The 57671-nt window shown below is 36.9% G+C and carries 52 protein-coding genes (2 of these 52 cut by a window edge); 23 read left to right on the top strand and 29 right to left on the bottom strand.

Features of this window, described 5'->3' with window-relative positions:
• The 4 genes from dapA to ligA form a co-directional block, all read right to left on the bottom strand.
• A protein-coding gene (gene dapA / locus BZG01_RS07485; RefSeq protein WP_101309200.1) for a 4-hydroxy-tetrahydrodipicolinate synthase crosses the window boundary here: on the bottom strand, nt 1–278 show its start. 607 nt of this gene lie to the left of the window's left edge; the window shows 278 of its 885 coding nt (coding positions 1–278); the start codon lies at nt 276–278; the stop codon falls past the left edge of the window.
• A 5-nt stretch (nt 279–283) separates the two neighbouring features.
• On the bottom strand, nt 284–823 hold the full coding sequence (locus tag BZG01_RS07480) for a DUF6913 domain-containing protein (RefSeq protein ID WP_101309199.1): 540 nt from the start codon (nt 821–823) through the stop codon (nt 284–286).
• Between the two features lie 109 nt (nt 824–932).
• A complete protein-coding gene (locus BZG01_RS07475) occupies nt 933–1520 on the bottom strand; it encodes an exonuclease domain-containing protein (RefSeq protein ID WP_101309198.1) in 588 nt (195 codons plus the stop codon).
• Nucleotides 1521–1607: 87 nt separating this feature from the next.
• A complete protein-coding gene (gene ligA / locus BZG01_RS07470; protein ID WP_101309197.1) occupies nt 1608–3623 on the bottom strand; it encodes an NAD-dependent DNA ligase LigA in 2016 nt (671 codons plus the stop codon).
• A gap of 393 nt (nt 3624–4016) precedes the next feature.
• Here ligA and BZG01_RS07465 point away from each other — a divergent pair, with 393 nt between their 5' ends.
• The 5 genes from BZG01_RS07465 (at nt 4017) to BZG01_RS07445 (ending at nt 9618) form a co-directional block, all read left to right on the top strand.
• A complete protein-coding gene (locus BZG01_RS07465) occupies nt 4017–4361 on the top strand; it encodes a LiaF transmembrane domain-containing protein (protein ID WP_101309196.1) in 345 nt (114 codons plus the stop codon).
• A 24-nt stretch (nt 4362–4385) separates the two neighbouring features.
• A complete protein-coding gene (locus BZG01_RS07460) occupies nt 4386–5099 on the top strand; it encodes a LiaF transmembrane domain-containing protein (RefSeq protein ID WP_101309195.1) in 714 nt (237 codons plus the stop codon).
• Between the two features lie 6 nt (nt 5100–5105).
• Complete coding sequence (locus tag BZG01_RS07455; protein WP_101309194.1) at nt 5106–6155, top strand: sensor histidine kinase; 1050 nt, start codon at nt 5106–5108, stop codon at nt 6153–6155.
• 3 nt (nt 6156–6158) lie between these two features.
• A complete protein-coding gene (locus BZG01_RS07450) occupies nt 6159–6911 on the top strand; it encodes a LytR/AlgR family response regulator transcription factor (protein WP_101309193.1) in 753 nt (250 codons plus the stop codon).
• 319 nt (nt 6912–7230) lie between these two features.
• On the top strand, nt 7231–9618 hold the full coding sequence (locus BZG01_RS07445; RefSeq protein ID WP_101309192.1) for a TonB-dependent receptor: 2388 nt from the start codon (nt 7231–7233) through the stop codon (nt 9616–9618).
• A 214-nt stretch (nt 9619–9832) separates the two neighbouring features.
• Here the strand turns inward: BZG01_RS07445 and BZG01_RS07440 are convergent, their stop codons facing one another.
• The 4 genes from BZG01_RS07440 to BZG01_RS07425 form a co-directional block, all read right to left on the bottom strand.
• Nucleotides 9833–10828: a succinylglutamate desuccinylase/aspartoacylase family protein gene (locus BZG01_RS07440; RefSeq protein WP_101309191.1), complete on the bottom strand. Its 996-nt coding sequence runs from the start codon at nt 10826–10828 to the stop codon at nt 9833–9835.
• Nucleotides 10818–11693 (bottom strand): 30S ribosomal protein S6--L-glutamate ligase, encoded by an 876-nt coding sequence (gene rimK / locus BZG01_RS07435; protein ID WP_101309190.1) that lies wholly within the window; start codon nt 11691–11693, stop codon nt 10818–10820. Before rimK ends, BZG01_RS07440 begins: the two co-directional genes overlap by 11 nt.
• A gap of 39 nt (nt 11694–11732) precedes the next feature.
• Entirely contained in the window at nt 11733–12176 is a 444-nt protein-coding gene (locus BZG01_RS07430) for an ATP-dependent zinc protease family protein (RefSeq protein ID WP_101309189.1), read from the bottom strand.
• Nucleotides 12177–12425: 249 nt separating this feature from the next.
• Nucleotides 12426–13262 carry a mechanosensitive ion channel family protein gene (locus BZG01_RS07425; protein WP_101309188.1) on the bottom strand — a complete coding sequence of 279 codons (837 nt, stop codon included), beginning with the start codon at nt 13260–13262 and terminating at the stop codon, nt 12426–12428.
• Between the two features lie 317 nt (nt 13263–13579).
• Between BZG01_RS07425 and BZG01_RS07420 the strand changes: the two genes are divergently transcribed.
• The 3 genes from BZG01_RS07420 to BZG01_RS07410 all read left to right on the top strand — a co-directional run bounded on the left by BZG01_RS07420 (nt 13580) and on the right by BZG01_RS07410 (nt 18952).
• The gene (locus tag BZG01_RS07420; protein WP_101309187.1) at nt 13580–14944 is read left to right on the top strand and encodes an MATE family efflux transporter; all 1365 of its coding nucleotides are present in this window, start codon (nt 13580–13582) and stop codon (nt 14942–14944) included.
• A 150-nt stretch (nt 14945–15094) separates the two neighbouring features.
• Entirely contained in the window at nt 15095–17710 is a 2616-nt protein-coding gene (locus BZG01_RS07415) for a T9SS type A sorting domain-containing protein (protein ID WP_101309186.1), read from the top strand.
• A gap of 114 nt (nt 17711–17824) precedes the next feature.
• Entirely contained in the window at nt 17825–18952 is a 1128-nt protein-coding gene (locus tag BZG01_RS07410; RefSeq protein ID WP_101309185.1) for a lactonase family protein, read from the top strand.
• Between the two features lie 133 nt (nt 18953–19085).
• Here the strand turns inward: BZG01_RS07410 and BZG01_RS07405 are convergent, their stop codons facing one another.
• From BZG01_RS07405 to BZG01_RS07385, 5 genes are all read right to left on the bottom strand, one after another.
• Entirely contained in the window at nt 19086–19397 is a 312-nt protein-coding gene (locus tag BZG01_RS07405) for an ASCH domain-containing protein (RefSeq protein ID WP_101309184.1), read from the bottom strand.
• Nucleotides 19398–19442: 45 nt separating this feature from the next.
• Entirely contained in the window at nt 19443–20573 is a 1131-nt protein-coding gene (locus BZG01_RS07400; RefSeq protein WP_101309183.1) for a serine hydrolase domain-containing protein, read from the bottom strand.
• Nucleotides 20574–20599: 26 nt separating this feature from the next.
• Nucleotides 20600–21031 carry an NUDIX hydrolase gene (locus tag BZG01_RS07395; RefSeq protein WP_101309182.1) on the bottom strand — a complete coding sequence of 144 codons (432 nt, stop codon included), beginning with the start codon at nt 21029–21031 and terminating at the stop codon, nt 20600–20602.
• A gap of 89 nt (nt 21032–21120) precedes the next feature.
• Nucleotides 21121–21546, bottom strand: coding sequence for a VOC family protein (locus BZG01_RS07390; protein ID WP_101309181.1), 426 nt, complete (start codon nt 21544–21546; stop codon nt 21121–21123).
• A 14-nt stretch (nt 21547–21560) separates the two neighbouring features.
• Complete coding sequence (locus BZG01_RS07385) at nt 21561–23006, bottom strand: SDR family oxidoreductase (protein WP_101309180.1); 1446 nt, start codon at nt 23004–23006, stop codon at nt 21561–21563.
• Between the two features lie 125 nt (nt 23007–23131).
• On the opposite strand from BZG01_RS07385, the gene BZG01_RS07380 reads away from it, so the two are divergent.
• The 8 genes from BZG01_RS07380 (at nt 23132) to BZG01_RS07345 (ending at nt 34477) form a co-directional block, all read left to right on the top strand.
• On the top strand, nt 23132–24127 hold the full coding sequence (locus BZG01_RS07380) for a GntR family transcriptional regulator (protein WP_245870307.1): 996 nt from the start codon (nt 23132–23134) through the stop codon (nt 24125–24127).
• A gap of 86 nt (nt 24128–24213) precedes the next feature.
• Nucleotides 24214–25695: a xylulokinase gene (locus BZG01_RS07375; RefSeq protein WP_101309178.1), complete on the top strand. Its 1482-nt coding sequence runs from the start codon at nt 24214–24216 to the stop codon at nt 25693–25695.
• 45 nt (nt 25696–25740) lie between these two features.
• Nucleotides 25741–27066 carry a xylose isomerase gene (gene xylA, locus BZG01_RS07370; RefSeq protein WP_101309177.1) on the top strand — a complete coding sequence of 442 codons (1326 nt, stop codon included), beginning with the start codon at nt 25741–25743 and terminating at the stop codon, nt 27064–27066.
• 59 nt (nt 27067–27125) lie between these two features.
• The gene (xylE, locus tag BZG01_RS07365; protein ID WP_101309176.1) at nt 27126–28733 is read left to right on the top strand and encodes a D-xylose transporter XylE; all 1608 of its coding nucleotides are present in this window, start codon (nt 27126–27128) and stop codon (nt 28731–28733) included.
• A gap of 260 nt (nt 28734–28993) precedes the next feature.
• Nucleotides 28994–31180, top strand: a complete 2187-nt coding sequence (locus tag BZG01_RS07360; protein WP_101309242.1) for a GH92 family glycosyl hydrolase — start codon at nt 28994–28996, stop codon at nt 31178–31180.
• Nucleotides 31181–31339: 159 nt separating this feature from the next.
• Nucleotides 31340–32800 (top strand): MocR-like pyridoxine biosynthesis transcription factor PdxR, encoded by a 1461-nt coding sequence (gene pdxR, locus BZG01_RS07355; protein WP_101309175.1) that lies wholly within the window; start codon nt 31340–31342, stop codon nt 32798–32800.
• A gap of 1 nt (nt 32801) precedes the next feature.
• Nucleotides 32802–33563 (top strand): class I SAM-dependent methyltransferase, encoded by a 762-nt coding sequence (locus tag BZG01_RS07350; RefSeq protein WP_180327251.1) that lies wholly within the window; start codon nt 32802–32804, stop codon nt 33561–33563.
• Between the two features lie 77 nt (nt 33564–33640).
• Nucleotides 33641–34477 carry an endonuclease/exonuclease/phosphatase family protein gene (locus BZG01_RS07345; RefSeq protein ID WP_101309241.1) on the top strand — a complete coding sequence of 279 codons (837 nt, stop codon included), beginning with the start codon at nt 33641–33643 and terminating at the stop codon, nt 34475–34477.
• 77 nt (nt 34478–34554) lie between these two features.
• Here BZG01_RS07345 and BZG01_RS07340 read toward each other — a convergent pair whose 3' ends face one another.
• The 12 genes from BZG01_RS07340 to BZG01_RS07285 all read right to left on the bottom strand — a co-directional run bounded on the left by BZG01_RS07340 (nt 34555) and on the right by BZG01_RS07285 (nt 45842).
• Complete coding sequence (locus BZG01_RS07340) at nt 34555–35346, bottom strand: mechanosensitive ion channel family protein (RefSeq protein WP_101309173.1); 792 nt, start codon at nt 35344–35346, stop codon at nt 34555–34557.
• Between the two features lie 49 nt (nt 35347–35395).
• Nucleotides 35396–37162 (bottom strand): APC family permease, encoded by a 1767-nt coding sequence (locus tag BZG01_RS07335; RefSeq protein ID WP_101309172.1) that lies wholly within the window; start codon nt 37160–37162, stop codon nt 35396–35398.
• A gap of 317 nt (nt 37163–37479) precedes the next feature.
• On the bottom strand, nt 37480–38352 hold the full coding sequence (locus BZG01_RS07330) for a glycine betaine ABC transporter substrate-binding protein (protein ID WP_101309171.1): 873 nt from the start codon (nt 38350–38352) through the stop codon (nt 37480–37482).
• 24 nt (nt 38353–38376) lie between these two features.
• The gene (locus tag BZG01_RS07325; protein ID WP_101309170.1) at nt 38377–39237 is read right to left on the bottom strand and encodes an ABC transporter permease; all 861 of its coding nucleotides are present in this window, start codon (nt 39235–39237) and stop codon (nt 38377–38379) included.
• Between the two features lies 1 nt (nt 39238).
• Entirely contained in the window at nt 39239–40483 is a 1245-nt protein-coding gene (locus BZG01_RS07320) for a quaternary amine ABC transporter ATP-binding protein (RefSeq protein ID WP_101309169.1), read from the bottom strand.
• An 18-nt stretch (nt 40484–40501) separates the two neighbouring features.
• On the bottom strand, nt 40502–41662 hold the full coding sequence (locus BZG01_RS07315; RefSeq protein ID WP_101309168.1) for a hypothetical protein: 1161 nt from the start codon (nt 41660–41662) through the stop codon (nt 40502–40504).
• A 762-nt stretch (nt 41663–42424) separates the two neighbouring features.
• Entirely contained in the window at nt 42425–42871 is a 447-nt protein-coding gene (locus BZG01_RS07310; RefSeq protein ID WP_101309240.1) for a transposase, read from the bottom strand.
• Nucleotides 42872–43130: 259 nt separating this feature from the next.
• Complete coding sequence (locus BZG01_RS07305) at nt 43131–43682, bottom strand: hypothetical protein (protein ID WP_101309167.1); 552 nt, start codon at nt 43680–43682, stop codon at nt 43131–43133.
• The gene (locus BZG01_RS07300; RefSeq protein ID WP_101309166.1) at nt 43679–44050 is read right to left on the bottom strand and encodes a hypothetical protein; all 372 of its coding nucleotides are present in this window, start codon (nt 44048–44050) and stop codon (nt 43679–43681) included. Before BZG01_RS07300 ends, BZG01_RS07305 begins: the two co-directional genes overlap by 4 nt.
• 70 nt (nt 44051–44120) lie before the next feature.
• Complete coding sequence (locus tag BZG01_RS07295; RefSeq protein WP_101309165.1) at nt 44121–44675, bottom strand: hypothetical protein; 555 nt, start codon at nt 44673–44675, stop codon at nt 44121–44123.
• Nucleotides 44676–44706: 31 nt separating this feature from the next.
• Complete coding sequence (locus BZG01_RS07290; RefSeq protein ID WP_101309164.1) at nt 44707–45219, bottom strand: GRAM domain-containing protein; 513 nt, start codon at nt 45217–45219, stop codon at nt 44707–44709.
• Between the two features lie 41 nt (nt 45220–45260).
• Complete coding sequence (locus BZG01_RS07285; RefSeq protein WP_101309163.1) at nt 45261–45842, bottom strand: DUF5041 domain-containing protein; 582 nt, start codon at nt 45840–45842, stop codon at nt 45261–45263.
• A 611-nt stretch (nt 45843–46453) separates the two neighbouring features.
• Here BZG01_RS07285 and BZG01_RS07275 point away from each other — a divergent pair.
• Together BZG01_RS07275 and BZG01_RS07270 are read left to right on the top strand one after the other, a co-directional pair.
• Nucleotides 46454–46666: a hypothetical protein gene (locus tag BZG01_RS07275; protein WP_101309161.1), complete on the top strand. Its 213-nt coding sequence runs from the start codon at nt 46454–46456 to the stop codon at nt 46664–46666.
• 185 nt (nt 46667–46851) lie between these two features.
• Nucleotides 46852–47589, top strand: a complete 738-nt coding sequence (locus tag BZG01_RS07270; RefSeq protein WP_101309160.1) for a DUF6261 family protein — start codon at nt 46852–46854, stop codon at nt 47587–47589.
• Nucleotides 47590–48098: 509 nt separating this feature from the next.
• On the opposite strand, the gene BZG01_RS07265 is transcribed toward BZG01_RS07270, so the two are convergent.
• Together BZG01_RS07265 and BZG01_RS07260 are read right to left on the bottom strand one after the other, a co-directional pair.
• Nucleotides 48099–48503 carry an endonuclease domain-containing protein gene (locus BZG01_RS07265; RefSeq protein WP_101309159.1) on the bottom strand — a complete coding sequence of 135 codons (405 nt, stop codon included), beginning with the start codon at nt 48501–48503 and terminating at the stop codon, nt 48099–48101.
• Nucleotides 48504–48701: 198 nt separating this feature from the next.
• Nucleotides 48702–49556 carry a GNAT family N-acetyltransferase gene (locus BZG01_RS07260; protein ID WP_218973043.1) on the bottom strand — a complete coding sequence of 285 codons (855 nt, stop codon included), beginning with the start codon at nt 49554–49556 and terminating at the stop codon, nt 48702–48704.
• A 227-nt stretch (nt 49557–49783) separates the two neighbouring features.
• Between BZG01_RS07260 and BZG01_RS07255 the strand changes: the two genes are divergently transcribed.
• The gene (locus tag BZG01_RS07255; protein ID WP_101309238.1) at nt 49784–50566 is read left to right on the top strand and encodes a hypothetical protein; all 783 of its coding nucleotides are present in this window, start codon (nt 49784–49786) and stop codon (nt 50564–50566) included.
• Between the two features lie 206 nt (nt 50567–50772).
• On the opposite strand, the gene BZG01_RS07250 is transcribed toward BZG01_RS07255, so the two are convergent.
• Entirely contained in the window at nt 50773–51345 is a 573-nt protein-coding gene (locus BZG01_RS07250; RefSeq protein ID WP_143470853.1) for a hypothetical protein, read from the bottom strand.
• A gap of 172 nt (nt 51346–51517) precedes the next feature.
• On the opposite strand from BZG01_RS07250, the gene BZG01_RS07245 reads away from it, so the two are divergent.
• On the top strand, nt 51518–51745 hold the full coding sequence (locus BZG01_RS07245; RefSeq protein ID WP_101309157.1) for a hypothetical protein: 228 nt from the start codon (nt 51518–51520) through the stop codon (nt 51743–51745).
• Nucleotides 51746–51849: 104 nt separating this feature from the next.
• Here the strand turns inward: BZG01_RS07245 and BZG01_RS07240 are convergent, their stop codons facing one another.
• On the bottom strand, nt 51850–54126 hold the full coding sequence (locus tag BZG01_RS07240) for a tetratricopeptide repeat protein (RefSeq protein WP_101309156.1): 2277 nt from the start codon (nt 54124–54126) through the stop codon (nt 51850–51852).
• Between the two features lie 378 nt (nt 54127–54504).
• Between BZG01_RS07240 and BZG01_RS07235 the strand changes: the two genes are divergently transcribed.
• From BZG01_RS07235 to BZG01_RS07225, 3 genes are all read left to right on the top strand, one after another.
• On the top strand, nt 54505–56736 hold the full coding sequence (locus BZG01_RS07235) for a hypothetical protein (RefSeq protein WP_101309155.1): 2232 nt from the start codon (nt 54505–54507) through the stop codon (nt 56734–56736).
• Between the two features lie 66 nt (nt 56737–56802).
• Entirely contained in the window at nt 56803–57321 is a 519-nt protein-coding gene (locus BZG01_RS07230; protein WP_101309154.1) for a hypothetical protein, read from the top strand.
• 10 nt (nt 57322–57331) lie between these two features.
• Nucleotides 57332–57671 carry the 5' end (the start) of a tetratricopeptide repeat protein gene (locus BZG01_RS07225; RefSeq protein ID WP_101309153.1) on the top strand. Its footprint extends 590 nt past the window's final position, so 340 of the gene's 930 nt are visible here — the first part of the coding sequence; the start codon lies at nt 57332–57334; its stop codon lies off the right edge, out of view.

Below are 57671 nucleotides of genomic sequence, written 5' to 3'. Positions count from 1 at the left end.
ATTTGCTGAATAACAGCCTGTGTATGGTTTCCTCCAAAGCCAACCACCAAAGGAACGCGCTTTGCATTCACCTCAATAATGTGATTGATAACGGAAATTTTTTCATCACACGAAAGTGTTGATACTTCACCTGTAGTTCCCAGCACTACTAAATAATCAATGCCATTTTTAATCTGGAAATTAACAGTGTCGCTAAGTGCATTATAATCGACACTTCCATTATTTGTAAATGGAGTAATCAGTGCTATGCCTGTTCCTGTAAATTTGTTTCCGTTCATCCTTATTACTTTTTAATCTGGGAAAGATATTTTAAGCTTTCGCTGATCAGATTTTCTATAGAATTGTTTTTGCCCTGATCAATCATTAAATCCAAATGCCCGCAGTTGTCCACCAACGAACCAACTTTGCAGGATGCCAATGAAACTTGTGTAATGTATTTTATCGACAGATGTTCCGATTTAGTAAGAACAAAGAGTAAATCGAACTTAGAATTGGTGAATTCAATTAATTCAGGAATGATTGGTTCACCGCTCCATTTCACATCCTTATTGGTATAGAAAACTATTTTTTGAGCCACACCAAAATCAGGCAATATGTCAGCATCAATCCATCCTACGGTTTGCACTTTATAGCCTTTTTGGCTTAAATCTTCTGCGAACTTTTTTACTACAGAGTGATTTTTTTCCTGAAGAGTATCAAACAGGATACCTATACTTTTAGCACTTTCTAAATTGTGAAACTCCTTTTTGCGCGTATTTTTTTTAAGCTTGCTTTTGATTTTTAATCCGGCAAGCTGATTTTTAATATTTTGAAAAAAACTCATTTTATATTCGATAGTTAAGTTGAAGGCTTGTATTTATGGGTTGCACAGGCAATTATCATTTGAAACCACAAGTTATGAAAAAAATCATTTTGTAAATCATAAATTAAGCTTATTTAATTTTTTTTGGAGCCTTGTAACCATTTGGATTCAGTTTGCCTGGGGCAATGCGTAACTCATTTGCCAGATCGGTAAGACTATTCATATTCATTACTTCGCATGCTTTTATTGCAATTTTAGCACAAGCCAAAGTGTCCTCCAAAGCATCGTGGTGTTTAAGCGGAATATCAAACAAGTGAGCCATTGTATTCAGCTTATGGTTTGGCATATTGGGCCATATGTTACGACTGATTTGTACGGTGCACAGGTAATCAAATTCCGGAAAACGAATGTTGTATGTTTCTAAACAAGCCCGAAGCACCGATAAATCAAAACTGGCGTTGTGAGCGATCACCATTTTACCATGAAGATAATCTTCCACTTCTTCCCATATGTAATTAAAGCTGGGTTCGTTCATTACATCTTCCTCTGTAATTCCATGTATACTAACATTCATCGGATGAAAATACATTTCGGGTGGTGATATCAACCAATCTTTACTTTCAACAATAACTCCATTTTCAACGCGAACCAAACCAAGCGAACATGCAGAATTGCGTTGTCCGTTTGCTGTTTCGAAATCTATAGCGGTAAAATTCATTTTTTTTAGATAAAAGGGAAAAGTAACAAGGACTAAAACTTTTAATTTTGTTCTAACTGCTAACTGCTAACTGCTAACTACTAACTGCTAACTGCTCATCCCAATCATCTTCAAAAATTCATCTTCTGTTTTTATTTCAATTCCTAATTTTTCTACTTTTTCAAATTTGCTTGGTCCCACTTTTTCTCCTGCTAAAAGAAAACTTGTTTTCTTCGATATAGAACTCACATTTTTTCCTCCGTGCAGTTCAATCATTTCCTTTAATTCATCGCGGGAGTATTTTGAAAAACTTCCGGATATAACAATGGATAAACCTTCAAGTGTATTGCTCGCACTCTCATTTTCCACAATTTTTTTTTCCAATTGCAAGCCAAATTCTTTTAACTGGGCAATTAAATTTTTATGGTAATTGCTAGAGAAATATTCCACTATGCTTTCGGCAATTTTCCCTCCAATTTCGTCTACCTGAATCAATTCTTCAAGTGTTGATTCGGCTAATTTGTCGATAGAAGGAATCGCTTTGGCTAATTTCTTCGCTACTGTAATGCCAACATACCGAATGCCCAAAGCATACAAAACCCTTTCGTAAGGAACCTGTTTCGAATTTTCAATACTTGTTAATATTCTCTCTGCAGATTTATCGCCCATGCGCTCTAAAGGAATTATATCCTCTTTAGTCAACCGGTACAAACCTGCAACATCACTAATTAGATTCTTTTGAAAAAGCAGGTCGATTGTTTCTTCACCGAGGCCGTCCAAATCCATGGCTCTGCGGCTGATGAAATGTTCAATTTTCCCTTTAATCTGTGGTGGACAGCCCATATCATTCGGACAATAATGATTCGCTTCGCCTTCTTTACGAACCAAAGGGGTGCCACATTCAGGGCATTCTTCAATGTATTGAATTGCTTGCGCTTCCGCAGATCTTTCAGACAGTTCTATACCAACAATTTTTGGAATAATTTCGCCGCCTTTTTCCACATAAACAGTATCGTTTTCGTGCAGATCTAAATTTTGAATGATGTCAGCATTGTGCAGTGATGCTCTTTTTACTGTTGTGCCGGCCAATTGCACCGGCGTTAAATTGGCTACCGGAGTAATCGATCCGGTTCTGCCTACCTGATAAGTTACCTTTTCCAGCTTGGTAGATACCCGTTCTGCTTTGTATTTATAGGAAATTGCCCAGCGAGGCGATTTTGCAGTAAAACCTAGTTCTTCCTGCATATCCAGCGAATTCACTTTTATTACAATTCCATCTACAGGTACCGGCAATGAGCTGCGTTTTTCGTCCCATTCTTTAATGAATGCAATTACTTCGGCGATATTTTTACAAAGCGCTGTGTTGTCCGGAATTTTAAACCCCCAGTTTTTAGCAGCCAATAAATTGTCGTAATGGTTTCGGCTTGGAATTTCCTTGCCCAACAAATAATACAGGTAGCAATCTAACTTTCGTTTTGCAACCACCGATGAGTTTTGCATTTTCAATGTTCCCGAAGCTGCATTTCTGGGATTTGCAAACGGAGCTTCCCCAATTTCTTCACGTTCCTCGTTCAAGCCATTAAAAACAGTAAAAGGCATTAATATTTCGCCTCGAATTTCAAATTCTTCGGGATATCCATCACCACTTAATTGCAAAGGTACCGATCTGATTGTTTTCACATTAGCCGTAACATCATCACCTTTTACACCATCGCCACGGGTTACTGCCTGAACCAGTTTCCCATTTTTGTAGGTTAAAGAAATTGATGTGCCGTCGTATTTCATTTCACAGACGTATTCAACATCACCATCAATCAACTTTTTAATTCGGTTTTCGAAATCACGGATTTCTTCCTCCGAATAGGTGTTGCCTAACGAAAGCATCGGGTATTTGTGCTCTACCTGATTAAATTCCAGATTGATATCGCTGCCAACTCGTTGGGTTGGCGAATTGGGATCATAAAACTCAGGATATTGATTTTCCAAAGTCATCAACTCTTTCAAGAGTATATCAAAGTCGTAATCGCTGATGCTTGGCCGCGATAAAACGTAGTAATTGTGATTGTATGTATGTAACTGCCCGCGCAATTTGGCAATGCGAGCTTTTGCTTCTGCCTGATTCATAGTTGTAAAGGTCTACAGTTGTGTGAATAGATGAGCTGTGTTATTTATAACAAGCCCCGAATGGTAAAAATAGTAAACCTTGAGGTGATTTCAATGATTTTTGAGATCGAAAACTGTAATTGATGAACTGTCTGAGTATGAGTTGTAAAGTACAGCCATATAGAAAGCTACTACAGGTAGGAAGAGGTGGTATCGACGAATCTTTAACTTTGGATAACAGATGTTTCGACTTCGCTCGACATGACGTTCCCAAGTGATGTCGGACATCATTTTCATTTCACACCATTTACCGATTCTTGAGCACACTTAACCGATTTCAAGAATTAAAAGCTATTATATTGCATTACTTTAGTTTTAGAAACAAAGGATACACTAATCTTAAACAACAATATCATGGATGAAAATAAAAAAAATAAAAGTCTGTTTGTTGGGCTTGGGTTAATAATAGTTGGAATCGTAATTATTTTGGAACGGCTCAATTATCAGTCTGATTTTATCGAAACCTATTTGTATAGGTGGGAATCCGTTTTGATTTTAATTGGCGTACTGCAGATTTTGGTTCGCCGGAGAATTTTTGGAGGTCTGATGGCCATAGCTGTCGGAGGATACTTTCTTATGGATGATTTGTATTTTCTACCACAAAATTGGGAGATATGGTTTTTTCCTGTACTACTTATTTTAGGAGGCATTGCGTTTATTTTTTCTCCTGATTCACCATATTGTTGTAAAAATAAATAAATTCATATCATAAAATATATCATCATGAGATCACAACATAAATCAAACCCAAACAACCGTGCAATATTCGGTATTTTCTTAATTGTATTTGGATGCTTATTGGTTCTTAAAAATCTGGATTTTATTCCCTATGACTTAAGGCATGTTATCTTTTCGTGGCCAATGTTACTGTTTGGTTTAGGGGCACTTTTCTTTTTTGGTAAAGATGATAAAACTACAGGAATTGTTCTGATGGCAGTGGGAGGGGTGTTTTTAATGCCTATCGTATTCGATTGGAGCTTTAACTGGCGAGGCTTATTTTGGCCTGTAATGCTAATTGTAATAGGAGTTGTAGTTATTCGAAAACGAAACGAATGTGATGTTAGCAAGCGATCGGCAGTAGGATCAGATTCAGATTATATTGATGAGCTAAATATATTTGGCGGTGGTGAAAAAGTAATCAACACCAAAAATTTTAGAGGAGGAAAAGTTACCTGCATTTTTGGAGGAACAGAATTAAATCTCACCAATGCCGATCTGGCCGAAGGCACAAACATAATTGACGTATTTACAATGTTTGGTGGTTGTGTTCTGGTTGTTCCATCCGATTGGGAGGTTAAAGTTGAAGTCTCTGCTATTTTAGGCGGTGTTTCCGACAAACGAATACCAACCACAAATTATATAGTTGAACCTAAAAAGGAACTAATCATTAAAGGATTTGTCGCTTTGGGTGGTTGCGAAATTAAATCATATAAATAATTTTAGATGCAGCATCCTCTTCTGAAAAATCGTTTTGCCATTCCAATTTATATAGCAGCATGGGCATTTTTGGCAATGCTGTTATTTATGATTGGATGGTATTTCGAGGGAAGGACTATTTATGATTCGGCTGTAAATGCCTTTAGCTTTTCATTTCCATTATTGATATTGGGAGCATGTATTTGGTTTGTTGTTATATATACCAGCATTGAAAGTCTGGGGCTTTTCCATTTTTTGTTACATCACTTAACTGCCGGGATTGTAGTAGTGGGGATATGGATATCGTCTGCATATCAATTACGAACTATGTGGTTTGGTGCCACCAGTGAAGGTTTCGATTATCTTATTCCTGTGCATTGGCAGATTTTTATGGCCTTCGGGATGTACGATTATATTGTAATTGTGTATTATTTAGTAATGTATTATCGTAATTTTCAAGATAAATTGGTTCGTGAATCTGAGCTAAAAGAGTTAGTGAAAGAGGCAGAATTAACAGCATTAAAATCTCAAATTAATCCGCATTTCCTTTTCAATAGTTTAAATTCGGTAAGTTCTTTAACTTTATCAAAGCCAGAGTTATCCAGAGAGATGCTTGTTAAATTGTCAACCTATCTTCGTTATTCTCTGGCTCAGAATTTAAAAGAGTTAAATAATTTAAGTAACGAATTGAGTAATATTCGTTTGTATATGGAAATTGAGAAAGTTCGTTTTGGTGATCGCCTGCAGCTTCATTTTGATCTTTCACCCAACTGCGGGAAACTAAAAATTCCCAATCTAATTTTACAGCCATTATACGAAAATGCGATTAAATTCGGAGTGCATGAAAGCCTTGAGCCTGTTTGTGTACTAACGAAGTGTCGTTTTGAGAATGATGTTTTAAAAATTGATATTAGTAATAATTTTGATCGAGATTCGGTTCCTGCAAAGGGAAATGGTATTGGATTGCATAACATACAGGAACGCCTGCATTTAATTTACGGCCGTGCTGATTTGATGCGAGTTGTTAAGAGAGAAGATCAATTTACTGTTTATCTGGAATTTCCACAAAGTTTATGAGATATGGAAACAATAAAAGCAATAATTATTGATGATGAATCATTGGCCAGAGATCTGGTTCGCTCCTATTTGGGAGCTTGTCAGGATATTGAAATTTTAGGTGAGTATTCAGATGGATTTCAAGGCTTAAAAGCAATTAATGAGTTGGACCCGGATTTGGTATTTTTAGACGTTCAGATGCCAAAATTGACAGGTTTCGAAATGTTGGAATTACTCGATAAACCATGCAATATTGTGTTTACAACAGCTTACAACGAATATGCAATTAAAGCATTCGAACACAATGCAATTGATTATCTGCTCAAACCATTCTCAAATGAACGTTTCCAGAATGCCGTGCGCAAGGTGAAAGAACGTATTTCAAATTCGGTGACGAGTGAAGATCAGATTGAGAAAATAAAAAACCATAACGATTCCTCGGATGAGTTATTGACCCGGGTGGTGGTGAAATCAAGAAATAAAATTGATGTAATTGCAATCGATAAAATAAAATATTTTGAGGCTCAGGACGATTATGTGATGATTTATACCAATGAGGGAAGGTATCTGAAGCAAAAGACAATGAAATATTTTGAAAGTCATTTAAGCCCGAAAGAGTTTTGTCGAATACATCGAACTTATTTGGTGAAGATTGATTGGATAGCTCAATTGCAGCCTTACGAGAAGGATCATTGGATTGTAATTTTAAAAACCGGGGAAAGTTTAAACGTCAGTCGAAATGGATTTAAGCAATTAAAACTGCAATTGGAAATTTAATCATTGATCTGTTTTTATATGGTAAGCATCATTCTTTCACGAATTGATTCTTTTTTTATGTCAAAAGCCAGACATTTTTTTAGGGTTTCTTTTGTTAAGTGTGTTTTATGCTAAATTGTGCTGAGTTTTTGTTAATTTAGTTGAATGGCCAGTGTTAATAAGGTTTTTAGTGTGAGTACATGTAAACTGATGACAAACTGATTGTTTCTGTTTGTGAATTGGCAGTAAAGTTTTTTGATTTTTTAATTGATCTGCAACATAAATTTTCTACTTTTGTGCAACCTGTTACTATATACACTAACTAATTTACACACTACTAATGAGTCTAAAACTTGATTGCAGAAATGGATTATTGCCGGTCCTTCTGTTTTTTTTAAGCCCTGCCGTGCATTCCTATGCTCAGGATTCTACAAAAGCTATAACAAATTCATATTTGAATGGTGTTGTTGTCGAGAATGAACATCAAAAGCCTCTTGAGTATGCTACCGTATCAATTTATTCTTTACCAGATTCTTTATTGATTAAGGGAACTATCACAAATAGAAAAGGGGAGTTTGAACTAGCTGATTTAGCTGGTTCAAGCTATTATTACAAAATTGAATATCTTGGATTTGAGAGCTATAGCAGTAAGCCAATTCTTTTAAAAGAAAATGAAAAGTTATTATTGTCTGATCCACTTGTTTTGCATGCCGATACCCAAACGATTACTGAAGTGGAAGTAACCGGAAATCGTGATTTTGCACGAATCGAATTGGACAAAACAGTTTACAACGTGTCAAAATCACCTGTTTCGGATGGAGGTACTATAAATGAAGTTTTAGCAACAATTCCTAAATTAAATGTTACAGCCAATGGCGGAATACAATTACGGGGAAGTTCTGACGTGAAAATATTAATTGATGGGAAACTGAGTGGATTACTTGGAATGAGTCCCGGAGATGTATTGAGTAATATGCCGGCAGCAGATGTTGACCGTGTGGAAGTAATTACAAGTCCTTCCGCAAAATATGATGCTTCAGGTTCAGCTGGGATTGTGAATATTATTATGAAGAAGGAGAGAGTTAAAGGGTTTAACGGGAATGCTTCAGCCACAATTGGTACCGTTAACAAGCATTCCGGGCGAACAGCTCTTAGTTTGCGAACCGGAAAACTCAATTTCTCAGGATCATACAGCTACCAAGACAATTGGTCTGGGAGAGATTATGAATTATCAAGATTGACTGAAACAGAAACGAATGTAGAAATGTTGAAAGTCAGTGCAGATGCAGACTTGGGTAATAGAAGCCACATTGGTCAATTTGGAATGGATTATTTGATAAATGACAAGAATACCATGAGTTGTTCTGTTACCAATCGAAACGTGAAACAAAATAAAAATGGGTTTTATAAGTATTCCCGTACTTTAATTACCAGCAGTACTTTTCCTAATGAAACATCGCGTGAAAGTGCCGTTGATATTGATTTAACTTCGTGGGTGTATAATGCTTCTTATATTCGAAAATTTGACCGGAAAGGTCAGGAACTTTCTTTTGATGCAGCCTATACAAATAATAATGCAGAAAATTACGGTAATTACACCGATGAAACAGAAGGGAATACCAGTGATTTTTTCAATTCGGACAGAGAAGAAGCTATTGTTCAATTGGATTACAAACAGCCTGTAGGTGATGCAGGTTCAATTGAAACAGGATATATGTACCGAACCAACGAGATAAATTTCGATGAGCCTATCGATTTATCTACCGCTTTTAATTATAAGGAGAGTATACATGGTTTGTATTTTCAATTGAGCGGAGAGAAAGGAAATTTTGGTTATCAGGTTGGTTTGCGGTCTGAGTATTCAGATATCGAGACGAATAAAGCGTATAATGACGATTACTTAGACTTTTTTCCGAGCGTACATTTTTCCTATAAATTATCAGACAATAAACAGGTATTGCTGACTTATTCTAAAATGATCTATCGACCAGATTCCGGAATGTTAAATCCATTTCAAAATTTAAGCGATCCTGAAAACCAGAAATTGGGAAGGAAAGATTTGGGTGCTTATTATACTCATATGCCGGAGTTCACTTTTATTTATAAAAGAGATAAAATCACCTATACAACAAATTTGTATTATGTGTATACGGATAATATTATAAATCAGTTTCGATGGGTTAAAGATGATGTAGCTATTGTAACATCAGAGAATTTGGGTAGTAAACATTATGCTGGTGTCGATTTTAATTTGGAGACCAAGTTTAATAAATGGTGGAGTATCAATTCATATTTGTCAGGAATTTACCAAAAATTTACCCCTTCCGGTGAAGCGCATTTTTCTACAAATGATGATTTTGGTTTTTTCGGAAAACTAACATCAACTATGCGGATACCTAAATGGTTTAATTTTCAAACAACTCTGCGTTATGACTCTGATATGCCGGTTGCTCAAGGAAGTTACGATCAATCTTTTCAGGTAGATTTTGCTTTTGGTAAAAGAATAATGAAAGGCAAAGCAAGTATCTCTTTATGGATTTACGATGTTTTAAATAACAGTAAGTATAATGTAAATACTTCAGGAGACCGTTTTACCCAGCGAATGAAGTACAATTTTGAAAATAGGGTGGCAAATTTCACTTTTCGTTATTATTTTGGTAAAAAGTACAATGTGTTAAAATCGAAAACACACGGCAGTGGAGTCCAGCACTCAGAGAAAGATATTTAATAGTAATTGGTATGTCAGGTTCTGAAAAAGCTTGATTCAATTTAAAAACTTTATTTAACCAGTTGAGATTTATCAACTGGTTTTTTCTTACCTCATTGTTTGGATATAGCAAAACGTAAGGCTGGTATAAACTCTGTTATAAATTCGCGGTTATTATCAAATAAAAACAATCAATTATTAAAATTGCAAGTGTTGTTTTATAATTCGACAAACCTTATTCTACCAAATAGTCAGAAGAGATAAGATCTGAATTTAATTTATCCGTTTCAAGGCTAACGTGAAACAAAGCATCTCCTTTATGCACCATAGGTGCAGTGTTTACACAAAACACATAACAATCAAACGGAGCAAGCACTTTTTTTTCATATCCTCCGTAAGGATCTGTTATTTCACCCAAAATTTGTTTTTTAACGACCCAACTTCCATTTGTAACCCGCAATTGAAACATACCCGAATTGGAAGCTCTTAACCATTGAGCTTTAGGAATCACAACTGGTGCCTGCTTTAACTGCAAATCTCCATTCTGTAATCCTAAATATTTCATCACATTCACTGCGCCTTCTACACCGCAGCTAATGACATCTTCATCCAGATCATTGGATTTTCCACCTTCAAAGAGTAGAATTGTTTTTCCCAGATTGCGAATGGTATCGCGAACAGATTTGGAAATGTAATCGGAATTCAAAATAAACGGGGCATTAAAAACCTGTGCAAGTTTCAACGTTTTTTTTTCCTTAATTACACATCGAATTTGAGGAAAATTTGACCTGTCAGCACCTCCCGAATGAAAATCGATCACATAGTCAACTTTGGGCGCAATTTCTTTTGTAAAACGATATGCAAATTGACTGGCAAGAGAACCATTTAAAAAACCAGGGAACATTCTGTTCAAATCTCTGCCGTCAGGAAATTCTCTGCGGAGATTTAAGAATCCAAATACATTAAAAACGGGAATGCAGATAATCATTCCCCTTTTTGGTTTGTTGTATTTTTTTCGAATGATATTTCGAACAATGGCAACTCCATTAACTTCATCACCGTGCACACCACCCATTAAAAGCAAGGTAGGGCCGTCTTTTTTCGCACGTTCCACAATTACGGGAACCTTAATGGTATTTCGGGTATGCAATTTTGCAACTTCCAATTCTAAGAAAGCACGCTCACCTTTCTGAATTTCTTTGCCTAGTATGGTATACTTATCAATCAACATTCCTTTCAATGAATCTAATTATTTGTTTTGCGATGTCCTTTTTGGTTGCTATCTCGATACCTTCCAAACCTGGCGATGAATTTACCTCCAAAACCAAAGGTCCGCTTGCTGATTGCAGCATATCCACACCAGCAATTCCTAATCCCATTGCCTTTGCGGCTTTTATTGCCGTGTTTTCCTCTTCATCAGTCAATTCGATAATTGTTGCAGAACCTCCTCTGTGAAGGTTAGATCGAAATTCTCCTTTTAATGCTTGCCGTTTCATAGCTCCAATCACTCTTCCATCAACAACAAAAGCTCTAATATCAGCACCTTTCGATTCTTTAATAAACTCCTGAGCAATCACACGGGCTTTTAGTCCATTAAACGCTTCAATAACAGAGGTTGCAGCATTTGGAGTTTCGGCTAAAACAACACCTAGTCCTTGAGTTCCTTCCAATAGTTTAAGAACCAGCGGAGTTCCTCCAACCGATTGAATTACATGATTAACATCTTTTGTATAGTTGGTGAAAACAGTGCGGGGTAAGCCTACACCTGCGCGTGAAAGAACCTGTAAGCTTCTTAATTTATCCCGCGATTTTATCAATGCTTCAGAACCAACAGCGGTAAATGTTTTCATCATTTCAAATTGGCGGACTACTGTTGATCCGTAAAAGGTAACAGAGGCACCAATTCTTGGAATTATTGCGTCAACATCCAGCAAGTATGCTCCATCATAGAAGATCTTAGGTTTCTTTTTTTCAATTTCAATAATGCATTTTAAATGATCCACAACAAGTACCTCATGTCCTCTTTTTTCTGCTGCTTCAACTAATCTTTTGGTAGAATATAATTTAGGATTTCTTGATAAAATAACAATTTTCATAATATGTAATTAACATTTATTGGATGGACTTTAAATTCTCTATTGCAGATTTTTTTGTTTCAATTTGAAAGAAATATTGCGTTTTGAAGTATCAACAATAAATTTTCCATTTAAAAGTTTTCTTCCGATCAGTATCGGATATCTCATTTCGCTGCGTTCGCTTAAAGAAAGCTCAATGTGGAACTCCTTATTAAATAGTATAATAATTGTTTCAATTACAAAACGGGTTTCTGATTTCCCAAAAGAATTTTTAACTCTTTTTTTCTTGTAATTTTTTACTGTGAATTCTTTTTCGTTATAATCGGGATGGGAGGGATCCAAAAGTTTGAATTTTAAATGTCTTTCATTTCCAACCTGACACTCTTCAATTTGATGACAATGAATAGAAGACGTATATGCTCCGGTATCCACTTTTAAATCAATATTTGATAAGTGCAGATCCGGAAAGTCAGCCCTGTCAATTTTCCCAATGATTATTTTCATGTAATTGTAATTTCATTATTTTTCTCGTTGAGAAGCAATTTAAAATTTTCCAATGTAGGAAATTAATTTTAAACGCTTGTTTCCCTGAATTTATCTTTTATATCTATTTATACCAACTTGTAATGGAAATGAAGCAATAGTACAATCATTTTCTGCAAGGAGAATCAATACGAACTTGTATTCATTTTTTCATTTATACTTTTAATTCAGGCAAAACCATGAAAGCAGCAAGATGGGGGCAATTTACAATTAGATTTCTTTTTTCAGATGCACATCTAATTGATTAAAAGGGATCATTATATTATTCTCAATAAATTTTTTATTAATAATTAAACGGATATCACTTTTCACCTTGCCTATTCTAAAGATGTTTTTGCTGAAAAATAACAATTCAAAATCCAATGAAGAGGCGCCAAAATTTACAAGCCGGGCTTCAATAGATTGTCTTTCGTAAATATCGGGATGTTCAAAAGCACTTTCTTCTAAGGTTTTTAATATTAAATCGACATCAGAACCATAAGCTACCCCCACAGGAATCCGGAAGCGGGTTTTTTTAGATTGATGACTCCAATTAATCACTTTGTTTGTAGTAATTAGCGAGTTGGGAATAATAATCGAAATTTCATCTCTGTCTAAACCTTTTGAGGTTCGTAATCCAATGCTCTGAATTTTAATTATATCTCCATCAATTTCCAATATATCATTAATTTTTATCGATCGCTCCGAGAGGAGGATGATTCCTGATATCATATCATTAAAGGTTTGCTGTAAACCTAAACCTACACCAACCAGTAAGGCTGCCGAGCCGGCAATAAGCACAGTTACTTTTATATGTATGGCTTCAAGCATCAAACCAATCGACATAATCCAAACCACATATTTTATGATCTGAAACAGGGCATATGTATTGCCTTCGTCTGTTTTAACAAATTTGTGCTTACGGAAAAGTGTTTTTTTAATTAAATAAAGACATATTTTAGTTAGTATATAAATCAGTAAGATACTAAGCAAAGTAAATACCGTGATTTTATAATTGTCAATGCTAAAGAGTTGATATTTTAATATCTTATTGATCGATGCAAACATATTTGGTTTTATCTTGAATGTTATTTTATTGAAGAGTTTAATTTCGGAAATAAATTTCGCAAAAGAACTATTATTTTTTTATAATCTGCAAAAGTTTCATGAATATTAATAATAAATATTGTGCTTGTAACAAAATCGAGAAGTCAAAAAGGATTCATCTGAGAATATGAAGAATACAAACTTGATGATAGATAATGTGTTATTTTTTATTGCTTTACCCTTCATTAGCTTGCGTTTACCGATTTTTATACATTTTTAATAGATAAAATTGAGTGCAAGTGGGCATTATTGATACTTTTGCAACTCGAAATAAGTTTATGGATAAGAATAGTAAGAATGTTCAGGAGTTGGAGAGTGCAAGCATCAAAAGCTTGCTTTGGAAGTATTTCTTACCAGCTTTTACCGGAGTGGTTATTAACTCATTGTACAATGTAGTCGACCGGATTTTTATTGGTCAAGGTGTTGGTGCAATTGCGTTATCAGGTCTGAGTGCAGTGTTTCCAATCATGTTAATCATGATGGCATTTGGCATGCTTATCGGGATTGGTGCAGGTGTTCGGATTTCTATAAATCTGGGAAAGAAAGATTTGGGCAGAGCGGAATGGGTTTTGGGGAATTCATTTGTTCTCATGATAATCGTTTCTGTTATTATTACTGCAATCGGATTTTTAATAAAGGATCCCTTACTCAGGATGTTTGGAGTTGGAGATGATACCATGTTTGTCGCCAACGAATATCTAAATATTATTCTTTACGGGGCGGTTTTTAGTGTTGTAGGCTTTTCTTTAAACAATTTGATCCGTTCCGAAGGAAACGCCAAAATAGCGATGTACTCCATGCTGATAAGTGCCGGCACAAACATCATTCTCGATCCCATCTTTATTTTTGTTTTGGATATGGGCGTTGCAGGGGCTGCTTATGCTACAATTATTTCGCAATTGATTCTATGCATTTGGGTAATCAGGCATTTCAGAAGCGGAAAATCAGTCATAAAACTTAGGTTCTCAAATTTTAAATTGAACCGGGAGATTGTTTTTTACATTTTAACCATAGGTTTTGCTCCCTTCTCAATGCAACTGGCCGGAAGTTTTGTTCAGGCATTATATAATGTTCAGTTGGTAGAGTACAGCAACGATATCGCTATAGCGGCTATGGGTGTAATTAACTCTGTTGCCATGCTGATTGTTATGACTGTGGTGGCTTTAAATATGGCTGCTCAACCTATTTTCGGTTTCAATTATGGGGCGCAAAATTATGCCAGAGTTAAAGAATGTCTGGTGCTGTGTATGAAAGCTGCTACAGGAATTGTGATTGTTGGTTTTCTTGGGGTGCAGTTATTTCCAGAATTAATTGTGAAGGCCTTCAATAATTCCAGTGCAGAATTACTGGATATGGGTTCTTACGGACTACGGATTATATTGATTGCGTTACCCGTGGTTGGTTTTCAGGTTGTTGTTGGGAATTATTTTCAGTCTATCGGAAAAGCAGGCATTTCGGCTGTACTTACATTAATGCGCCAGGTTATTTTATTAATTCCAATTCTTTTTATTCTTCCTACTTTTCTTGGTTTGGATGGTGTTTGGTTTGCCGGTCCGATATCTGATATTGGTGCAGCCATTGTGGCGGGAGCTTTCCTGATAAGAGAATTACGAAAGTTAAATCGGAAAATTGAACTTCAATAAAAAATAAATTGTACTAAGCTAATTTTTAATACGTTTAAGGATACAAATACAGAGAGTTGTGTATTCTAAATAAGTCTCCGATGTGTCTTTTTTAGATTTCGATTCCCCGATTTTTTGTAATTTGATGTTTGTATTAAACTGACGGGATCAATGAGGGGCTTCAGGACAATCATATTATTTTTATTTCTTATCCAATCTTTTTATCAGGCTTATTCGCAGGTAAATGAGAACAGGCCAAGAGTAGAGCTGGGGAAGGAAAGATTCGATTGGCTAAAGTCGAATATTTCGGGTGGAGATAGCGGCAGTACCTACAATACATTTATAAATAGCTACAACAATAATTGGATTACAGATTCCGATCACTATTTAGCAGGTTCAAATTCAGATCAGTGGACTTATGATTGGACGAATGGTGATTCCTATATGCTCTCTAAAATGACTGCTTTTTTACTGCAGTTAGGGACAGATAATTTGGCCCGGTCGAGGTGCGAATTTATTATTTCGAAATACATCACTTATATTAATGGAATTAATTTCGACAATTATTCAGGAGACACTCAAGAGAATTTACTTCGCGAAAATTGTGAGTTTGGTGCTATTCTTCTCGACTGGACTTACGATTATATTCCTGTAACGCAGCGGCAAAATTTATCCGTTTCCTTCTATCGGGTTTTGGAGTATTTCATGAACAACTATATTTTAACAGGTTCAGGAAATAGTTATGTAACCAGTCACAACATAAACAATTGTATCATGACAATGCGTGCAGCAATTGCACTGCATGGAGCCGATGGCCTTTCATCTTCGCAATTGTCTCAAGTAAATTCCTGGTATCAAACTTTGCTTGGAAAGTGGGAAAATGGCATTTTACCGGCATTTGCACACTTTCGTGATGATGATGGCGGATGGAATTGGGGGGCAGCTTATGGAATGATAAATTTACCCAATCAATACCAGTTCTTCGACGATATGAAGTACGGAACAGATCGGGATTATTATCAAACCCAGCCTTGGATTCGGGAGTCGGTCAATCAGTATTGGTATTTTTTTCGTCCGAACAATTATTGCATTCACCTGGGTGATGCCATTGTAAAATTGGATCAGGCAAATCGTGCAATGTATCGTCATGCAGCAGAATATCAGGATGCCCGAAGTCAATATCTGGTTCAGGTTTTCAATCAATCACAATATCTAAACAATTCAATATTGGTTTTTATTAAACTGATGTATAAGGATTTTACAGCTTCTTACGTACCGCATCCCCAGCCGCCACTCAATTATTGGGCCGATAAAACCGGATTGTCGGTGAGCCGTACTTCCTGGAACGAAGATGCGGCAATGTTATGGTTTTACAATGCTCCTGCTAAACGAGCCGATCATGAGCACCGGGATAACAATACATTTACCATTATAAAAGACAAACCTTTGATTTTGGATGCCGGGTTTTACGATTCGTTTGGCACTTCTCATTATAATAATTACTACACGCGAACCATAGCGCACAATTCCATTTGTGTTTACGATGGAACAGAAAGTTATCGAAACCTTGGGCGAAGTGTTTCCAATGACGGAGGACAAATAGAATCGGATAGATTGGAAAATTTAGATGATGTTTTTTCTGCTCAGCACAGAAGAGGGAAATGGATTCGTTATGTTTCAGGGACCGATTTTTCCTATCAGGTGGCTGACGCAGCAGATTCTTATCAGGCAAACAAATTGGATCGCTTTGAACGTAGGTTGTTGTTTCACAAGCCCGACCGTGTAATTGTTTTGGATCATGTTCATTTATTAAATACAAGCTCCAGAGTGCGCAAAGCCAAGTACATCAATCATTTTGTAAACAGACCTGATATCAGCGGAAGCGTTACAAATACACAGGTTGTAAATCATATCATCACCTATAACGGGAAAGATTATAAAGCCACAAATGGCAAGGGGAGTGTTGCGGTTCGAACTTTACTGCCGGAAATTAGTGCAACAACTTTAATAGGGGGAAGTGGTTATGAATATTGGGTGGATGGAACCAATTATCCGCCAAACCGAAGTGTTAATTTGGATGATGAACACCCGGGATTCTGGCGAATTGAAGTGGAACCAATTGCAGTGAAGGAGAACACCGTTTTTTTACATACGATTAAGATTGGGGATAATTTGAATCCGGCTGTTGCAGGAGGAACACTTTATTCCAATGAAAGTACGATTGGTGTTGACTGGGAGAATCATTTGTATCTGTTCCCGGCGCAGGGAGATACGGCATCTGTGTCTTATGCTGTTTCTGAAATTTCGGGAGATCGGACAATTAAAATATTTGCTCTTGATTTAAAAAGTAAAACAACTTTTGGAGTATTTGTTGATGATGTTTTAGAGCGCTCAGGAGACACGAATTCGGATGGAATTCTTCAGGTTACAGTGGATTTGCCAGGTGGAAATCACACAATACTTGTGCGTGACACTCTTGCCGCAGATCCCAATCCGGGTACCGATCCTGATCCCGACCCAACACCCGAAGAACCGGGAGAAGAAGATTTGGGTGCAGTGAAAGTTTTTCCCAATCCCAATAAGGGAGAATTCACGATTGTGATTGAAGACGACACGGTTACAGAGTTTCAAGTGAATATTTACGATTCGGAGGGGCGGAAGCTTTCTCAGCACCAAAAGACGAGCAACCGAACAGATATGGATTTGAGTGGTTTATCGGCGGGGATCTATTTTTTAGTCATTCATTTTTTGGATAGAACGGTGAAGAAGAAGATTGTAGTGATTTAAAATATTTAGAACCCTTTAAATGGGTTCAACGAAAAATACAAATGTTTCTTTATTCCATCCGTCTTTCCAATCATGATATTTCCTTATCTTTAGACTTCTTAAAAAACCACATTCATGATCAAACGAAATATTGTACTAATTGCTTCAATTTTGATGATTGCAGCATGTCAAAACTCTAAACCCAAAACTTCTGTGAATCAAAATACATACTCCTTCTTTCTGGGAACCTACACCGATGGTGATTCCAAAGGAATTTACAAGTTGAAAATGGAAGCAGATGGTCATTTAAAAATGATTGGTTTGGTTGCTGAAACAGCCAATCCTTCGTTTTTGGCTTTTGCGAACAATCAAAAAACGCTTTTGTCTATCAGTGAATTGGTGAGGGATAATAATATGGGAATTGTTGAATCTTATCAGACAGGTGATTCGTTGAAATTGATTAGTTGTAAGCCAAGTGGCGGAGCGCATCCTTGCTTTGTTACTGCAAATGATGCTGGTGTAGTACTAACTGCCAACTACACAGGAGGTAATATTGGGTACTTAAAAGCTGATGAGAATGGAGAATTGTCTGATCTTTTGGATGTGCAGCAACACACCGGTTCCGGAACGGTTGTAGATCGTCAGGATCAGCCACATGCACATAGTGTTTGGTTTCAGCCCAATTCAAATCATATTATTGCTGTTGATTTGGGAACCAACGAGTTGTGGATTTCAAGCATCGATTCTGTCAGCAATCAATTTGTGCCGGCAAATCAGGCAAAAGTTTCTTTGGCTGACGGGGCAGGACCAAGGCATTTGGCTTTTCATCCCAATGGAAAAATATTTTATGTGATTAATGAGCTTGACAATACCATTACCAGTTTTTCAATTTCAGATCATGAAGAAGTTAGTATGATTGGGAATGTAAGCACTTTGCCAGCCGATTTCGATGGAGTAAGTAATCCTGCTGATATACATATCTCTAAGGACGGTAAATTTTTATACGGATCGAACCGGGGACACAACAGCATTGTTATTTTCGAAGTACAGGAAAACGGAGCTTTAAAATTGGTTGGGCACGAATCCACACGTGGCGATCATCCCCGTAATTTTAGCTTATCGCCCGACGATAAATTTCTGCTGGTTGCCAACAAAAATACCAACAATATTGTGAGTTTTAAAAGAGATTCTGTAACCGGCATGTTAACTTTCGTTGATGAAATAAAAGCACCCAGTCCGGTTTGTATTCTCTTTCAGCAATAGCTGACCTGAATAAGTGAAAATGCGTCGAAAACAAATGATTCGTTAAGGTTTTTGCGTAATAAGCTCATGAAAATAAGTTGAAACATCACCAAAATAGGTGAAAACTTCAGGTTTTTATACTGAATTATTAGTTTTAAATAACAACACGTTTAAATTCAACTAACATCAGTAAATCAGTTTTTTGCAGATTAGGGTAGAAGGTAAGTAAAGCGTACCACAGTTCATCTTTCGATTTAAAACCATCTTTTTGCACCTCTTCCAAACTCATTTCTTCAAAGCTTTTGTGCGAAACTGCGGTGATTTCAACAGGAATTGATTTCCCATGATCAAAAATTGCTGTACCAGGTCCCAATTCCGGAATTGGTTCATCGATTCGGGCCGTTTGCGTTTTACTTCCTTTAAGAACCGGGATGTAAAAATCTTCGTGAAAGTGAATTTGAGTCATGCTTTTGTGTTGTTATGTGGAGCTTTTCCTGACAGTCGTTTAGTCCTAAAAATAAAATTTAGAAATGTTATCTGCCATTTCGTGAACAGGGATTCCTGATAAATTTGTAAACAAAATAATGGCTAAATTGTCTTTTGGATAAATTGCAAGTGACGCTCGCCCTCCTCCAATTGGCAATACTGCTGGATGATTTTCTCTATTTATTACTGGCCAGCCTAGAGCATAAGCATTCAAAATCCCACCAAACCCATCGTATTTCCCATTATTTAATTTTATAGGTTCCCACATTATACTTATACTTGATTCATTTTTCAACAATTTTCCAGTCTGTAATGCTATAATCCATTTTGTAATTTCATTTGCTGTTGCAAAAACACCAGCATCAGCTCTCAACATTGTAGGGAAACTTTCGTTTACTTCGATTAAAATTTTGCCTTTGACATAATCGCCTATTGCCTTGTCTAAATAATAAAAACAATAGGTTGGACTTTTATTTTCTATTGCATCAAATGAATTTCCATATACTGTTTTATCCATTCCCGCAATGTCGAACTGATTTTTTTGAATAAATTGTTCAAAAGGCATCCTTCCATATTTTTCGATGATTTTTTGCACTAAAAGATAATTAGTAGCATTGTAACTGAAATCGTCTCCTGCTTTAAATTGCAAAGGCATTTTTTGGACTTTTATCCATGCTGAATCCTGTCCTTTTCCGCCAATCAATCCTTCGTTATTTGAATCTTCAATATCGGGAAGACCAGACGTATGACTTAATAACTGTTTTACCGTAACCTTTTGCCAGTTTATTGGCAATCCATCAAGATAATTTGAAATTGGCTGCTCAATTTTAATTTCGTTTTTTTCTACCAATTGCATAATAGCTGTAGATGCAAAAATTTTTGCTATCGAGTTTATTGAAAATATTGTGTTGTCTTTGGCAGGGATGGAAAATGAGATATTAGCGATCCCCATTGTTTTTGACAAAATCAGATGGTTATTTTTAATCACAGTAATTTGTAATCCTGGAATATTTTGTTCCTTCATTTCTTTTTTAAGATATTCCGAAACTTCTTTTTCGTGATTCTGCGCTGATAATAAATTGTTGTTGAACAAAAGAAATAAAACTACAAATACAAGTTGTTTTATTGTTGAGGAGTGTTTGTGTGAATTATACATAGTAGGAAGATTCAGGAAATGGAATTCTAAATTGTTTTTAAATACTCACAAACTTTCCCGAATACCAAATTCTGAATGTCCGGATAGGTTAATTCTCTGGGTAAATTGTTGAAAAATTTGATTTCGGCAATTTCCATTTCTGGTAATTTACCCAATTGGTGAATGTTGGCAAAGAAGATTCTGCCATAATTGGTTTCTCCTTTACACTCGCAAGAATAATCGCAAATCATTCTTAAACTAAAATTGACAGCCCCTGTTTCTTCATACAATTCTCTTTTTGCCGCAGCTAAGGCCGATTCATCTTTTTCAATATGTCCGGCAGGCATTTCCCAGGTTTCCCTCAGGCGATGGCGCACAAATACCCATTTGTTCTGATATTGAGAACAGACAATAGAATATTTTAACTCTTCAGCGGGAACGGAGAATGCATCCAAAAATTTAACAATGGGTAGGTTCATCTTGATAACGGGAAAATAAGTTTGTGTTGCTAAATTGTAATTGATCAAAAATTAAGTGAAGATATTTATTTTTCAGCAAACAAATGAACTTATTCCGAGGTTGATTTTCCTTTGTACATTTCACTGAATGGTCCTTCAATAGGTTCCCATAATTCCACCTTATTGCCTTCCGGATCGAGTATCCATCCAAATTTACCGTATTCAAATTCCTGCATCTCACCAATAATTTCAACGCCTTCTTCTTTCAAAGCTTTAAGTAGTTCAACCAGATTTTCAACACGGTAATTGAACATGAAATCTTTTTTCGAAGGCTCAAAATATTCTGTTTTTTCTTCGAACGGACTCCAGATTGTATAAGCGGTTTCTTCTGGTTTACTGGTTTTTCGCCATTCGAACATGCCGCCGTATTCGTCAGGACACTGAATGCCCAAGTGTTTGTTGTACCATTCTCTTGTTCCTTTTGGGTCTTTCGATTTGAAAAAGATTCCCCCGATTCCTGTTACTCGTTTTTTCATGTGATATTTATAAGTTATTTCTTACGATAATTAATAATCCCTTTCACCATTCCTCTAAAGATAAAAAGATGAAATGGATAACTCAAAGCCCAGTACAATCGTCCCATGATTCCTTTGGGGCGAAAAGTGGCTTTTTGGGAAATGAAATTTTCATTATTCTTTCTGTTTATTGTGAATTCGAGCCAGGCTTCACCGGGTAAAACCATTTCGGCATACAACAATAGCCTTCCACCATCTTTATCGGCAAGCAGAACACGCCAAAAGTCAAGAGAATCACCCATTTCAATTTCAGTAGGATGTCTGCGTCCTCTGTTTAAACCAACACCGCCAAAAAGTTTGTCGAGCAAGCCACGCAAATGCCATAGCCAATTGCCGTAATACCAACCTCTGTCGCCGCCTAAAGCCCAAACGTTCTCAATTACCTGTTCCGGATTGTTCGTGAATTTATAGCGCTTGTTATCGGTATAACATCCAAAATCAGGAGGTTCAACATACTTCATTTTTTCATTGGGCAGAATACCGCTGCTCAAAGCATCTGTCCACGAAGAGATCACCATTTGCTGTTTAATTTTTCCGGTTGCCCGCTCTATGGCTTCTTTGTAGGGCATTAAAGTAATTTGCAGTGTTGAGGCCAGATTATTCGGACGGCAAATCACTTCAATTTTCATACTGTCAACTAGGTTTAGAGCCAGATTATAGGAAGTTGAAGTAATGAAATACAACCAATAGGAAGACAAGCGGGGAGTCATTACCGGAAGGGTGGTGATGATTCTTGGCAGTTTTCTAACTTCGGCGTATTGCTGCAGCATTTCTTTATAACTCAACACCTCAGAGCCTCCAATATCAAAAGTTTGATTCAGACATTCATCGTGATCAATAACCTTGGTTAAAAAATCAATAACGTTGCGGATTGCAATGGGTTGACATTTTGTGAGTAACCATCTGGGCGCTGTCATAATGGCTAGTTTTTCAACCAAATCTCTAATAATTTCAAATGAAGCACTTCCCGAGCCAACAATAATTCCAGCTCGTAAAATGGTGTGGTAACTTTTGCTTCTTTTTAGAATGTCTTCTACCAGTTTTCTTGATTCAAGGTGTTTCGATAAAATTTCCACATTTGCGATCCCACTTAAATAGATAATTTGCCGGTTTTGTGTTTTATCGATAAATTCTACAAAGTTTTGTGCGCAGGTTTTCTCCAATTTTTCAAATCCATCGGTATCATGAAGCATGGAATGAATCAAATAGTAACTCACCTCAATATCCACTGGTAGTTTTCGTAAAGATTGTAAATCCAATAAATCGGCTTCGAAGATTTTCAAATTGGGATGATCAATTTCCTGTGGTGAGAAACGTTCCTTATTACGAACACAGCAAACAACAGTATGCCCTTGCTCCAGCAGAACGGGTAGTAATCGTTTCCCTATATAACCATTGGCTCCTGTAAGTAGTATTTTCATTTAAAAATGAATTTGTAGGATTAGAAGTATCAATTTACTAAATAATAAGCTCAGTTTTTACCGATTAAAAATTTATTTATACATTTGAGCCATAACAGAACAGAACACTTGAACCGATGATACGCATGAAAGCATTTCAATTTACTCCGGACAGCAACTCTCCAATACCAAAATTTCAACAATTAATTCAAGCATTTCAGGATGCAATCAGCCAAAAAATATTCCAGCCGGGCGATGTGTTGCCCTCGGTAAATGAAATGTGCAGGGAGTGTTCTTTATCCAGAGATACTGTATTTAAGGCATATGCTGAATTAAAGAAAAGGAACGTGATTGAATCTGTTCCGAATAAAGGATATTTTGTTTCGGGCGAAATAACCAGAGTGTTTTTGTTTTTGGATACTTTTAAAGCTTACAAAGAGGTTTTGTACGATAGTTTCAGGAAAAGATTAGCAGATAATGTAATTGTGGATCTGCATTTTCATCATTACAATATTGATGTATTTAAATCTCAGATTCGAGAGAGTGTTGGCAAGTACAGCAAATACATTATCATGAATTTTGATCATCCCAAAGTGGCAGCTTGTTTGGAGCAGTTGGATCCAAAGAATGTAATGATTATTGATTGGAACATTAAGGCTGATGATCAGCATTCTCAGATCTTTCAGGACTTTGGGGAGTCTGTTCTTACTTCTCTGCAGTCTGGTTTGGGGGAGATAAAGAAATACAAAGAGTTTAGTATGATTTATCCGGATTATACTTATCATCCATACGATACCGTTGAGTTCTTTCTGCGTTTTTGCAAACAAAACAAGATAAAACATTCCATTTATACTGATATTGATTCCATCGAGGTGAAAAAGGGCGCGGCATATTTTTCAGTTAGTGATCGGGCAATGGCTAAGATTCTGGATAAAGCAAGAGAGAAAAATCTGGAATTTGGCGTAGATATAGGACTTGTCTCTTACAATGAGACACCAATGAAAAAGTATATCGACAAAGGAATTACTGTGATTTCAACAGATTTTGATCTAATGGGAAAAAGGGTTGCTGAGTTTGTAACTACATCTGAACGAGTTTATTATTGTGTACCGACTCAGCTTGTAATGAGAAAATCTTTATAGTTTTTTAAAAATGTTTTTTTATTAAAAAAACATTTTTAAATTTGCATCAGAACAGAACAGGGCAGAACGGTAAAAAAGAATAGAAAATGTATTTATTAGGATTAGATATAGGAAGTTCCTCAGTTAAAGCATCATTATTGGATGCTGAGAGCAGCAAATGTTTGGCTGCAGACTTTTTCCCCAAAAAGGAAATGGAAATTACGGCACATGAAATTGGTTGGGCCGAGCAAGATCCTGAAATGTGGTGGAGCAATCTAAAGCAGGCAATCAAAAGTGTAATGCAAACTGCAAATGTGGATGGGGAAATGGTAAAAGCCATTGGAATTTCCTATCAGATGCATGGTTTGGTTTGTGTTGATAAAGATTTGAAGCCGGTTCGTTCTTCTATTATTTGGTGCGACAGCAGAGCCGTTGAAATCGGCGAAAAAGCTTTTGCCGGTATTGGAAAAGATAAATGTTTATCGCATCTGCTGAATTCACCTGGAAATTTTACAGCCAGTAAATTGGCTTGGGTAAAAGAGAATGAGCCTGAAATATTTGCGAAAATTCACAAAATAATGTTGCCCGGAGATTTTATTGCGATGCAGTTAACCGGAGAAACCTGCACTACTGTTTCAGGTTTGTCGGAAGGAATTTTCTGGGATTTCAAAAACAATTCGGTTTCGGAAGATGTGCTGAAGGCCTATGGTTTATCGGCTGATGTATTGCCTAAAATTGTTGATACTTTCTCGAATCAGGGACAGGTGCTTCCTGAAATTGCTAAAGAACTTGGCTTTTCAAGTAGTGCAGTAGTTTCTTATCGTGCAGGAGATCAGCCCAACAATGCATTGTCTTTAAATGTGTTGAAACCAGGTGAAGTTGCAACTACAGCAGGTACTTCGGGTGTGGTTTATGGTGTTAGCGATGAGGTGAAATTTGATCCTTATTCAAGAGTAAATTCATTTGCTCATGTGAACCATACTGAAGAGAATAACCGTCTTGGAATTTTGTTGTGCATTAACGGAACCGGAATTATGAATTCATGGTTGAATCATAATGTGGCGAAAGGATTGTCTTATGCAGAAATGAACGAAAAGGCCATGGAAATTCCTGTTGGATCAGATGGCATTACAATTCTGCCGTTTGGTAATGGTGCAGAGCGTGTTTTAAAGAATCGCGAAATAGGTGCTCAAATTTTAAATTTGAACCTGAACCGACATACTGATGCTCACATTTACAGAGCTGCGCAGGAAGGAATCGCATTTTCATTCTATTATGGAATGGAAGTAATGAAGGAAATCGGTGTACAGCCAAATGTAATTCGTGCCGGACACGCAAACATGTTTTTGAGTCCTTTGTTTCGGGAAACCTTAGCGACCGTATCGGGTGCAACCATTGAATTGTATGATACTGATGGTTCGTTGGGAGCCGCAAGAGGGGCAGGATTTGGTGCAGGCATTTATTCTTCTTTGGAAGAAGCTTTCGCAGGATTGGAGAAAATCAGTACAATCAAGCCTGACGAAAGCCTTCGTGAAGAAATGTTGAAGGCATATGACCGCTGGAACAAAGAACTGCAAAAAAATATATAGTAGATAGCTAATAAACAGATTGATAATTTAATAAGAAAGAACATCATGACTATTCTAAAAGGAGACAAAGAGTATTTTCCTGGAATTGGTAAGATTGCTTACGAAGGACCGGAATCAAAAAATCCTATGGCATATAAGTGGTACGATGAGAACCGCGTTGTTGCAGGTAAAACTATGAAAGATCACCTGCGTTTTGCAGTGGCTTACTGGCATACTTTCTGTGGTGACGGCGGAGATCCATTCGGACCTGGAACTCAAAAATTTCCTTGGGGAAATGAAGCGGATGCAATTAGTGCTGCTAAATCGAAAATGGATGCTGCTTTTGAATTTATTACAAAATTAGGAGTGCCGTTCTATTGTTTCCACGATACCGATGTTGTTGGTGATGGTACTGTTTTCGAGATTGAGAAGAGAATGACTACTATGGTTGACTATGCAAAACAAAAGCAAGCTGACTCAGGAGTTAAACTATTGTGGGGAACAGCGAATGTGTTTTCGAATGCCCGTTACATGAATGGTGCTTCTACCAATCCCGATTTTAATGTAATCGCTAATGCGGGTACTCAGGTTAAAAATGCATTGGATGCTACTATTGCTTTAGGTGGTACAGGTTACGTATTCTGGGGAGGTCGTGAAGGTTATATGTCTCTTTTCAATACCGATATGAAACAAGAGTTGGATCATATGGCAAGATTCCTGACTATGGCCCGTGATTACGGTCGCAAGAATGGTTTCGAAGGAACTTTCCTTATTGAGCCTAAGCCAATGGAGCCAATGAAACACCAGTACGATTTCGATACTGCAACCGTAATGGGTTTCTTAAACAAATATGGTTTGGCTGACGATTTCAAAATGAATATCGAAGTGAATCATGCTACTTTGGCTGGTCATACTTTCGAGCACGAATTGCAGACTGCTGTTGATAACAACATGTTGGGAAGTATTGATGCAAACAAAGGTGATTACCAAAACGGATGGGATACTGATGAATTCCCAACCAGCATTTATGAAACTGTTGCAGCTATGCTGCCAATTCTTGAGAATGGCGGATTTACTCACGGAGGTATCAATTTTGATGCGAAAACCAGACGTAATTCAACAGACCTGGATGATATTTTTATTTCGCATATTGGTGGAATGGATGTTTTTGCACGCGCTTTGGTTATTGCTGATAAAATCAGAACAGAATCTCCATACCTGCAATTGAAGAAAGATCGTTACTCTTCTTTCGAGTCAGGAAATGGAAAAGCATTTGCTAACGGAGACCTTTCTTTAGAAGATCTTAGAAAGATTGCAAAAGAAGTTGGGGAACCAAAACAACTAAGTGGAAAACAAGAAATGTTAGAGCAGTTAATTAACTGGTATATTTAAATAAATCTTATAAACTCCCGCAATAGAACCTGCGGGAGTTTATTCTAATTTTCAAATCCATGTCTCAAGCCCAAACCCAGGGGAGTAATTCGTTTATCTTAACCATCACCTTAGTGGCAACACTTGGGGGATTGTTGTTTGGTTACGATACTGCCGTAATTAATGGTGCTATTGAAGCACTAAAAGTATTTTTTGTTACTCCGTTAGAATCTGATCATGCTCTCGCACTGCAGGTTATTGGAGAATATAAGATTATCATTTCTTTATGTTTTGTAGTTGTTTCTTTGCTGGTTTCCAGCTTCATGTTTCGCATGTATGGAAAGAAGAAGGGAATGATATACAGTGGAATTGTAATTGTTGCAGGAATCATAGTCTGGTACACTCAGTTCTGGGTATCTGTAAACGAAATTTCTGAAAATACCTTAAATTCGATTAATGGTTTTACCATTTCGAGTGCCATTATAGGTTGTATTATTGGAGGTTCTATTGGCGGATATGTTAGTCAGAATATTGGTAGAAAAAGAGGTTTAGTCCTTGCTGCAGTTCTGTTTATTATTTCTGCAATTGGTTCGGCTATGCCTGAAATTATGAATATTTTCGGAGCCGGAACCATCACTTCATTTATTTTTTACCGTATTATTGGTGGTATGGGTGTAGGAATAGCTTCAATGCTTTCTCCTATGTATATTGCCGAAATTGCACCTGCAAACATTCGTGGTAAATTGGTTTCATGGAATCAGTTTGCAATCATCTTTGGTATGTTGGTGGTTTATTTTGTGAATTACATTATTGCTTCAAGTGGTGATGATGGTTGGTTAAATGAAATAGGATGGAGATACATGTTTGCATCTGAAACCATTCCTGCAATTATCTTTTTGGTATTGCTGTATTTCGTTCCTGAAACTCCGCGGTTTCTAATTATGAAATCGAGAGAAGAGGAAGCAAAAACTCTTTTAAATAAAATTGTTGGTTCGGAAAAAGCTCCGGGTCTGTTAGTAGATATTAAAGAGTCATTAAAAGAAAATAACGCTCCATGGTTAACTTTTGGAGGCTTAATTATAGTTATAGGAATATTATTGTCTGTATTCCAGCAATTTGTAGGTATCAACGTGGTGTTGTACTATGCATCCGAGATTTTCAGAAACATGGGCAGCGATACCGATACTTCTTTACTTCAAACCATTTTGGTTGGGGCAATTAACCTGATTTTTACTGTATTGGCAATTTATACTGTTGATAGGTTTGGACGTAAGCCGTTAATGATAATTGGTGGCATCGGTATGGGAATCTGTATGTTCGCATTGGGATTTGCCTTCTATTTTAATCAGTTGGGTTTGGTTGCTTTGTTCGCCATGTTAGGATATGTTGCCTTTTTTGCCATGTCTTGGGGACCGGTTACCTGGGTGTTGTTATCAGAGATTTTCCCGAACTCAATTCGTAGTGCCATGTCGATGGCAGTTGCCGCTCAGTGGATTGCAAACATGATTGTTTCATGGACTTTCCCAATGATGAATGACAACTCATGGTTGACCAATCAGTTTAATCACGGATTTACCTATTGGCTTTATGGTGCAATGGGATTATTATCAGCATTGTTCGTATGGAAAGTGGTTCCTGAAACCAAAGGAAAAACTTTGGAAGAAATGGGACGCTTGTGGAAAAAATAATTTTAAAATAGTTAGTTAGTAGTTGTACATGTTATATCCATTATCGCTAATTAATAGATAAGTTGGTGGGTTTTATTGGTTTAAGATAATGGATAATGTAAAGGATCGGCTGTGGCCGATCCTTTTTTTATTCTTGTTTAATTAAAAGCATTAGAGGATGTTGTTCTTTTCCGTATATTTGACGGCATAATCTCCAAAAGCCAAATTTCCATATTGTTTCTGATCTTGTGAAAAATCAGAAATTCAAATTAGTAGAGAATATGAGATTATTAGCCACTTGTTGGGCAATGATTTGTCTTTTTGCGTGTAGTAAAAAGAATGTTGAAAGCGAGAACAAGCTTACTGGTTACGTAAACACTTTTGTCGGGACTGATGGTCCGGGCAATACTTATCCGGGGGCAGTTGCTCCTTTTGGAATGGTTCAGTTGAGTCCTGATAACGGTTTGCCCGGATGGGACAGAATAGCAGGTTATTTTTGGCCTGATTCTACTATTGCAGGATTTAGCCACACACATTTATCGGGAACCGGAGCGGGAGATCTATACGATTTGTTGTTCATGCCAATGAACAGCCGTTTTACCGAAAGTTTAACTCCTGAAGGCGATTACCGTCCGTATTCTAAATTTTCTCACGACAGAGAGGAAGCATCACCAGGATATTACAAAGTTGATTTGCTAAGCTCCGGCATTGTTGCCGAATTAACAGCCACCAAGCGGGTCGGGTTTCACCGTTATACTTTTCCCGAAGATGAAAAATCGCAAATTATTTTGGATTTGGGATTCAGAATGAATTGGGACAGTCCGTATGCTACACAAATTACCATCGAAAATGATTCTACCATTTCCGGATATCGTAAATCGAACGGATGGGCGAAAGGTCAGCATGTGTATTTTGTAGCTCAGTTCTCCAAAGCTTTTAAAAGTGCGGATTTGTTCGAAGCCGGCAAAAAATCAGAAAACATAGAAGTAAACGGTGCAAAAACCAGGATCGTTGCCAATTTTTCCACTGCGGAAAAGGAACAAATACTGGTAAAGGTGGCTTTGTCGTCGGCTTCGGTTGAAGGAGCAAAGAAAAATTTGAAGGCTGAATTGCCGGCATGGGATTTTGATGCTGCAGTTAAGAGTGCTGATCGGGAATGGCAGAAAGTACTATCGCAGATTGAAATTACCGGATCGGAAGTTCAGAAGGAGATATTCTACACCAATTTGTACCATTTGTATTTGACACCATCCTTGCTTTCGGATGTAGACGGAATGCACAAAGGAGCAGATGGAAAGAATCACAAAGCCGAAGGATTTGATCGTTACGATACCTTTTCTTTGTGGGATACCTACCGCACGGCTCACCCTTTGTATACTATTTTGTGTCCGGATAAAGTTGTTGATTTTATCAAATCATTTTTGGCTCATTACGATGAAACAGGTTTGCTGCCGGTTTGGTCGTTGGCAGGAAACGAAACCAACATGATGATAGGTTACCATGCCGTACCGGTAATTGCTGATGCTTATTTCAAAGGAATTGAAATGGATGCTGAGAAAGCTTATACTGCTTGTAAAGAAGCAGCTATGGAAAAAGGCAGACAGATTGATGAGTACATGAAATTGGGGTACGTGCCTGCCGATGCCGAAGGAGAGAATTGGTCGGTTTCCAAGACACTGGAATATGCTTATGATGACTGGTGCATTGCACAGTTTGCAAAAGCTTTGAACAAGGAAGAAGATTACCAGTACTTTTTAAAGCGTGGTGAGAACTGGAAAAACTTATACGATCCAAAATCGACTTTCTTCCGTCCGAAAGATGAGCACGGAAAGTTCATTCCCAATTTTGTTGCAAAAGATTACACCAATTACTATTGTGAGAGCAATGCATGGCAGTATTTCTGGTATGTGCCACAAGATATTCCTGAATTTATCGCCACAGTGGGTAAGGATAAATTCACTGCCAAGTTGGATTCCATGTTCACCTACTATCCGGCAACGACCGACGACCTTCCTATTTTTAGTACGGGAATGATCGGTCAGTATGCACATGGCAATGAACCAAGTCATCATGTGGCATATCTTTTTAATCATATCGGTCAGCCGGAAAAAACACAGGAAATGGTTCGCCGAATAATTACTTCTCAATACACAAACAAGCCTGATGGCTATTGCGGGAATGAGGATTGCGGGCAAATGTCAGCTTGGTTGGTGATGTCGTCACTGGGGATTTACCCAACAAATCCGGCGAATGGAGTTTACGATTTAACTTCGCCTTCGGTAAGTAAGGGAGTGATTCATCTGCCAAACGGAAAAATCTTTACTATTTCTGCGGAAAACCAGGGAGAACAAAATCATTACATTCAAGCTGTTTATTTGAACGGAGAAGAATATAAGGAGTTGACAATTACACATCAACAGCTGATGCAGGGTGGTGAGTTGAAGTTTGTTTTGGGTGTCAAAAAATAATTAGTTTTACTAAAATAAAGAAAGTCATTCTTCTGTAAAGGGGAATGGCTTTTTTTGTTTCAAACAAAAAATTGGACTGGTGAAAAAAGTCGTAAATTGGATGTTTTAGACCAACTAATAAGCAAATATATTTGTATCATCAATAAAAGACAATGCACGATGATTTTAATTCCCCTGGACAAGAACAGCAGTATTCCATTATTTCAGCAAATAATCGACCAGCTGATTTTAATGATAGAAAAGGGCAATTTGAGGGAAGGAGATAAACTTCCGTCAACACGGGCTTTTTCTGAAAAATTGGGTGTGAACCGAACCACTATTTGCAGGGCTTACGATGAGTTGTGGGCTTTAGGATATACAGAGAGCAAACAAGGCGGATATTCTACCATTCGCAAAAGAGACAGGAAAGTGGTGGTAACACCTAAACTGAATGCAGATTTATTCGATTGGAATTCGCATGTTTCAGCGGGATATTTGCAGTTGGAAAACAGAATGAATCAGCTGAAGATGAATGAGAATTTAAATTCGATTGATTTTCGGCGATTGGCTCCGGATAAAGATTGTATGCCTGTTGAATTGTTTCGGAAATGTGCCAATCAGATTATGCTCGACCAGGGAAGTACCGTATTTCAGTATGGCGATCCGGCTGGTTATTTGCCTTTGCGGGACAGTATTGCAAAACAAATGCAATTTCATTCTGTATCTGTGCAAACCGAAGAGGTTTTGTTAACGAATGGGGCTCAAAATGCATTGGATTTGGTCTTTCGCATGTTTCTTAATCCAAAAGATAAAATTGCAATTGGAATGCCGGGCTATGCCGCACTCATTCCCTTACTCAAATTGTATCAGGCAGATATAATTCCCATAACAATTAAGGAGGATGGGTTGGATCTGGAAGAACTTGAAAAGGCAATGATCAGTGAAAATTTGAAAGCTGTTTACACCATGCCTAATTTTCAGAATCCAACGGGCATATCAACAAGCCAGACGCACAGAGAAAAGCTCCTGCATTTGTGTGAAAGGCATTCTGTACCGCTTCTGGAAGATGGTTTCGAGGAGGAAATGAAATACTTTGGAAAGAATATACTTCCCATCAAATCGATGGATTCGAAAGGAATTGTGATTTATATCGGAACATTTTCAAAAATATTGTTTCCAGGATTACGGGTAGGTTGGATTGCAGCAGAAAAGAAGGTGATTGAGAAGCTAACGAGAATAAAAAAGGCAGGAGAATTATCGGGAGATCAGTTAAATCAAGCGATTTTAAATTTGTTTTATGAGAAAGGATATTTCGATCAGCATGTGAAAAAAATGCATCGTTTATACCGAAAAAGAATGCAGATAACTTATAAAGCACTTAGCAGATTTATTCCGGCGTATGTGAAATATACCAAACCTCAGGGAGGATATACCATTTGGTTTGAAGTACCGGCAGAAGGCAAATCGGAAGAGGATTTTATGGAATTATTGGCAAATAAGGGTGTATTGGTATCGCCGGGCAGCCATTTTTTCACGAAAGCAAGTGAGAGTGTGAATTTTAGAATATCGATTTCCTGTGTGAATGAAGAAGAGATATGGACAGGAATTGAACGAATAGGATTAATCTTAAAAAATGAATGAAATGATGGAGTTTAGTAATTCGTATGCAGATGTCGCCAGAGCAGAGTCGTATGCAACACTGGAATTTCCCAATACTTACTATTTGGCTTATCGGGATTTACCCAGAATTATTGCAGGCAGATGCAAGGGGAGAAAAGCTATGGATTTTGGTTGCGGAACCGGTCGCTCGACACGTTTTTTGAAAGATCTTAATTTCGATGTTGTAGGGGTGGATATTTCAGCTAAAATGATTGAACAGGCCGGGCAGATTGATTCTATGGGGGATTACCGCCTGATTCAGGAAGCGGATTTTACCGATTTCCAGAAAAATATATTTGATTTGGTGCTGTGTGTTTTCACTTTTGATAATATTCCAACCGGGAAGGATAAGCTGAAGAATTTGATTGAGTTAAAGCAATTGCTCAATTATACCGGAAAAATTGTGATGGTGGTTTCGAATCCTGAAATTTATAGTAACGAGTGGGCTTCTTTCTCGACCAGGGAATTTCCTGATAACTGGAAGAAAAAAAGTGGAGAAAGGGTTTTGATAAGCATGACTGATGTTCCGGATAAGCGACCGGTTGAAGATGTGATGTTTTCGCAGGAGTGTTATCGGAAATTATTCCGAAGGGCAGGTTTAAAAGTTACTGTTCATCATCAACCCCTGGGGAACTATAACGAAGGTATTAACTGGCTTAACGAAACAAGAATTGCCCCTTGGTCGATTTATGTATTGGAGGAAGATCGGGAATTTCATCCATTCAGATACCTTCACCGTTTATAGCGTTTTTTTTGCATTCCAATACTTCCGGCAGAAGAAAACCATTATCTTTAACACGCTTAAATCAGAAAACCATGTTAATGAAAAATTATTTCTTCTTATTGCTTGTTTTACTGGCATTTGGATGCACAAAACAAGAACAGTCTCAAAAATTTATAACTTACAATTTGCGCTATAACAATCCCGGTGATGGTGTTGATCGTTGGGACGCAAGAAAAGCCAATGTTGTTGGTTTGATTACTAAATATCAACCTGATGTTTTTGGAACACAGGAAGGTTTGAACGGTCAGATCACTTATTTGGACAGTGCATTAACGGATTATTCTTATGTTGGAGTTGGGCGCGATGACGGAAAACAAAAAGGCGAGTATTGCGCTGTTTTTTACAAGACTGCAAAATATGAAGTAGTTAAGCAGGCAACTTTTTGGCTGTCGGAAACTCCGGAAGAAGTATCGGTAGGATGGGATGCTGCTTTGGAACGTATTTGTACCTATTTGCTTTTGGAAAACAAACAAAGCGGGGAGCGGTTTTATGTTTTTAATACTCATTTCGATCATATCGGTGAGTTGGCCCGACTCAACAGTTCTAAATTGATTTACAGTAAAATTACCGAGCACAATCCAGAGAAATATCCTTGTGTTTTAATGGGCGATTTGAATCTGACTCCCGAAACTGCGCCAATTCAATATTTGAGTGAGGTATTGGATGAAACAAAAAGTTTGGCCGGCGAAAATTGCTCCGGACCACAAGGGACTTTTAATGCATTTAAACATTCCGAGCCGGTTACCGATCGCATCGATTACATATTTATCAGCAAAGGCGATGGGGTGGTAAATCAGTTCAAAATTATTGATGATCAGATAGAGGAGCGGTATCCTTCGGATCACCTGCCTGTTTTTGTTGAAGTAGTATTGTAAAAATTACGTAGATAAAGAACCCCTCAGACTTTCAGCTCTGAGGGGTTTTATATTTTTATTTCAGCAATATTGGTAAGCTAATAAAGGCCGTTTTTAGTAAGATCCTCAATTGTTTTTATGAGAATCTGCGACTTAATCTGAAGGTGGTAAGCTTTGGATTTTGCTTTAAAAGTATCTATCCAATACAAGATTTTCACGTTCACAGTATTTGCTGCAAGTTCATCAATAACGATCACGGGTTTTTTATCACCGTTCAGAACCTCAGGAATTTCTGCTAAAATACTGTTAATAATCTCCGAAACCTTTTTAAAGTCGACTTTGTAATCCAGTTTGATTGCTATTTCATATCGTAAAAAACCATCAATTGTATAATTGAATAACGGAGATTTTATAATTTGAGAATTCGGGATGAATACATCTTTGCCATCCAGTGTTTTAAGTATGCTTTCCCGAAGATTAAGCTCATTCACGTAACCAATTGTCCCACCAGTCTCAATTAGATCGCCTACTTTAAACGGGCTTTTAAATGCCATTAATATTCCGGAAAGAAAATTTTCACCAATATCTTTAAAGGCAAAACCAATTATAAATGTAGTGATTCCGGCACCAGCCATAATGTTTTTAGCAATTCCTCCCAGTCCTATGATATGAAGAAAAAAAACAAATCCGGTTATGCCGATCATAAAAGCAACAACTTTACCTAAAAAATCAGCGAGTAAGGGATTTTTTGTTTTAGGCTTAATTCTTTTAGTTACGATTTTCTTTATTAGCAGCGAAACCATTATAAACAGGAACAATATGATTCCTCCCAATCCAATTTTGGGCAGTAATTCTATTGTTTTGTTTGATATTTCCTGTAATTCGATCATGTTTGCTATGATTTAATTTAAAAAGTAAAATGAGATCTTTAAAAAGAATTTAAATGATCAGTCTCACGCCACCCAAATCTTCCACTTTATAAAGAAAATGATCTCCCGGTGATGCAATGAACATGAAGTTGATGGGAACTTTCCATTTGTCCGATAGTTCTTTAATTAGTTCCGGACCAAATTTTCCTTCAACAATTAAGGCTTCCACATCAATTTCCGGATACTCTTCGTCGATGATTGCAACCATTTTCTCAAAACTGCTTATAAACTGCGATTCATCTACGTTGGAAGGAGTGGCCACATGAACTATTTTCAGGTTTTTAGTGTGTTCGTTGTTTTTAATATATAACATTACCTTATTTAATACGGCTATATTATCGCGTTTTGTAAAGTAGACGAATTGCTGGGCGTTAATTGAATTAATAACATTATTTAGGTGAGAACTGATTTGCAGAAACCAGTTTTTAATGTAATTGAAAATGTAAATGGAGACACCTAATAAGGCTCTTAATATAGCAACCCGGTTCAACATTACAGAAATAAAGATAATAGCAGGAATAAAGTAGCTTAAAAATACACTCACATTCGAAGGTGCATTTTCATTCTGAGGTTCCATCAGAATATTTCCAACAAGAGCAACTATTACTGCGGTAATGGCAACAAAAACACTCAGCCATTTTGCTGTTTCCGGGCGTGGGAGTTTGGCTCTGCGAACCTTTAGCAGGATATTACCAAATCCGAAAAGAAACATAACCGATAGAAATGAAATGGTATAAACTCCGGCTAAAACCCCAACATTACCATTGGTAATCAGCAGAACAGAAACAGAAAGGATAAAGAACATGACAATGATTCGGTATGAACTGCCTCTCTTGTTTTTTCGCAAGAAAAATTGGGGTAGAATTCGATCCAAAGTCATCCGTTCCAATAATCCTGAAACACCAATGTAAGAAGTTAAAACAGCTCCACTCAAAACAAGTACTGCATCAATTGAAATCAAGGTTGACAACCATTCACCGGATGATAAACTACCCATGTGTGACAGCAGAGTTGTAGAGTATTCTGATCTTATTTCAGGAATAGGTACCAAACTTAGTGCAAGGAATGCCATTAATGGATTGACAATACTTACTACGATCCACATGTTTAAAAGGGTTTTTCGAAAGACTCCCGGTTGTTGCTCTTCCACAAAATTGGCAGAACTTTCGAATCCCGATATGCCGAGCATGGAAGCGGAGAAACCTAAAAATATAGCCATGGTAATGCTACCTTCTACGGGCAAGTTCCAGTTTTCTAAGAATTGAGAAAATCCATTTTGAAGCAAATACATTATTATAAAAAAAGCTAATAAAGACAGCGAAAAAAGATGGAAAATAAAGATGCCAGTAGCCACTTTCGAGGATTCTGTGATCCCAGAAATGGTGAGAACAGCAAAAACCAGTAATAGACCAACGGTAGCGATCATAATTGGCAATTGAGTAAATACATGATGAAAGTAATGCATTGCTTCGTTGGCAGATATCACAGCAGTGGCCATATAAGAAAGTATGGTAAGGGTCGCAGCTAAAGAGGCTGTCGATTTGCTTGTGGTGTTCAGTAATGCATTATATGCACCTCCGTTTAAAGGAAGAGCACCTACAACCTCGCCGTATATTTTTCTGAATAAAAATAGAACTACAGCAACAATGAGTAGGGTGATCCAGGCATATTGGCCTGCAAAACCAATGGAAAGGGCTGATACATATAATACGGATGAGCTAATATCATTTCCGCAAATAGCTGTTGATGCTAAAACACCAAGTTTTTTCTTGTTCATTTATAGATTGAATTTAACCGTTTAGGTAGTTGTAATTTTCAAAATTAATTTATCTGTATGAATTTAATAAATTTTTGAATGAGAATCATTTTTAATTCATAATCGAAAGTACATAAAATTTAAGAATAAATTAAAATTCTGAACTATCTGCCTGTGGTCATTTAGCTTGAAAGAATTCAAGGTTCTAGGTTTTGGTTTTGTTTCAAAATCTCAGAGGGATTCAACATCTAAAACAAATCTGCAGAAATCAAAAAGAGACGTAGCACCAGCTACGTCTCTTTCCGTTTATATGTGAATCTAAAGTTTCAGCTTTCAGATTATTTTATCCATGAATCAACCAATACTTTATTGGTTTTATACCATTCCGCAGCTCCGGCTTCTTCACCTTTGTCTTTAATGGCTGTCATTAATTCGTACAACTGCTCTTCTTTAAGATTAAAGTTTTTGAAAAAAGCCGCCGCCTTAGGTTGGTCTTTCTCAAATCCTCTTCGCGAAATAATTGTGCAGGCATCCTTTGGGTAAACTCCTTTAGGATCTTCTAAATATTTCAAGTCGTTTTGGGTCCAGGCGAAATGTGGTTTCCAGCCGGTTATTGCAATCCACTCTTTATCCCTGATTGCCTTCTCAAGACTGGCCACCATTGCAGGTCCACTTGATGTAATTTGTTCGAAATCGAGTTTATATGCGTCTATAGCTTTAAGCGTGTTGGCATGTATACCAGCACCAGCACCAATACCAATAATTTCATTATTAAATTTATCTTTATTCGCGTTCAACTCTTCTATAGAATTAATCGTAACATACGTAGGAACTACCAAACCAGTTGTACCCTCGCTAAACGATTCGCCTAATATTACCAACTTATCACCATAGTTGTCCCAGTAATCTTTGTGTGTATTCGGAAGCCATGCATCAAGAAATACATCACCTTTTGAGTTTTCTTTTGATAATTCACCATAGATCATGCCTGGAGCCAAATTGGTCAATTCCACATTATAACCATTTGCTTCGAGTGCTGTTTTGGCTAAATAAGTGAACGCAACTCCTTCGGCCCAATTGGGATAAAAGATGTTGACTTCTTTTTTATCTTCACTTTTTCCTTTTTTCTTGCCACTGTTGTTGCATGAACTAACTGAAACAGTTAATAGTACAGCAACAAGCAAGATTCCTAAGTTTCTTAATTTCAACATAATTCTATTTATAGATTATTATAATTATTTTTTTGCGATAGCTTGTGTGATTCTGTCTAAAATTATGGCCAGTATCACAATGCCCAATCCCGATTCAAAACCTTTTGCTATGTCGTTCTGCTGAATTCCCTGGTAAACAATACTTCCCAATCCTTTAGCACCTACCATCGAAGCGATAACCACCATTGATAAAGCCAATAGGATGACCTGGTTAATTCCGGCCAAAATAGTTGGTTTTGCCAAAGGCAACTGGATTTTAAATAAAATTTGTTTTTCGGTTGCACCAAAAGCACGTCCTGCCTCGATCACATCCGATGGAACATTTTGAATTCCCAGACAAGTTAAACGTACGGCTGGTGGAAGCGAGAAAATCACAGTAGCTACAACTCCGGGAGTATTTCCTACACTAAAAAAGAAAATAGCCGGAATCAGATAAACAAAGGCTGGCATGGTTTGCATCAAATCGAGTATGGGTCGAATAATCACATCAGCTGTTTTGCTTCGGGCAGCCAAAATTCCAAGAGGAATACTAAAAATCAGGGCAATCAGGGTTGATACAATAACCAAAGTAGTTGTTTGTATGGATTCTTCCCAGTACCCCATCGCGAATACTAAAAACAATCCCAAAATGACAAATAGTGTCAGTCCGCCTCCTTTTTTTAATCCTTCAATTTTAAAGGCATTTTTCTCGGCATTGGCATAGTATGCCCCCAAGGCTACAAATGCAATAATGATATAAAAAGGAATGCCCAGCAATACATTGTTCATGCTATGAACCGTCCACGAGATAATGTCATCAATAGCTCCCCATAATCCCGAAAAGTTTTCTTCCAGCTTGTTAATTCCGGATTCTATAATGGTACCAAGATCAATTAATTTTTCCATATTACATTTCGTTTGCACGTTCTTTTAGTTCACTTATTTCCTTTTTTCCAAATCGTGTAGCTTCAATAATTAACGAAGTTTGAGAGATCAGACCCAATAACTTTCCAGTTTCTTCTTCGATAACAGCCAGAGGGTATTTAGTCCCTGTAATTAGGGGTAACATATCTTCTACGGAATAGGATTTATATACACTTGGAACATTTGTCTTCAGTGCTTTCTCAATAGAAGTTTCTTTTTCTATTTCCAATTCCAGAAGGTCTTGCAACCACACATAACCAAGAAATACTTTATTTTCATCCTCCACAGGAAGAACATCAACTCCAATAGTACGCATTTTACGGATGGATCCTTTGGGACCATCTTTAGGCATTTGAACCAGCGTATTCTTTTTAAACATGAGAGTTTCAGCCGTAATAATAGTTTTTCGATCCACTTTATTCACAAAAGCTTCAACATATTCAGTTGCCGGGTTTGTTAGAATCTCTTCTGCTGTTCCTATTTGATCCACAACACCATCTTTCATGATGGCAATTCGGTCACCAATTTTCATTGCTTCGTCCAAATCGTGAGTAATAAATACGATCGTTTTTTGCAGCTTGCTTTGTATAGCTAGTAACTCATCCTGCATATCCGATTTAATGAGCGGATCGAGTGCAGAAAACGCTTCGTCCATAAGCAAAACTTCAGGATCGTTTGCCAGGGCACGTGCCAAACCTACCCGTTGTTGCATACCTCCCGACATTGCTGATGGAAATTGCTGTTCATAGCCTTTTAAGCCCACGGTTTCGAGTGCTTGTTGGGCTTTTTCTTCCCGCGCCAGCTTTTCTTCCCCTCTAATCTCTAATCCAAAAGCAGCATTCTCAAGAATTGTTCTGTGTGGCAGGAGACCAAACTTCTGAAATACCATACTCATTTCTGTACGTCGGGTTTCCAATAGTTCTTTATTTGTCTCACGGGTAATATCATGCTCATCAAAAAAAACTTTACCGGCGGTAGGTTCGTTAAGTCGGTTCAAACAGCGGATTAAAGTAGATTTTCCACTGCCCGATAAACCCATAATAACAAAAATCTCTCCCTCCTTAATTTCAAAGTTAACCTTGTTGACCCCAACAGTACATTTTGTTTTCTTCAGAATTTCTTCTTTTGAAATCCCTTTATCAAGTAATGCGAGTGCCTCCTGTTTTCGTTTTCCGAAAATCAGGGTTAAGTCCTCAACTTTTATTTTTATTTTTCTTTGATCCGTCATAACATCTCATTTTTCTAATTAAAAGTAGTAACCAACATTGATATTGAAACGCATTTCCCAATCAGCATCCGGAGTCCCGGCAGCCAAAGCATTGGTCCATTCAGATCCTAACCAAGGTTGATTTTTACCCGCAGCCAAATCGAAATAGGTATAAATATTACCTGCGGTAAACATTGCACCCGTTACATTCATCATTGAACTTTCGAAACTGCTTTCAGCCTTATCCATGTATCCAAAATCGTTGTAGATAACCACATTCGATACAGGTCCCCATTCCAGAGGAATAGAGTAACTTAATCCAAGCGTATAGATACTTGCTTCGGCAGCAACCAAATAAGGAGCGCCATAGGCAGTCATAGCAACAACATCATCACGTTCACTATCGGGATTCTCAGGACTGTATTTGTAATTGGCTATTTGAGCTTTTACACCAAATTTACCTGCCTTCAATTCGTAATACGCAGCAAGTGCATAATGGTTTCCAATTTCCTCGGTATCTATATTATAGAGGCCGCCGTATTGTGCAGATACACCCAAACGATGCTTTGCATTTGTATTGTTGATTTTATACAACAAATCTCCATTCAGTTGATTTACCTCTTTATTTCTAAGAATCAGATTGCCGTCACTATTACTAATTGAGGCAACATCATAAGAATAACGGCTGTTGGAAACATCTGAATTATTTCCAAATTGAAGCTCTTCTGCATTTTTGAAGAATGCCAGACTGTAGTCCCATTTTTCACCCTGATGAGTATACTTCAAGCCCATATCGTGATCATCTTCTAAACCAACATAGTAGTTTAAGCTAAAGAACCAGGAGTTTGAATTGTAAGTTGTGATACCAAAAGGCACTTGGGTTAAACCGAATTGCAGTTCGTTGTTTTCATTAAAATCATAGGCAATCCACCCTTGTTTCAACATGGCTCCACCAAAACTTTCGGAATAGAACCGATATTCTGCATTCAGTTTTAAGCCTTTGTACTCTGCTTTGGCATTTAATCGGAATACATCGAAACCCAAATCGCCGCCACGTTTTTGTTGTGCGTCTTTCCAGGTAGAATTGTTATAATTGAAGCGTAATGCGCCACCAATGTCAACAGTCGCTTTTTCCTGCGCAGTTGCGCAAATAGTAGAAGCAAGGAAACAAATTCCCAGCCAGGTTTTTAAATAAAACATAAATGTAAATTAAATGATTATATCATGCGAAAAATTGAGCGCATGCAATTGATATCCGTTTTAGAGGATATTAAAGTTGGTTTGCGAATAGCATGGAGGGATTGATTTCTTGGACAGAATTCTGATAATGAGAAACTGAAGGCTATTGATTCTGGTGTTTATTTTATTGTGAAATTCACGTATTTTTAATCCCATAGCGCACAAAGGTAGTTATTATTTATAATTTTCCAATTTAAATGATTGATTTATAAGTATTTTACATTCCTTTATGGATTAACATTTAACTTTCAACTGTTAATTTGAAATGCTGCTATGCTCTAGTTGAAAGTTGAGTAATTGGTATTTAGTTTTATTTTATATTGGGGTGTAAATAAATAGATCGCTGAGGCTAAGTTTTTCTTATTCTCACACATTTCTCACGATTTATCCTTCTTTTTTGGCTCGCACCACTTAGTGGTTTTCGGGTAATCTCGAAGGAATTGAGCATGAATAAGCACGGGTGAAATTGATGATATTTTCTTTTTGTTGAACCACTCCGTGGTTCCCATGTGATTTGTCCTGTTCTGCTGTCTTCGTGCTTTGCACTCATCTCTCATTCCTCATCCCCGCATTCCATACGGGGTTATTGGGGTTGAACCACTTCGTGGTTCGTGGTTGGTGGTTTGCGGATAGTCCCGAAGGGATTGAACCTGAATAAGCGTAGGTGCAACTTACTCTCTATGAGAGCAAAGAAGAGAAAGAACCCCGAAGGGTGTTCAACATCTAAAACAAATATTTTTCATCAAACTCAATTCCATGCTCATTCAAAAGCTGAATATACTCTTCACGAAAGCTGAGTTTGCAGTGATGTTCTTTTTGATTCTTCACATAGGCAATCAGATTGCGTTTTGCTGAAATGTCATAAGTGAAAGCGCCATAGCCTTCTTGCCATCCCGAAAAATCGGGCAGTACCTCATTTTTTTTGATAAAATCGGATGTGGCAAGTTTTATATCTTTCACCAATTCAGCAAGCGCTACAGTAGGGTGGAGGTGAGTAATTATATGTAAATGATCTTCCACACCGCCAATTCGGCACAGATAACAATTCTTATTTTCCAGTATCCCCCAAATGAAATGAAAAAGTCTTTCTCTGTCTTTTTCGACGAGAGTTCTATCTCGGTTTTTTGTTGAGAAAACAATCTGATATAGAATTTGTGTATAGGTGCTCATGTGTTTATTTTTTGTTGAACCACTCCGTGGTTCCCACGTGATTTGTCCTGTTCTGCTATCTTCGTGTTTTGCACTCATCTCCGCATTTTATACTTGTCCCCGCATTTCATATGGGGTTATTGGGGTTGAACCACTTCGTGGTTCGTGGTTGGTGATTTGCGGATAATCCCAAAGGGATTGGAATCTGAATAAGCGTAGGTGCAACCTACGGCTATGAACGTGCGAGATGGAAAGGAAGCCCGAAGGGCTTCAACTTTATCTATCGCGAAATTAAGACCCCAACCAATATTCCCACGCCAAGGCCAGCTATTCCGGTCAATACCTTCTGTCCGGTGGTATTCCATTTTTCTTTGCGGATCAGCTCATTGGCACGATCGAGGTTTTGCATCGAGGAATCGAGAGATTGTTGTGTGTACTGCAATGTTTTTTGCGTACTTTCCAACGATTTTTGAGTGTATTCGATAAAATCGAGAGTGGTTTTTTCGCTTTGCCTGCAGTTGGCCAATAGTTTGCTGTACGATAATTCGTGCTCCTCCAAACGGGTTTCGTAAGCCTTAAGCAGATTTTTGCATTCTATATTATCATCTTCCAAAGTGGCTTTGTGGATGCTCTTGTAAAACTGGTATCTCGTTTTATTAATCAGATACATGGTATCGCACACTACAACCAATGTATCGCCAACCACAAGCTGCAAAGGCGATTGGTTCGAGGTGCAATACTGAAGTGGAGACTTTTTTAGGCCCACGTGCTCCTGAGCGCCGGCAGTACAGCTAAATGCTAAAGTAATCAGCAATAGTAGAGTGTTCTTCATAATTCGAATGTGTTGGCACATTTTTGCAGTTCTTTTTTCATTTCTTCTTTTTTCAGAATCTGCTCTTTTAAAACTTTCAGTTCTTCCTTATTTCTTGTACCTCGTTGCTGTTCTTCCAACTCGAGAATATCACGTTCGTTTTTCAGAATTTTCAGCTCATTTTCGGTAAACTCCAGTTTGTTAAGTACGAAACTTAGGGATTGCTGTGCTTTGCCGATGCTGTCTTTTAAAACAGACAGTTCTTTGTTTACCTGATTGATGGTATTTTGGGTTTCTTTTAGTTTGCTGTTGCCCGATACCACAAAGTAGAGCACTACTACCACCAAAATAGTGAGCACAAGGGTAAGGGCATTTTTAAATTTTTCCATAAAGAGTGGGGGATTGGTTGATGCTGTTTCCTGAAATATGTATTGCTTGATGTGCGAAGTCAATTGTTAGTTATTGCTTGGCGTACGCGTTTATTTCTTCTTTTATTTTTGCAGTTAGTTCCTTTTTAATCAAGTGCAAAGCAACACCCTCAGATAATTTGGTGTCTGTCTTAATTTCGATAGTATTATTAAATTTTCCATTAATTACATACTTAGAGCTATCTAAATCACTTGAGGTCTTTAAAACATTTGTTACTGATCTTGTATTTATCACAAATTTCCTTTCCCCTTTTTCATGAAAATCCTCCACTCTTAGTGTTGAGTTTATTTCAATTTTACTGCTTAAAGTCTGTTTATCGTCTACAGTCGCATAATTACTCAAGGAGTTTGTCCACTTTGTAGTCTTATTCAAATTTTGCTTTTCGAGTTCGTTCTTCTCGATATCGGTATTGCCAAAATTTGTATAATTATTTTTGATTTTATGTATTGGTTTATCGTTTTCTGTACTTGTCAATTGGCTTGTACCGCTAATTACATACCGAACATGAATTTTTTCAGATGATTTATTACAGGAAACAAAAAAGATTGAAAGCAAGGCGATAAATGTGAATTGAATTTGTTTCATACTAGGTCATTATTTTAATTGCATTTATCAATTACTTCTCTAATTGCTTAAACCATTCATCCCGGTCGTTCAGCACCAAATCGTATTTTTCATTGTCTTTTGTTACTATTCGCAAACCATTGTCCATAATTCGGCTTGTCTTTCTTTTTATCACTTCCGTGATATCCCCTAAATTAATGGAGGTTTCCTCTTTTTGAAAATTGTATTTGTGAGGATTGAAAATCAATCGTTTATTGGTTAAAAACAACTTGCCGCCAACTGCCACCCAAGTGCCGCTAAACAAATTGGCACCATCTTCATAAATAATATTTTCATCTTCCTCCATTTCTGGATTTTTCACTTTAGAAAGCATTTTTGGCGCGAGTTTTTCCATTACAAAAGGAAAGCCTATCCCAAACAGAATTGTGAAAAACAGGGTCTGATATAAAACACTCTTGATGGTATAAAGGTCAAAGAAATAATTCAGAAGCATCAGTACAATCCCATAGGGGATGCCAGATAGCAAGACAAATATGATTCTTTGTTTAAAATTTAATTTTTTCATTTTCTTGATTTGGATATGGGGTTTTGGTTCTTTTGTCTATTTTATTTTTCTAATTGGTAGCTAAGCAGAATTTTGTGTTTTATTTTTTTTAAAGTTTCATTTTTTAAATCACATTTTACATCTTCACCCCAGCAAAATCTTCTAATCTTCATACCATTGTATGAATCTTCCCAAGCCATTCCAAGAAACAGTAGTGGCGTTTTTTTGCCGTAAGCAATATTATCTGCAGTTATTTCTTTCCAGTAGTGAACGCTCCTGAATTCCGGTAAAATATCAAATCGTACTGTTTGCTGTCTATTTGGATGTATGATCTTAAACCAAAAGGTCTTTGTTGTGTCTGAACTTATCTTGGATATCAGTTTGATTTCTTTTTGAATGTTATCGGATGACCACTTGCCCATATTGAAAGATTTCTTAATCATTATAGAATCCTCAATATATTCTTCTAAATAAAGTGTTAGGTTATAATTCAAATCAACAGAATCAAAATCAAATTTGAATATATCTACTCCCATCATATTTAGGGCTTCATTTATATCTGATGATTCCAATTCTTTGTTAAGTTTCTGAGCATTCAGAATAATTGGTAAAAATGTGGCAATGAATAGAATTAGTCTTTTCATATGTGGTTAAGTTTTAGTTGTGAATACTTTAGTTTCTGAAAAATATATGCACTTTATAGCGCGATCCCCAAGGTAAGCATAAAAATAAAAGTACAAGTGCTTTTGTTTATTAGAATCAGTCCTAATAGTTGTTTGCCGGTTAAATGGTAGGTTTCGCTTGTGGTAAGTGTTTGCCACTATTCCTAAGAAAAGGGGCAATTGTTTTATCCGGAAGAATAGGCTTGTTAGTCATTATTTTCGTGCTGTTTGTTATGTTTTTTTTGATTTTCCCTCTTATTTGTTGGTTTGGTGTTCGTTTAACCGTAAAAACAAAATAAATGCAATTTTTTTCATCCTTCCGAAAGGTGCATGTTTACTTGATTTTTTGCAAAAATACGACATAATAGTTGGTGTGGATTTGAAAAAACTTGTATTAAAATTAATATTGTTCAATTATTATTTTCTAACTTAGAAACCGTTTTGTTAAGGAGAATGACTCGGCCGAGGCATTTAGTTTCATAAAAAGGAAGTGTAGAAGACGTTGGGGGAGGATGGAGCCAGCAAGCATCGTCAGCGAAGGGTATATTTTTGTGCTTAAATTGAGGAATGCCCATGTTTAAAGGGTTTTCGTAATGGCAATATTGTCCTCGCTTTGGAGCGGAGGTGTTTTGAGCATAATAATAGTGTCATTTGCAGACTGCGAAGGCGTTTTTTTTATTGTAAAAGTATTATCGCTTTGGAGCGGAGGTATTATTGGCATAAAAAAGGTGGTTTTTACTGGTGCGAATGCCTTTTTTCCAATCCAAAAGCTGTTTCGCAGCAATGCGAAGGGGGTTTCGAAATGAAAATGGAGTCATCTGCTTGGTGCGAAGATACTTTCGACATACTGATACCTGCTTCGCTTTGGAGCGAGAGCATTATCGTCCTAAAAATGGGGCAATGGAACAAATGCGAAGTGAGTATTGTGTATTGATTTACTGTCTTCGCCAATTAAATTGAAGGTTTTTATCGAATTTTAAAGTATAAGAAAATGAAAATTGAGGGTTTTAGTATAAGTAGATTCAGAAATGCTGAATTTGTATCGTTGGGAAGTGATGTAGTTGCAATTACCAAATCGTACGATTGGGTAGGGCTTGGTATTCCTGGTTTTTATACTCGGGTTGAAACCAGTTTGAATAATTTGGTGGTTCAGTTGAATAAACTGAATACGACAACAGAAACTGCCGGAGCGGGTCTTGCCGACAAGCAGTTTAACAATGCATGGAGGGCTTTAAAGTACATTTGTTTGTGTTACGAGCTGCATCCGAATGAGGATAAGCGCAAGGCTGCTACTGTTTTAATCAATTTGAGTAAAACGCATGGCTACAATTTGCATCAGGAGAGTTTGCAGGAACAAAATGCAAAAGCAAAAATGTTTTTAGCCGATTGCGAAAATGTAGAGGAAGCAAAATTGGCAATACAGCAATTGGGAATTAAAGATATTGTTGATAATGTGCAAATAGCCTTGGATGCGCTTGTTTTGATTCTTGATGAACGAAACAGTAAAAATGCGGATCAGAAACGTGAGAACGACACCAAATTATTTCGTAAGGAACTTACTGAAAGTTTAGATGGAATGTTTAAATATATGGAATCTATGTCGGGTTTGGTTTCGGGTGGCGAACTGGATACTATGATTAAAAAAATTAATGAGAGCATTCTGAAATTGGAAGTGTCGCAAAATATGAGAGGCCGCCGCAAATCGGAAGAACTTGCTGAAACAGAATAGATTTTTTGGTTTTTAAATATTGCAATATGGTTTGATTAATTGCAATGTCCCCCTTACAGATGGTTAGCTGTTTGGGGGATTTTTTTTGAGACACTTTAACCCAGGTACTTCTCCTTAAGGAGAAGCTTCATGTCGATTTTGATTTACTTCATAATCACCCCATCGCCTGTCGGCACTTCCCCTCAAAAAGGGAAGACTTTGTTTGTGAACGATTCTCCCATTTTAAGGGGAGATGTCCGAAGGACAGAGGGGTGTGTTTTGTTTTCCGATTGATTTACTTCTTAATCACCCCTTCGCCTGTCGGCACTTCCCCTCAAAAAGGGAAGACTTTGTTTGTGAACGATTCTCCCATTTTAAGGGGAGATGTCCGAAGGACAGAGGGGTGTGTTTTGTTTGCCGATTGATTTACTTCTTAATCACCCCATCGCCTGTCGGCACTTCCCTCAAAAAGGGAAGACTTTGTTTGTATGGGTTTCTTCTGTCCGAAAGACAGAGGGGTGTGTTTTGTTTTAATTTTTACGATTCCTTTTAAATGCAGGATCGTTATTATGTTTTTTAAATGAGCTTTTTATCTTTTCAAGGATGTCTGGTACATTTGATAATTCTTCATTTTTGACTCGTACTACAGTAATATTTAAATTGGTTAAGATTTTATCACGATTTTCATCCCTCTCTTTGGTGAAATCATGAATTTTACCATCTAATTCAATGGCTAATTTTTCTGCTTCGCAATAAAAATCCGGTACAAAAAAGAAGTATTCGTCAGCATACGATTCATAAACTATTGCATGTTGTCGAATAAACTTTCGCCCGAGCAGTTGTCGCTTGCGAATATGCTTCCATAATAAGTCTTCCGATTTGGTCGTGTTTTGTTTTAGTTTACTCTTACACTTTATTATTTCGTGAAATTTCATTGTCTTTTATAATTTTACTCCTTCGCCTGTCGGCACTTTGTTCACAATATTATTTCAAATTGCGTTCACAATCTTCACTGCGTTACGGTACCCTCAAAAAGGGAAGACTTTGTTTGTGAACGATTCTCCCATTTTAAGGGGAGATGTCCGAAGGACAGAGGGGTGTGTTTTGTTTTCCGAATTTAAGAATTAGTGATCTTACAATTCCATTACCATCTCAAACTGTTTGCCACTAGCTAAAATTGAGTTTGATTTCAGGAATTCCGTAATCGACCTGCACGCTGTTTCTGTATTTAGGCATTTTATAGAGTCGTGCTGATTCAATTTCACCATTTCTTTAAGAAGCAGACTGCCAATACCTTTTCGTCTGTTTTTTGGCTCAACTGCTATTTGGGTAATGTCGCCCGATTTTGCTTCGAAAATACCATAAGCCAATAGTTGCTCATCTTTAAAAACTCCCAGTAGTTTAAAATTATCCGGCTTTCTTGATATCGCTTCGAAGCTATTTTGCCAGGATGGCGTAAAGTCGCAAAAAGAGCTCAATGTTTCTGCTTGTGATAAATCGATGGTTTCAATCTTAAAATTTGCAGGTGCGCTTTTAGAATTTAATTTTAGTTCTTCATTTTTCTGAACGAAATAGTTGAACTCACGGCTCACACAAAAGCCTAGCTTTTTATATACTGATATTGCTTTTGTATTGTGCTGCAATACCTCCAGCAAGTATTTCGAAATACCGGCCTCTTTTAAAAATGGAATTGAGTAATTGAATATTTTGCCTGCCAATCCTTGTCCCCGATATTCATTGATTGTTCCGGTTCCCGTATCGTAGGCCATTTTAGTTCCGCTAAAAGAACCGATTCCATTGCAGGTAAAAGCGACTAACTTATTTTCATCAAATGCACCAAAGGATAGTTCAGGAACGAATCCTCTGCGGTGCAGCATGGTTTCTAATTCACCACTGTCCAATTGTATTTCATAATCGTTAAATGCCAGGCTAAAAGCTCCGAAAAGCTCAGGAAAAGGAATTCCTGCTAAAGATTTTATTGTAATCATGATCAGCTTACTTGTTTTGAATGAAGTTTAAATCCGAATTTATCAAAAGCTCAATGATTAACAAAACATGCAGTATAATTAATTGGCGGAATATTCTTTGCTGTTTCTAATTTTGATTTGTTATGAATAGCCATTTGATAGATTGGCTGTTATTATCTGCAGTTTTTATATTGTACAAAGAGATAAAAAGCTGTAACTTAAGTCTTATTCACCTAAAACTGGTTGTTATGAAAAAAATATTACTATTTGTTGCTATGGTACTGTTTTGTGGAATAGGCATGGCACAGCAGGAACGGTTTCTGGTTTTTGAATTTATGAAAGTTTCCAACGATAAGGAAACAAATTATTGGGAGACAGAAACTTTTTGGGAAAAAATACATGCTGAACGGGTTAAAAGCGGAGAAATTAAAGGCTGGGATTTATGGTCATTAAAACCTGGTGGAACAGAACAGGGTTATCAGTATGTAACAGTGACTATTTACGACGATCCGGTAAAAGCTTTATCGGATGGGGATGTGTGGGGTGCAGCTAAAAAGGCTTATCCTGATATGTCGGATGAAGAGTTAAGGAAAGCATTACAGGATGGTGAGAAATCGAGGGAACTTAGTAAAAGAATGTTTTTAAAAGTAATTAAGACCACCGACGATAATTTTAAGATGGATATAGGAACTGTAATGAGAATGAACTTTATGGAGGCAACTAATGGTAAAACAAATGAGTATGAGAAGGCTGAGATAAATCTTTTTCTTCCAATGCATCAGGAAAGAGTAGAAGCCGGAACCATGAGTCATTGGGCTTTGGCAAGAGTTCTGATGCCTTCGGGCAGTAAAGTTCCGACCACTCACATGACTTTTGATATGTTTAAAGATTATCTTCATTATTTTGATGCCTATGGCCGCAATGAAGTATTTAATGTTGATGCCGAAACACAAATGAAAATAGACGAAGCAGTAAAAACAAGAGATCTGAATTGGACTTATTTGGGAACCTTGAAGAAAACTGTGAAATAGATGATATAGAATTAATCATAGGAGGCTGTCCAAAAAGTAGGATTTCAATAATTGGGTGTCATGTTGAACTTGTCGAAACATCTCATTTTAAATGAGTAGATTCTTCGTCCCGATTCATCGGGATCAGAATGACAGATGTTCTTTCTTTTTGGACAGCTTCTTATTTTTTCAAAAAATAGCTCAGGAGCGAAAATTGGTTTTCATCTCTAATTTGTATTCATTATTACATACCAGTCCCATTCGTTTGGATCTCCAACACCAACACTGGGTGTGTATCGGAAAATACCAATCTTTTTACCACTCTTAAGATATCTGGATACAATTGATAAATGATTAACTGCATTCCAAATGGAATCAAGTGGATATTCAACTCCTTCTTCCGGGAAAATGATTTGAAATTCATCATCGGCAGGTTTTTCAACCGGAATATCCAAGGTGGCAAACTGTGAAGGATAATAGAACCATCTTGGGAATTTTAAATGTCCGGTTCCATTCCAAACTATCGATCCATCAAAAATCAACTCATTACCTGGTTCATAAAACAAACTAATATTCCCGAAATCTCCAGGAGAGTCGTAATCTACACCAATAGGAATTGTATCAGCATCTGAATATTCGGCATGCAGAAAGAGCTCCGTGCCTTTCTCAAATTCATAATTTGTGTAGTCAACCTGCAGCAATAAAATACTCTGCTTGTGCTCGTGAAAATAAACATCATCCGAATCGTCTAAACAACTCGTCATTAATCCTAGTAATACAAAAAATATCCATCTCTTCATCATTACAAATTTTAAAATTACCAGTTTAATCACCACAAAAATAATGCCTTATCGAACCAAGAAGTGGGTAAAGCATTACATGATGGTGCGAAATCGAGGGAACTTAGTAAAAGAATGTTTTTAAAAGTAATTAAGACTACCGACAATAATTTTAAGATGGATATAGGAACCCATGAGTCATTGGGCTTTGGCAAGAGTTCTGATGCCTTCGGGCAGTAAAGTTCCGACCACTCACATGACTTTTGATATGTTTAAAGATTATCTTCATTATTTTGATGCCTATGGCCGCAATGAAGTATTTAATGTTGATGCCGAAACACAAATGAAAATAGATGAAGCAGTAAAAACAAGAGATCTGAATCGGACTTATTTGGGAACCTTGAAGAAAACTGTGAAATAGACAATGTTATGCTGACAATAAAAGAGTATTTCTGTTTGGAAATGCTCTTTTATTGTTGATATAATTAGCCTATACAATATTGTCTGGTTTCTCAGTTTGTTTTCTTAGCATTCGCCAATGGGTTCCGTTTTTGAGTGTTTTTGCATACCTTCTACTATATTTTCCAGTTTTTCAGTTGGTTTCAGATCCAGCTTTTTTCTAAGGCGATAGCGGGCTGTATTTACACTTGAGGGTGAAATCATGAGGATTCCTGCCATTTCGCGGGTTGTTAAGCCAAGTTTGATAAGAATAAATATCATGATCTCATTTCGTGATAGAAAAGGATATTTGCTTTTAAGATTACTAATGAAGTGAGGGTTTTTTCGGGTGAACAAGAATAGGTAGTCGTCCCAATCTTCTTCAGTACTTAGTTTAGAGCTGAGCAGACATTCTATTTCGTTAAATTCAGAATTGTTTGGGGCGATGAGTTGATTCTGTTTTAGTTTTGCATTTAGCTCTTCAATAATAATCTCCTTGGCTTGAATTAAGTCTTTTGAATTCGATATTGCTGATTTGTGTTTCTTTGTTTCCTTCTCCAATTCTTTTTTTGCCAATTCATTTTTATTGATTTCCTTATGAAATCGTTTCGTTTTTCGTTTCAGATACAGAAAAAGGAATCCTGTAAGGAGGAGACATAATGAAATGTAGAAGAGTCGAAGTGAAAAAATTCGATTAAACAGACGCTTGTTTTCTTTTGTAAGCAGCTCTTTTTCTTTTTTTGCCAGCAGCATAGCAAAATCACTATCTTTCTTATACAAAGCCAGGGTTTGATCCCGTTCACGAATTTTTGAATTAATTTTATCTGTCTCGGCAAGATAAAAATAGGCACTGTCAGGCTGCTGCAATTTTTTATAAATTATTGAAAGACTTTTTGCTGCACTGGCGCGTTCGTAAAGCCGTTTCATCGATTTATAGTTTCTCCAACTGCTAAGAATATATTTTTTTGCCGGCAAAAGACTATCCATTGCCATGTAGCACTTACCTATGGTGAGTTTACTTAAATTGGCCGTCGGAATTATATTGAATTTTTTTGCTAAACATTGAGCTTTTATGGCATGTTTTAATGCTTTGTCTGGTTCCGAATCAAATTTTAAAATATTTTCTGCTTTGTAAATGAGATAAGTGGCTATAAACTTTTGGTCTTGGCAATTGGCAAGTAAATTTTCTGTAGCGGCCAAATAATACAAACTTGAATCCTTTTCGTTGTTTAACATGAAATTAATGGCGAGATCAAGATTTACTTCAGCAACTTTGGCTTTTAGTCCTAAACTTTGATTGCAATTCAATGATTTTTTGTAATACTTTTTGGCATCCTTATAGTTATTCCATTTTGCCATGAGATTTCCCAGCTGCAGATAACCTATTGCAATTCCTATGCTGTCTTTTCTGTTGTGAAATATTTCAATTCCATCATAAAGTAAAGATACCCCGGCTCGTAAATCACCAATGTGCTCGTAGCATTTACCTAAATTGGTATTTATATAGGAAATCATATTGGTGTCGTCCTGTTCTTGTGCAAGAGTCAGGGCCTTTTTATAATTGATAATTGCTTTGTCATACCTGCCTTTTGATGTGTACAAAACACCTAAGTAGGCTAAGTCCTGAAAGTTGTCTTTCCAATTCGTACTGTTTTGACTAATTTCTACGGCTTTTAATAAATAGTTTTCAGCCTTTATTAAATCAGAATTTTGATTGTAAAGAAAAGCGATATTGGAGTAATAGGCTCGTTTGATGTTATCCGATACGTTCTGGTTTTTTTCAATGAGTGAATTGAAAAGTTCAATTCCTTCCGACATTTTGGAGGCATACCAATAACAGTAAGTCATTTGTTTCAAAACGCCTTTGCAATATTCTCCAATGTGTTTGTTTTCCTCTTCAGCAAGTATTTTCATTGAATGATCGTATGCTTTCTGATAAAGGTCTATGGCTTTTGGATATTCATGAAGGCGTTGGTAACACTTAGCTTTTAGGTATAGACCCTGTACAATTTCATCTTTTTTCTTCAGTTTTTCAGCCAATTCAAAAATAGTATCTGTCTTTTTTACAGCCTCTAAATACATTTGCTTCGAAAACAGACCAGAGCCCCAGTAAAGAGTTGATTTAAGAAGGGCAATAGAGTCGTTTAATGCAATGGCCTGCTCTTGGCATCGAGAGGCATAATAAATAATCGTATCTCCATTTTCACCATAGCCAAATGTCTCAGCTATTTTCAAATTTGTTCGAAGTTGTTCTGTTCCGTATTGTGTTTTAGAAATAAGGATCAGTGAATCGATTTTTGACTGTGTATATCCCGAAATAGAAATGAGAAACAGGAGGAGTGAGAGGATTTTTTTTGCTGTCATAAATAAAAATAATGTAAAGGGTAGTCAAATGTAAAAAATAAGATGAAATCTGGCAATGTTGAATATGTGTTAATGGAGTGTTTCATAACAGGCTGTAATTAAGACAGTAAATCAAAAAGGATGTAAATGTCTATTGTAATGTCTATTGGTGTTGTTTCTCACTTATAGGGCGATTGTTCATATTTGCGATGCTTGCAGCAGATACTTTGAGATTATGATGAAGGCTTTGTTTCAGTAAACAGGAATCAGAATAATATAGGCACATTATTGTAAAAGCAATGTGATTAAGCTTGAATGATTTTAATGTTGCCTGCAGCTTATTTTTTTTGAAAAAGATACTTAAAATCAATTTATAATAATTATTAAATTTTTAATGTAATGAAGAAAAATCTACTCGTTTTACTTAGCTTGATTTTGATTCCTGTATTGGGAAATTCTCAATCGTTTAAAGGGAAAGATAAAGTGAGTTTCTTTCAAGCTCCTGCAGAAAAGGTGAAATTTTCATCTGCAAATGTATTTTTATCAACAGATAAAGCTTTACAGGAAGCTAAAAGAGAAACATCAAAAGCAAAAGTATCTAAGTTTGGTTCAAAATTAGGTGGTTTTGGTGCGGCAATGGCTGGTGCAGTTAATAAAACCATCGATAAAGCTGCTGAAATCAACAAAATGATAGATGCAATTAAAGATGAAGAAGGCAGATTTGCAGTATGGAATTTTGTTCCTGCATACATTAAGTATGACATGAATAGTGTAAAAGAGAAAGTAAATGTTGAAATTTTTGTTCTTTCAGAGACACCTAAAACTGAGATGGGAACAGAGGAAAGAATGCCAACCACAGCAGATAAGGAAGGATATTATCTGGTACCTTGGAGTGTAAACTGCAGATATCAGGTGACATCAGCCCAGGGAGAGGTAATTTATGAGGATAATTTAGGTTTGGTTTCCGGTAAAACCAAAACTAAAAAATACACACCCGCGGCACCGGCAAAACTTGGAAGTATTTCCCAGGCACCTGCTAATGATGCTCTTTCAGTTTCAGATGAAATTGGTGTGAACGAAGCTTACAAAAGAGTTCACAAAGAAGTATTCTCACATTTTGGATTTGGTCAGTTTACTGTGGCTGCAAAATTGGGAAGTATCAAAGAAATTAAAGAATTGAATAAACTTACCAAGCCAACTGTGGCTTTATTCGAAAATAAGAAGGGTTTATTGCTTAATAAAGATGAGAAAGCAACATTAGCGGACTATATTATGGTTTTAGAGCCAAATATCAGCAAATGCTCTGATAAGACAAGATGGGTTGCATACCACAATTTATCTTTGTGTTACGCATGGATGGAAAATGTTGAAAAATCTCAGGAGTACCTGAAGAAGTATGCCGGCGAAATAGAGGATACCTTCGGGAAAATTAAAGTTTTCAATCAATTGGTTAAAGGGGAGCTATCTAAAGAGCAACGTGTTGCTGCCAAAGCGGAATATGGATCTATAGCTATCGGTACCAAGGATATGAAGAAATATTCAAATTACAAAGACATTGAGAGTTTTGTAAATTTTTATCCAAAAGGGGCAAATGCATATCCGGCTTTATTGACTACTATCAACAGAAACTTGTCGCAGTTTGTAGATTTTTATGCACACAACGATTTGCTGTGTCAGTTGTTCGAGCTTGATTACCCATTTCAATTCCTTCCTTTACAGGACTTTACCGGATTGCCAAAAACCATGACTGGACAAATAACTAAAGAAGGTGATGAACCAGTTGATTTTACCGTGAAGTTTGATAGCAAACGCAGAGTGAAAAAATTGGAAGCCAGCCAAATTGGTATTGCAGAGGATGGATCAAAAGACAAAATTATTACCCGTGATATCAAGCCTGTTTATAACGAAGCGGGAAAATATGCCTATATGGAAGTAAACGCAGGAATGTTTGCAGAATATTATGGCAAGACTACTTCCTATACAAAGATTGATGAAATCAGCGATCCTTTGGTTGGAGCTACTCATGGTGCAGCCAATAATATCACCAAAAATATCGGCTTTATGGGAGGCAAAGTAAGCGAGGAAGATGTGCAATTGATGGTTGATCTTGAGGGGAAAGTTTACTTTACAGGAAAGTCGGCTTTACCACGGGTAAATGCCATTTTCAAGGATCTTTTAAATGCGAATGGATTTGTTCCTAAAAAACCAAAAACCACAACAGAATTCGAAACGATTGCTTCAATTAACGAAGATGGTGTCTTTACTGAATGGAACTGGAATGGTACAACCCATACTCATTTAGCTGGTTCGAAAGGGGTTGGACAACAAAATATCAATGCAGATAAAATGATTAGAGACATGAAATTTTCTTCAGTTGATGATCATGGTAATCCTGTGAAAATTCATTACGATTTAGATTTAGCAGGTAAGTTATCGATGAACGAGAGAATGAGTTTCAAAGGTTTTATGAATTATGCATTCCTTGCTGGAGCCGGTCCTCAGGTTAGTTCTGATAATTTTACTATTGATACCGGTATGGATTGGGATTGTGAGTTTGTTTACGATGCCCAAGGCAACTGGACAGAGATGAAAGTAGGTCCTTATAAAGCAACCAGAACTTTTAAATATTAATACAATTCAAGTGTTGGGCAGATCGTAAAGGTCTGTCCAATTATTTTATTCTAAAATAGAATTCTAATGGTAAGAGACTTATTTAAACCGTTTACCGGATTTCTTTTTGCCTTTTTTTTACTGTTCTCTACGCAGGTTTCGGCACAATTGGTAAATGTAATTTCAACCTCGGCAGAAGACGAGTTAATTAAAAAGTATAATTTCTTTTCAATGGTTGAAGTTGAATCAGACATAGCAGTTGGACAAGAATGTGTTAAGGTAAAAAATATATCAGATTTGCCTCTTTTGTTTTTTAAAGAGGCAATGTTTACTCCCAATCGTGCAATCGAAGTTCATTTTATGGATGCAAATAGTGAAAATATGGTATTGGAGCACAACAAAAGTGAAGATGATATCTTTTTCGTGAAATGCAGATTTGTGGTAGGAGAGTATTCAAAATCATGGTTTGTGCTTCTTGATGATCATGCTGTTGTGTTGGAAAATTGTGCAACTCATAAATATTTAGGACTTACTGAAAAAGGAGATTTTTATCCTGTAAATGAGGTGAGGGATGCCTCACGTTTCGAATTAATACATCACTTTTAATTTGTAAAATATGAAAAAGACATTACTATTTTTGAGTCTGATCCTGTTTTGTGGTGTGTCAATCGCTCAGGAGATATTTGCTCCGGCTTTTAAGATGACTAAAGAACCTCTTTTGCGGCCTAAGATTTACATTGAACCTGCTGCAGTAAGCGGGGATGATATCCCTTTCGATATTGATACTTTACTGAAAAGTAAATTCGAATCAGGTAATTGGATTAATTCTCCAAGAGGTAAGGGTTTGCGCATAGAAAAGCACTGGAGAGATATGAAAATCTATTCGTTGGCAACAAGTAAAGAAGAGGCGGATGTAATTCTACAACCACGATTGAATTACACAGCTAAATCAGAAA

Source organism: Labilibaculum manganireducens (assembly GCF_002843385.1).
GTDB lineage: Bacteria > Bacteroidota > Bacteroidia > Bacteroidales > Marinifilaceae > Labilibaculum > Labilibaculum manganireducens.
Note: the sequence above shows the minus strand (reverse complement) of the source record. Positions and strands in the feature narration are given on the sequence as shown.

Bases quoted from the DNA above. Each gene is read 5' to 3' on its own strand.
- BZG01_RS07480 (WP_101309199.1), bottom strand. From the start codon at position 823: ATGAGTTTTTTTCAAAATATTAAAAATCAGCTTGCCGGATTAAAAATC.
- BZG01_RS07475 (WP_101309198.1), bottom strand. From the start codon at position 1,520: ATGAATTTTACCGCTATAGATTTCGAAACAGCAAACGGACAACGCAAT.
- ligA (WP_101309197.1), bottom strand. From the start codon at position 3,623: ATGAATCAGGCAGAAGCAAAAGCTCGCATTGCCAAATTGCGCGGGCAG.
- BZG01_RS07465 (WP_101309196.1), top strand. From the start codon at position 4,017: ATGGATGAAAATAAAAAAAATAAAAGTCTGTTTGTTGGGCTTGGGTTA.
- BZG01_RS07460 (WP_101309195.1), top strand. From the start codon at position 4,386: ATGAGATCACAACATAAATCAAACCCAAACAACCGTGCAATATTCGGT.
- BZG01_RS07455 (WP_101309194.1), top strand. From the start codon at position 5,106: ATGCAGCATCCTCTTCTGAAAAATCGTTTTGCCATTCCAATTTATATA.
- BZG01_RS07450 (WP_101309193.1), top strand. From the start codon at position 6,159: ATGGAAACAATAAAAGCAATAATTATTGATGATGAATCATTGGCCAGA.
- BZG01_RS07445 (WP_101309192.1), top strand. From the start codon at position 7,231: ATGAGTCTAAAACTTGATTGCAGAAATGGATTATTGCCGGTCCTTCTG.
- BZG01_RS07440 (WP_101309191.1), bottom strand. From the start codon at position 10,828: ATGTTGATTGATAAGTATACCATACTAGGCAAAGAAATTCAGAAAGGT.
- rimK (WP_101309190.1), bottom strand. From the start codon at position 11,693: ATGAAAATTGTTATTTTATCAAGAAATCCTAAATTATATTCTACCAAA.
- BZG01_RS07430 (WP_101309189.1), bottom strand. From the start codon at position 12,176: ATGAAAATAATCATTGGGAAAATTGACAGGGCTGACTTTCCGGATCTG.
- BZG01_RS07425 (WP_101309188.1), bottom strand. From the start codon at position 13,262: ATGTTTGCATCGATCAATAAGATATTAAAATATCAACTCTTTAGCATT.
- BZG01_RS07420 (WP_101309187.1), top strand. From the start codon at position 13,580: ATGGATAAGAATAGTAAGAATGTTCAGGAGTTGGAGAGTGCAAGCATC.
- BZG01_RS07415 (WP_101309186.1), top strand. From the start codon at position 15,095: ATGAGGGGCTTCAGGACAATCATATTATTTTTATTTCTTATCCAATCT.
- BZG01_RS07410 (WP_101309185.1), top strand. From the start codon at position 17,825: ATGATCAAACGAAATATTGTACTAATTGCTTCAATTTTGATGATTGCA.
- BZG01_RS07405 (WP_101309184.1), bottom strand. From the start codon at position 19,397: ATGACTCAAATTCACTTTCACGAAGATTTTTACATCCCGGTTCTTAAA.
- BZG01_RS07400 (WP_101309183.1), bottom strand. From the start codon at position 20,573: ATGTATAATTCACACAAACACTCCTCAACAATAAAACAACTTGTATTT.
- BZG01_RS07395 (WP_101309182.1), bottom strand. From the start codon at position 21,031: ATGAACCTACCCATTGTTAAATTTTTGGATGCATTCTCCGTTCCCGCT.
- BZG01_RS07390 (WP_101309181.1), bottom strand. From the start codon at position 21,546: ATGAAAAAACGAGTAACAGGAATCGGGGGAATCTTTTTCAAATCGAAA.
- BZG01_RS07385 (WP_101309180.1), bottom strand. From the start codon at position 23,006: ATGAAAATACTACTTACAGGAGCCAATGGTTATATAGGGAAACGATTA.
- BZG01_RS07380 (WP_245870307.1), top strand. From the start codon at position 23,132: ATGAAAGCATTTCAATTTACTCCGGACAGCAACTCTCCAATACCAAAA.
- BZG01_RS07375 (WP_101309178.1), top strand. From the start codon at position 24,214: ATGTATTTATTAGGATTAGATATAGGAAGTTCCTCAGTTAAAGCATCA.
- xylA (WP_101309177.1), top strand. From the start codon at position 25,741: ATGACTATTCTAAAAGGAGACAAAGAGTATTTTCCTGGAATTGGTAAG.
- xylE (WP_101309176.1), top strand. From the start codon at position 27,126: ATGTCTCAAGCCCAAACCCAGGGGAGTAATTCGTTTATCTTAACCATC.
- BZG01_RS07360 (WP_101309242.1), top strand. From the start codon at position 28,994: ATGAGATTATTAGCCACTTGTTGGGCAATGATTTGTCTTTTTGCGTGT.
- pdxR (WP_101309175.1), top strand. From the start codon at position 31,340: ATGATTTTAATTCCCCTGGACAAGAACAGCAGTATTCCATTATTTCAG.
- BZG01_RS07350 (WP_180327251.1), top strand. From the start codon at position 32,802: ATGATGGAGTTTAGTAATTCGTATGCAGATGTCGCCAGAGCAGAGTCG.
- BZG01_RS07345 (WP_101309241.1), top strand. From the start codon at position 33,641: ATGAAAAATTATTTCTTCTTATTGCTTGTTTTACTGGCATTTGGATGC.
- BZG01_RS07340 (WP_101309173.1), bottom strand. From the start codon at position 35,346: ATGATCGAATTACAGGAAATATCAAACAAAACAATAGAATTACTGCCC.
- BZG01_RS07335 (WP_101309172.1), bottom strand. From the start codon at position 37,162: ATGAACAAGAAAAAACTTGGTGTTTTAGCATCAACAGCTATTTGCGGA.
- BZG01_RS07330 (WP_101309171.1), bottom strand. From the start codon at position 38,352: ATGTTGAAATTAAGAAACTTAGGAATCTTGCTTGTTGCTGTACTATTA.
- BZG01_RS07325 (WP_101309170.1), bottom strand. From the start codon at position 39,237: ATGGAAAAATTAATTGATCTTGGTACCATTATAGAATCCGGAATTAAC.
- BZG01_RS07320 (WP_101309169.1), bottom strand. From the start codon at position 40,483: ATGACGGATCAAAGAAAAATAAAAATAAAAGTTGAGGACTTAACCCTG.
- BZG01_RS07315 (WP_101309168.1), bottom strand. From the start codon at position 41,662: ATGTTTTATTTAAAAACCTGGCTGGGAATTTGTTTCCTTGCTTCTACT.
- BZG01_RS07310 (WP_101309240.1), bottom strand. From the start codon at position 42,871: ATGAGCACCTATACACAAATTCTATATCAGATTGTTTTCTCAACAAAA.
- BZG01_RS07305 (WP_101309167.1), bottom strand. From the start codon at position 43,682: ATGAAGAACACTCTACTATTGCTGATTACTTTAGCATTTAGCTGTACT.
- BZG01_RS07300 (WP_101309166.1), bottom strand. From the start codon at position 44,050: ATGGAAAAATTTAAAAATGCCCTTACCCTTGTGCTCACTATTTTGGTG.
- BZG01_RS07295 (WP_101309165.1), bottom strand. From the start codon at position 44,675: ATGAAACAAATTCAATTCACATTTATCGCCTTGCTTTCAATCTTTTTT.
- BZG01_RS07290 (WP_101309164.1), bottom strand. From the start codon at position 45,219: ATGAAAAAATTAAATTTTAAACAAAGAATCATATTTGTCTTGCTATCT.
- BZG01_RS07285 (WP_101309163.1), bottom strand. From the start codon at position 45,842: ATGAAAAGACTAATTCTATTCATTGCCACATTTTTACCAATTATTCTG.
- BZG01_RS07275 (WP_101309161.1), top strand. From the start codon at position 46,454: ATGGCAATATTGTCCTCGCTTTGGAGCGGAGGTGTTTTGAGCATAATA.
- BZG01_RS07270 (WP_101309160.1), top strand. From the start codon at position 46,852: ATGAAAATTGAGGGTTTTAGTATAAGTAGATTCAGAAATGCTGAATTT.
- BZG01_RS07265 (WP_101309159.1), bottom strand. From the start codon at position 48,503: ATGAAATTTCACGAAATAATAAAGTGTAAGAGTAAACTAAAACAAAAC.
- BZG01_RS07260 (WP_218973043.1), bottom strand. From the start codon at position 49,556: ATGATTACAATAAAATCTTTAGCAGGAATTCCTTTTCCTGAGCTTTTC.
- BZG01_RS07255 (WP_101309238.1), top strand. From the start codon at position 49,784: ATGAAAAAAATATTACTATTTGTTGCTATGGTACTGTTTTGTGGAATA.
- BZG01_RS07250 (WP_143470853.1), bottom strand. From the start codon at position 51,345: ATGAAGAGATGGATATTTTTTGTATTACTAGGATTAATGACGAGTTGT.
- BZG01_RS07245 (WP_101309157.1), top strand. From the start codon at position 51,518: ATGAGTCATTGGGCTTTGGCAAGAGTTCTGATGCCTTCGGGCAGTAAA.
- BZG01_RS07240 (WP_101309156.1), bottom strand. From the start codon at position 54,126: ATGACAGCAAAAAAAATCCTCTCACTCCTCCTGTTTCTCATTTCTATT.
- BZG01_RS07235 (WP_101309155.1), top strand. From the start codon at position 54,505: ATGAAGAAAAATCTACTCGTTTTACTTAGCTTGATTTTGATTCCTGTA.
- BZG01_RS07230 (WP_101309154.1), top strand. From the start codon at position 56,803: ATGGTAAGAGACTTATTTAAACCGTTTACCGGATTTCTTTTTGCCTTT.